This is a genomic window from Streptomyces sp. B5E4, assembly GCF_039871555.1.
Lineage (GTDB): Bacteria > Actinomycetota > Actinomycetes > Streptomycetales > Streptomycetaceae > Streptomyces.
In genome coordinates this window covers 1-55,456 of the sequence record NZ_JBDPMI010000028.1, presented here as the reverse complement: position 1 = coordinate 55,456, position 55,456 = coordinate 1, and the positions used below count along the sequence as shown (strand labels likewise).

Here is a 55,456-nt window from a genome sequence, read left to right as displayed (position 1 = left end):
CCCGGGCGCCGACCTCACGGAGCGGGTGATTCCGGACCTAGTGGCGGCACCCAAGCGCAGTTTTGACGCCGAAGTCGAATGGCATCAGCCGCACGCCGTCGTGCTTGTCGCCGAAGTCACCTCGAAGTCCACGGCCGAGAACGACCGCGTCAAGAAGCTCAGCGGTTACGCGCGCGCCGAGATCCCGGTCTACGTGCTCGTCGACCGGGAAGAAGGCGTCGTTTCAGCGTACAGCGAGCCGAGCGGAGGGAAGTACACACGCAACGAGCAGGTGGCGCTGGGCATGAAGCTCACGCTGCCCAAGCCGTTCGACTTCGAGCTGGACACCGCCGACTTCTGACCCCGCGCCCGGGGGCCCGGCTCAGACGCTGACGCCGAAGTCCTGGGCGATGCCCGACAGGCCCGAGGCGTAGCCCTGGCCCACCGCGCGGAACTTCCACTCCGCGCCGTTGCGGTACAGCTCGCCGAAGACCATCGCGGTCTCCGTCGCCGCGTCCTCGGTGAGGTCGTAGCGGGCGATCTCCGTGCCCCCGGCCTGGTTCACGACGCGGATGAACGCGTTGCGCACCTGGCCGAAGTTCTGGCTGCGGGTCTCGGCGTCGTAGATCGAGACCGGGAAGACGATCTTGTCGATCTCGGCCGGCAGACCGGCGAGGTTGACGTTGATCTGCTCGTCGTCGCCCGCGCCCTCGCCGGTGACGTTGTCACCGGTGTGCACGATCGTCTGGTCCGGCGACTGCCGGTTGTTGAAGAAGATGAAGTGCTGGTCGGAGAAGACCCTGCCTTCGGCGTTCACCGCGATGGCGCTCGCGTCGAGGTCGAAGTCCACCCCGGTGGTGGTGCGGACGTCCCAGCCGAGACCGACCGTGACGGCGGTCAGCCCGGGGGCTTCCTTGGTGAGCGATACGTTGCCGCCCTTGGACAGGCTTACGGGCATGGGGAGTCCCCTCCTGGTTCTGGCTCCACGTGCCGGAGCCACGTCTACGGACCACAACGCCGGGGTGCCCTACCCGGTTCCACGCACCGTATCCCTGCCACTTCCGGGCGACTTCCGGGTGACGCAAACGACGTGACAGGTCGAACATCCGCGCGGGATCATGGGAGACATGTCCGGTCCCTACCGCATCCGCGGCTCGGTCGCCCTGCCGGAGGCCGAGCTGCTGTGGCGTTTCTCGCGTTCGTCCGGACCGGGCGGTCAGCACGTGAACACCAGCGACACCCAGGCGGAGGTCCGCTTCGACCTCGCGCGTACGCAGGCGCTGCCGCCGGTGTGGAAGGAGCGGGCCCTGGAGCGGCTCGCGGACCGGCTCGTCGACGGGCACGTCGTGGTGCGGGCGAGCGAGCACCGCTCGCAGTGGCGCAACCGCGAGACCGCCGCCGTACGGCTCGCCGCGCTGCTCGCGGAGGCCACGGCGCCGCCGCCCGCGCCGCGGCGGAAGCGGAAGGTCCCCCGGGGGGTCAACGAGCGCAGGCTCCGGGAGAAGAAGCAGCGGTCCGACGTCAAGCGCGGCCGCACGGGCCGCGGCTGGGGCCAGTAACTCCCGCCGGCTCCCGCCCGTCGCCAACGCGAGGGTGCGAACGCTCAGCCCAGCGTCCGGTACCGCCCCCGGAAGTACGTCAGCGGGCTGCCGTCCGAGCTGGGCTGCGTCGCGCTCAGCACGCGCCCGATCACCAGCGTGTGGTCCCCCGCGACCACCCGCTGCTCCGTCCGGCACTCCACCGTCGCCAGGGCCCCGCCCACCAGCGCGCATCCGGTGATCTCGCCGCGCGTGTACGGGATGTCGTCGAACAGCAGCCGGTCGCTGATCCGCCCCTTCATCGCGAACCGCCCGGCGATGTGCCGCTGGCTCTCGGAGAGCACGGAGGCCGCCCACTCCTCGCGCTCCGTCAGCAGCTCGTCCATGCGGGAGCCGTTGCGGACGCTGACCATCACCAGCGGGGGGTCCAGGGACACCGACAGGAACGCGGTCGCCGTCATCCCCACGTCCTCGCCGTTCAGGCCGGGGTCCGGGTCGTACGCCGTGACCAGCACCACGCCCGCGGCCAGCCGGCTCATGGCCGCCCGGAACTGCTCGTCGCTCACCCCGACAGGATGGTCCACAGTTTGCGTCTCATGCAGCACGCTTCGAACGGTAACGGGGCGGACGGGCTCCGGGCATCGGGCCGAGGACGGAGCGGAGTCCTAGGTCTCCGCCCCGCCCCACCTGCCACGTGACCCGCACGGACCCCGCCGCGCGGCCCCCTCCGCCCCACCCGGCGCAAAGCCCCCGCTGACCGGCGTGCGACTCTTGGGCGCACGCCGGTTAACACCTCCCCACCCTGTGACTTGAGTCACAGAGAGCATCCAATGTTGACCCTGTGTACCCGCCGAAGAGCTGGCTGTGATTCAGTGGCCGTGTCGTTGGTGAAATTCCACGCGGGGGTCTCCCGCCGAGGTCGGGGCGAGACGGGAGGGCAGGTATGGAGACGGAGGCAGAGCCTTACGTAAGGCTGGCGAGCCTGCGCCGGTTGCATCAGGTCCTCGCGGACCTCAACCAGACGCGCAGTCTTGCCGACACACTCCAGAGCGTCGCGGACGGGCTCGTCGCCCTCGGGTACGAGGTGTCCGCGGTGAACCTCGTACGGCCCGACGGCGACCTCGTCGTCGCCGCCGTCGGCGGCGATCCGACCGCCGAGGCGATCATGGCGGGCCGGGTCGGTCCGCGCCAGGCGTGGGAGCGCCGGCTCCACATGGGCGTCGCGTGGGGCGAGCTGCGGTACATACCCCACAGCGAAGGCTGGGTGCTCGACGACGACGAGGTCCCGCAGACCCATCCCGTTGTCCCGCCGCCCTCCGCCCCCGGTGACTGGGTCACCGGCGACCGGCTCTTCGCGCCGATCTACGACGCCGGCCGCGAGCTGCTCGGCGTCCTGTCCGTCGACAAGCCGGCCAACGGCCGGGTGCCGACCCCCTGGGGGCGCGAGGCCCTGCAGATGTACGCCTCGCAGGCCGCCATAGCGATCACCAACGCCCGGCTGCGGGCCAACATGCAGCGCGCGCTGGTGCGTCTGGAGCGCGAGCAGCAGGCGCTGCGCGCCAGCGAGGAGAGCTTCCGCCAGGCCTTCGAGTACGCGCCCAGCGGCATGGCCGTCGCCGAGATGGGCGGCGACGACCACGGGCGGCTGATCCGTACGAACGACGCGCTGTGCCGGCTCCTGGGCCGCCAGCCCTCCAGCCTGCGCCGGCTGTCGTTCTCCGACCTGGTCCACCCCGAGGACGTCGGCACCCTGCTGCGCACCTTCGCCGAGGGCGGCAAGGCCGAGCTGCGCCTCGCCCGCCGCGACCACACGTACCTCTGGGTGAGCCTGCGCAACTCGGTGGTCGCCGACGCCGCCGACGGGCCGCGCTACCTCCTCACCCACGTCGAGGACATCGAGGAGCGCAAGCGCCACGAGGCGCAGCTCGCGCACCGCGCCAGCCACGACTCGCTCACCGGCCTGCCGAACGCCGCCGAGCTGCGCGCCCGGCTCACCGCCCGGCTCTGCGACCGGCCGCCGGAGCTGTACACGGGCGCGGTCAGCCACTCCGCCGCCGGGCTGCCGGGGCCGCGCGGCCGGGCCATCGTCGGCGCCGGGCGGATGCCCGGAGACGTCGACAGCAACGGCCACGGCTTCGGGACCGACGGCGCCGAGGAGCTGTGGGCGGGACCCGGTCCGTACGAGCACCATGTGCACGCCATGGTCCCCGAGGGCGGCGGCGGGGAGTCCGCGGGCAAGGGGCTCGCGGTGCTCTTCTGCGACCTCGACGGCTTCAAGTCCATCAACGACCGCTTCGGCCACAACACCGGCGACGCCGTGCTCATCGCCGTCGCGCAGCGGCTGACCCACGCGGTCCGCGACGGCGACACCGTCGCGCGGCTCGGCGGCGACGAGTTCGTGGTGCTGGCCGACGGCCTGACGCCCGGCGGCGCCGAGGACCTGGCGGTGCGGCTGCGGAACGCGATCATCCCGCCGATCCGGGTCGACGGCCGGGGGGTGCGGGTGGGCGCGAGCATCGGCACCGGCTGGGCGATGTGCGGGATGTCGACGGAGGAGATCCTCAGCTCGGCGGACCAGCTCATGTACCGCGAGAAGCGGGCCCGCTCGCAGGGCCGCTCGCACCGCCGGGCAGGCTAGTGGCGGCCGTACGGGCCGGGGGCGGCGCCGCCCCGCGGTCGTGCGTCGGCCACAGGCGGCCGTCGTGGCTTCGTCCACAGTCGACCGAAGGAACGCTCGGGTACTGCTCCGGACGGGGTAGGCTCGGCCTCTGGCCGGCGGCTCGCCGGCCGGGACGCAACGCCCACCAGGGAGTGAGAGGGAGATGACGGCCGGCCACCACGGTGCGGGCTCACCGCCCGAGGACGACGACCCCTTCGCCCACCTGTACCGCCCCGAGGGCGGTGCCGCGCCGGTTCCGGGTCCGGGAGAGGGCGCGGCCCCCACCCCGGGTGTGCCGCGCACGTCGTACACCCAGGTCAGGGCCGTCGGCGAGCGGACGTACGGCGGTCAGCAGGCCGCGCACCAGGTGCCGCCCCAGCAGGCGTATCCGTACGGGCAGTCCAGCCCCAGCCCGCACTACGCCGCGCCCGAGACCTACGGCGGCCCCCCGCCGCAGCCCCCGCCCTTCCCGCCCGGCGGCCCCGGCGAGGGCCCGCGCCGCAGACGCGGCGGCGGGCGGAACGGGCTGATGCTCGGCGCGGTCGCCGTGGTCGCCACGGTCGTGATCGCCATCGTCGCCGCGGTGCTCTTCAGCGGCGACGGGGAGGACTCGGACGTCGGCGGCGGCGACTCGCAGTCCGCGGCCCCCAGCCCCGACGGCAAGGGCGACGACGAGCCCAAGAACGGCGACGACAAGCCGAAGAAGGACCCCACCGCCCCGCCCGCCGAGGACGCCGCGAAGCTGGCGCTGGCCGGCGGCGCGGTCGTCGGCAGCGACACGAACGTCTCCGAGGACGGCCCGTACGTCCACGGCCTGGAGAACCAGGGCGCGTCCGCGACCTGGAAGCCCGAGGTCGGCGAGGCGGGGGAGTACACGCTCTTCGTCGACTACAGCGTGCCGGGCAAGGACGCCGAACTCACGCTCACGATCAACGGTCAGTCGGACGGCCGGACGGTGAACCTGGAGAACTTCGCGAAGGCGAAGAAGGGTGACTGGCTGGCCGGCTGGACCCGGTCCTACTCGTGGATCTCCCTGGACGAGGGCGCCAACGAGATCACGCTGTCCTGCGAGTCGGGCAACAAGGAATGCCAGAGCGCGATCGGCAAGGTGGAGCTCAAGAAGGGCCAGGTCACGTCGTAGACCTGCCGGAGCCTCGGCCCGGTACGGGCCCGCCGCGACGCACCATGCGCGCGCCGGGCCCGTCGTCGTCCCCGCGGCCGTCAGCCGCCGACGACCTCCAGGAACCGGCGTACGGTCGCCGCCATCGCGTCCCGTCCCGGCGCCAGGTACGTGCGCGGGTCCACCACGTCCGGGTGCGCGTCCAGATGGGCGCGGGCGGCGCCGGTGAACGCGGTGTTCAGGGCCGTACCGACGTTGATCTTCACCATCCCCGACGCCACCGCCTGCCGCAGCTCCCCGTCCGGCACCCCGGACGAGCCGTGCAGCACCAGCGGCACCGCGACCGCGGCCCGCAGCCGGCCGATCAGCTCGTGGTCCAGCGCCGCGGTGCGCTCGGTCATCGCGTGCGAACTGCCCACCGCGACGGCCAGTGCGTCGACCCCGGTGTCCGTGACGTACGCGACGGCCTCGTCCGGGTCCGTACGCACTCCGGGCGCGTGCGCGTCGAGCGGCGCCTCGCCCTCCTTGCCGCCGACCTTCCCCAGCTCCGCCTCGATCCAGATGCCGTGCTCGTGCGCCCAGCGCACCGCCTCCGCGGTGGCCGTGACGTTGTCGTCGTACGACAGCCTGGAGGCGTCGAACATCACCGAGCTGAAGCCCAGCCCGTGCGCCGAGCGCATCAGTTCGGCGGAGACGACGTGGTCCAGGTGCAGCGACAACTGCGCGGACGAGGCGCGCGCCACGGCCGCCGTGGCGGCGGCGATCGGCGTGAGCCGGCCGCCGTGGAACCGTACGGCGTTCTCCGAGATCTGCAGCACCGCGGGCGCGCCCGCGGCCTCCGCGCCGGCGGCGATGGCCTCGGCGTGCTCCAGTGTGATGACGTTGAAGGCGGGCACGCCCTGACCCGCGGCGCGGGCCGCGGCGACGAGTTCCCCGGTGGTGGTGAGTGGCATCTTCAGGCCCCATCCCGGGCCGCACCGCGGCCCGACGTGATCTCGATGCGCGGCAGCGTCTCCGCGTAGACGGCGGTGTCGAACTCGCCCGCCACGGGCGCGGCGACGGTCGCCGCGGACAGCGCCACCGCGCGGGCGAGCCGGGCGGGCCAGTCCAGACCCTCGGCCAGCCCGGACAGCAGCCCGGCGACGGCGGAGTCGCCGGCGCCGGTGGGGTTGCCCGGCACGTGCCGCGGCGGTGCGGCGCGCCAGGTGCCGTCGGCGGTGACGGCGAGGAGCCCGTCGGCGCCCAGCGAGGCGACGACGGCGTGGGCGCCGCGGCGGCGGGCGTCGTCGGCGGCGCGCAGCGGCTCGGTGGCGCCGGTGAGCTGGGCCAGCTCCTCGGCGTTGGGCTTGACGAGGTCGGGTCCCGCGGCGACGCCGCGGCGCAGCGGTTCGCCGCTGGTGTCGAGGAGTACGGGCACGCCTGCGGCGTGCGTGGCGCGTACCAGCTCGGCGTACGCGTCCACGGGCACGCCGGGCGGCAGGCTGCCGCACAGTGCCACGGCCCGCACGGGCGCGGCGGCTTCGCCGGTACCCGCGCCCGTGTCCTTGAGCAGCGCCGCGTACGCGTCGAGGAACGCCGCCCACTCCTCGGCGGTGACCTCGGGCCCGGCCTCGTTGAGCTGGGTGGTGTCGCCCGTACTGCCGTCCACGACGGCGACCGTGCGCCGGGTGTTGCCCGCGACGGAGACGAGCGCGTCGGTCACGGATCCGCCGGCCGCCGACCCCGGTTCCGCGGCCAGCAGCGCGCGGACGTGCGCGCCCGTGGGGCCACCGGCCAGGCCGGTGACGGTCACGGGATGGCCGAGCGCGGCGAGCACGCGGGCCACGTTCAGGCCCTTGCCGCCGGGCCGCTCCGTGACGTCGGTGATGCGGTGCGACGCGTGGGCACGCAGCCGCGGCACCCGGTACGTGACGTCGAGTGCGAGATTGAGTGTGACGGTGAGGAACATATGCGCGAAGGATCCTGCCATGGTGCCCCGATGCCGTCGACGGCACGCGCCGCCGACGGCGCGCCTCAGCTACCGGGTTCGACGATCCACGCACCCTTGCGCATGATCCCGACGAGAGCGAACCGGGCGTCGAGCACGACGAGGTCCGCGTCCTTTCCGGGCTCCAGCGAGCCGATCCGGTCGTACGCGCCCAGCACCTTCGCCGGCGTCGCCGACAGCGCCTCCACGACGTCCCCGATCGGCAGGCGGTCGACGGTGACCGCCCGGTGGAACGCGGTGTCCAGCGTCAGCGTGGAGCCGGCGATCGACCCGCCGTCGACCAGCCTCGCCACGCCGTCCCGCACGTCGACCTCCATCGGGCCGAGCGGGTAGCGGCCGTCGCCCATGCCGGCGGCGCCCATCGCGTCGGTGATGAACGCGACCCGGCCGGCCCCGGCGGTCCGGAACGCCAACTGCAGCACCGCCGGGTGCAGATGCACGCCGTCGTTGATCAGCTCGACGGTGACCCGCTCGTCCTCCAGCAACGCGGCGACCGGCCCCGGCGAGCGGTGGCCGAGCGCGGGCATGGCGTTGAAGAGGTGGGTGGCGACGGTGGCGCCGGCCGCGACGGCCTCCTGCACGGCGTCGTACGAGGAGTCGGTATGGCCCACGGCGGCGATGACGCCGCTGTCGGCGAGGAGGCGCACGGAGTCGAGCCCGCCCGGCAGCTCCGGCGCCAGCGTGAGCATCCGGGTCTGCCCGCGGCCGGCCTCGACGAGCTTGCGCACGTCGGCGGGCGCGGGGTCGCGCAGTAGCGCGGGCTGGTGCGCGCCGCAGCGGTGCGGGGAGATGAACGGGCCCTCGAAGTGGATGCCGGCCAGCTCGCCGTCCTCGGCCAGCTCGGCGAGGACGCCGGCCTGCCGGGCGAGGTCGTCCAGGTCGCCGGTGACGGTGGAGGCGAGCATGGTGGTGGTGCCGTGGCCGCGGTGGGTGTCGATGACGGTGCGGGCCTGCTCGTGGGTGCCGCCGGAGAACGAGGCGCCGCCGGCGCCGTGCACGTGGATGTCGACGAAGCCGGGGACGATCCAGTGCCCGGAGAGGTCGAGCGCCGCGGGCCCGCCGTCGTCCCGCGGTTCGCCGGGACCCCGCGCCGTGCCGGCCCGCGGTGCCACCGAGGCGATCCGCCCGTCCGCGACGGTGAGCCGGGCGTCCTCTACGGTGCCGGCCGGCTGGACCACACGGGCGCCGGTGAGCACCGTGCCGCCCTCCCGCATCGAATCCCGCATCAGGCGGTTACCTCCGTGGCGAGTAGGTCCCAGGCGAGCTGCCCGGCGCCCAGGCAGGCGGCGGCGTCTCCCAGCTCCGCCGGGACGATCTGGGGGAATGTCTGGAACGTGATGCGCGCCCGGACGGCGCGTGTGAGCGGTACGAACAGGGTCTCGCCGGCCTCGGCGAGGCCGCCGCCGACGACGATCCGGCGGGGGTCGAGCAGGGTGATGCCGGTGATCAGGCCGCCGGCGAGGGCGTCGACGGCGTCCTGCCAGACGGCCTCGGCCAGCGGGTCGCCGGACTCGACGGCCTTGGCGCAGTCCGCGGCGGTCGCGCCGGGGTCGCCGCAGGCGGTGGCCCACGCCTCGCCGACGGCGGAGGCGGAGGCCAGCCGCTCCAGACAGCCGCGCTGCCCGCAGCCGCAGGGCGGCCCGTCGGGGCGTACGACGACGTGGCCGATCTCGCCGGAGCCGCCGTGGGCGCCGGGCTCGATCCGGCCGTCGATGCCGATGGCGGCGGCGATGCCGGTGCCCAGCGCGAGGAACAGGAACCGGTCCACGCCCCGCGCCGCCCCGAGCCGGCCCTCGGCGAGCCCGCCGGTGCGCAGGTCGTGGCCGACGGCGACGGGGCAGGTCAGCCGCTCGCCGAGGAGGCGGCGAAACGGTACGTCGCGCCAGCCGAGGTTCGCCGAGAACACCGCGACGCCCTCGGCGTCGTCCACGATCCCGGGCACCGCGACGCCGGCGGCGACGGCCGGTTCGCCGTACTTCTCCACGCCGGTGTCCCGCAGATCGGCGGCGAAGTCCAGCACGGCGGCGACGACGGCCTCGGCCCCCGCCTCGCGCGGGGTGGGCCGGCGGGTCTCGTGGAGCAGCGCGCCGTCCGCCCCGACGAGGGCGGCTTTCATCCCGGTGCCGCCCACATCCAGGGCGATGACGTGTCTCACGGGGGACAGTCTCGCCCGTAAAGAGGCGAGAGGTCTAGTCCAGTCGCGATGACGGGTCCGGTTTTCCCCGGTATCCGGTTGAGTGCCCCCGTGGGACGGGGGAGCGAGGGCGGACGGACGGCGTAGCCGAAGGGCGTACGTGACCGCGCGATCGCCTACCGCAGGACGACGCTGCGCGTCAGGTTCCGGGGGCGGTCCGGGTCGTATCCCTTCGCCTCCGCCACGGCCACCGCCAGCCGCTGCGCCCGTACCAGGTCCGCCATCGGGTCCAGCCCCCGCGCCGTCGACCCCGCGCTCAGATGGCCGCCGACCCGGCCCACGTCCGCCGCCAGCCCCTCCGGCAGCTCGCCGAAGTGCCACACCGCCCGCCCGGGGCCGGTGATCGCCATCGGCCCGTGCCGGTACTCCATCGCCGGGTAGCTCTCCGTCCATGCCCCGGCCGCCTCGCGCATCTTCAGCGCCGCCTCCGCCGCCAGACCGCAGGTCCAGCCCCGGCCCAGGAACGTCCACTGCACCGCCGCCGCCAGCTCCGGCGGCAGCGGCTGCGTCACCGCCAACTCGGCGTCGACCGCGGCGTCCGTGACGGACTTCACCCCCGCCGCCGGCGGCCCGTGCAGTTCGAGACCGGCGCGCAGCAGCGCCAGCGCCGTCGTCGCGAACCGGGTCTGCACCACCGACTCCTCGTCCGCGTACGCCAGCGTGACCAGCGCGTCCGCGGCCGTGGCGACCGGCGTCCCCGCGTCCGCGGTGAGGGCGGTGGTCGCGGTCCCGGCGGCCCCGTTCCGTACCGCCGCGAGCAGGTCCAGCACCTCGGTCGTCGTCCCGGACCGGGTGATCGCCACCATCCGGTCGTACTGCCGGCCGGCCGGGAACTCCGAGGCGGCGTAGGCGTCCGTGTGCCCCTGGCCCGCCGCCTCCCGCAGCCCGGCGTACGCCTGCGCCATGAACCACGACGTGCCGCAGCCGACCACCGCGACCTTCTCCCCGGGGTGCGGCAGCCCGGCGACGGTCGCCGCCTCCTGCCGGGCTCGGCGCCAGCAACTCGGCTGGGTGGCTATCTCGGCGGCGGTGCGGGACGGCTCTGCGGCTGCCATGAGGTGCGGCTCCCTGGGTGTGCTCGTGGACGTACGTCGCCACGCGCGTCGTTGCGATCGTGGGTGCTTTCGTGCCGTTCCGCGGTCGTTGGTGTGCGGTTCAGCTCGCCGCCTCCCTATCAGGCCGGTACCCCGTGCGGCAATGGCACGAAGGGGAGGTGGTTACGGAAGTGATATCCGTCTGGTGTAGACCTGGGAGGGGCGTTCCGGTCAGACTCGCCCCCTCAGATAATTCTGAAGGTGGGCTAAAGCTGTGCAGCGGCGTGGATTTCTGAAGGCGGCAGCCGGTGCCGCGGGAGCGGCTGCCCTGCCGCTGAGCGCGTGTGGGGACGGCAGCGGCGGCGGTGACGTCACGCTGAAGCTGGTGGCCGCCGAGTACGGCACGGGCGAGTCCGACACCGCCCGGCGCTACTGGGAGCAGTTGGCCGCGAAGTTCTCCAACGACACTCCGGGCATCTCGGTCGATATCGAGATCATCCCGTGGGAGGACATCGACGCCAAGGTCGACAAGATGGTCAAGGACGGCAACCCGCCGGACATCGCGCAGATGGGCCCGTACGCCGAGTACAGCTCCCGCGACATGCTCTACAGCACCGACGAGTTGCTCTCCATCCCCACCCAGGCCAACTTCGTGCCCAACCTCGCCGCCGCCGGCGAGGTCAACCGCGTCCAGTACGGCATGCCGTTCGTCTCCAGCTCGCGGCTGCTCTTCTACAACAAGTCGCTCTTCGAGGACGCGGGCCTGAGCACGGACCCCGAGGACGCACCCGAGGACTGGGACGGACTCCTCGACGTCGCGCAGGCGCTCAAGGACACCGGGGTGAAGGTCCCGTACGCGCTCCCGCTCGGCCCCGAGGAGGCCCAGGGCGAGACGCTGATGTGGATGATCAGCGGCGGCGGCGCGTACACGGACGACGTCGGCAGCTACACGATCGACTCCGAGCAGAACATCCACACCTTCAACTGGATACGCGACAACCTCGTCGGCGCCGGCCTCACCTACGCCGCGCCCTCCGAGACCAACAGACGCACCGCCTTCGCCGACTTCGTCAAGGGCGACGTCGGCATGATCTTCGGCCACCCGACGCTGATGCAGGAACTGCGGCGGGAGAAGGTCGACTTCGGCATCGCCCTGAAGCTGCCCGGACGCGACGGGCCCTCGGAGGCGACGATGGGCGTCGCCGACTGGATCATGGCGTTCAAGGCCAACGGCCACCGCTCCCAGATCGGCAAGTTCCTCAACGTCCTCTTCGACGACACCAACGTGCTGAAGTTCGCGCAGCGCTACGACCTGCTGCCGACGACGGTCTCCGGGGTGGACAAGCTGAGCCGGGGCCGCAAGGACCTGCAGCCGTTCCTGGACCAGCTCCAGTCCGCGGTCTTCTACCCGGACAACAAGACGTCGTGGGCGCGGGTGAACGCGGAGCTGAAGAAGCAGATAGGCAAGGCGGCCGAGTCGGGCGGCGAGCCCCCGGAGCGGGTGCTGACGAACCTGCAGAGCATCGCGGAGTCGGCCTCCACGACGGAGGAGTGAGCCGCCCCCGGTCGTTGCCGGTCGTACGGGCCCCGCGGCCCCCCGGATCCGGGGGCAGGCGCGCGTCAGCCCTCCCGGGCGTCGCGGCGGGCCTGCCGGACACGGCGCAGGCGATTGACGGTCACCGGATCGTGCTCCTGTGCGCGGGGGTCGTCCAGGAGCGCGTTGAGAAGCTGGTAGTACCGCGTCGGGGAGAGCCCCAGGCGCTCCCGTATCGCCCGTTCCTTCGCGCCCGGACCCGGCCACGCGCGCTTCTCCAGCGCGAGGATCGCCACGTCCCGCTCGGTCAGCACAGCCTCCGACATGCCCTGCACGTTACCGCGGGCCGGTAGGGTCCTGGACATGGGCAGCACCTCCGCAGCACAGCTCCCCGTTCCGCGTACCGAGGCGGGCCGCGCCGGCCTCGCGGCGCTCCTCGCCGGCCCGGAACAGGCCCTCGTCGCCTTCGACTTCGACGGCACCCTCGCCCCGATCGTCCCCGACCCCGACTCCGCGCGGGCCCACCCCGGCGCCGTACCCGCGCTGGCCCGGGTCGCGCCGCGCGTCGGGACCGTCGCCGTCATCACCGGCCGGCCCGCCGCCGTCGCCGTGCGGTACGGCGGCTTCGCCGGCGTCGCGGGCCTGGCGCACCTGCGCGTCCTCGGCCACTACGGCGACGAGCAGTGGGACGCCGCCACCGGCACCCTGCGCACGCCCGACCCGCACCCCGGCGTGGCCGCGGTGCAGGCCGAGCTGCCGGGCGTGCTGGAGACGGCGGGCGCCTGGCGGGGCACGTGGATCGAGGACAAGGGCCGCGCCGTCGCCGTCCACACCCGCCGCGCCGACAACCCCGCCGAGGCCGCCGACGCACTGCGCAAGCCGCTGGACGACCTGGCGGCGGCCCACGGCCTCGTGGTCGAGCCGGGCCGCTTCGTCCTCGAACTCCGCCCTCCCGGCATGGACAAGGGCCGCGCCCTGACGGCCCTGACCCGCGAGACCGGCGCCCGCACCGTCCTCTACGCCGGCGACGACCTCGGCGACCTCGCGGCCTACGACGCCGTGGACGCACTGCGCCCGGAGGGCGTCGCCGGCCTGCTGGTGTGCAGCGCGGCGACGACGGGCGAGGGCGCGGACGCGCTGGCGGACCGCGCGGACCTCACGGTCGACGGACCGCAGGGCGTGGTGGACTTCCTGACGGCCCTGGCGACGGCCCTCGGCACGTAGCCCCGGGCCGTCAGGCCCGCAGTCCCGCGCCGTCAGCCGCCGCCGGGCCGCCGTCGCCCCCCGTCAGTCGGAGAGCCGGCGCAGGAAGTCCCGTATCAGCCCGGCGCTCTGCGCGAACCGTGTCGTCAGCGGGAAGTGACCGGCGTCCAGCAACTGCACCTGCGCGTCCTTCGCGTCCCGGGCGAAGGCGCGCGCCCCGTCGGCCCCGAAGATCTCGTCGTGCCGTCCCCAGGCCGCGAGGACCGGCGGCTGCTGCACGCGCAGATACTCCTGCCAGTCGGCGTACCGGCCGGGGTTCGTGCCGTAGTCGAGGAACAGGTCGAGCTGGATCTCCTGGTTGCCCGGCCGGTCCAGCAGAGCCTGGTCGTGCACCGCCAGCGCCGGGTCGACCAGCGAGGTGTCCGGGACGCCGTGGCCGTACTGCCAGTGCGTGGCGTCCGGGGTGAGGAGCGAGCGCAGCGCGTCGCGGTTGGCCGGCGTGGGGTCGGCCCAGTAGGCGCGGATCGGGGTCCAGAAGGGGGTGAAGCCCTCGTCGTAGGCATTGCCGTTCTGGCTGACGATGCCCGTGATGCGCTCGGGGTGGCGCAGGGCGAGGCGGAAGCCGACCGGGGCGCCGTAGTCGTGGACGTAGATCGCGTGGCGCCGGACGCCGAGCTGATCGAGCAGCTTGTCGACGACGTCGGCGAGATGGTCGAAGGTGTATGCCCACTCGCCGGCCGGCGGCGCGGAGCTGAGCCCGAAGCCGGGGTAGTCGGGGGCGATCAGGTGGAACTCGTCGGCCAGCTCCGCCATCAGCGGCGCGAAGCCGACGGAGGAGGTCGGGAAGCCGTGCAGCAGCACGAGCGTCGGCGCACCCGGGTCGCCGGCCTCCCGGTAGAAGACGTCGAGGCCGTCGATGCGGGCGGTGCGGTGGCGTACGGTCACGGCGAACTCCAACCATCTAAATGAACTTGAACGGTTATCGACGAGAGAAACCTAACCCGCCCCCGCCAACCCGTCAACTCCACTTCAACGGTTACACTGGCTCGTATGGCACGACCGCTGACCGGCGAACCGCTGGCCCTGGACCTGGTGAACACCTGGTGGATCGACCAGGGGAGCCCCGTCGACTTCTTCTACGAGCCCGGCGGCGTCAGCAGCTGGCTGGGCGAGCACGGCCTGTCCGGCCCCGCGGCCGGCGCCCCCGACCCCGCCGCCGTACGCGAGCCGCTGACCGCCGCCCGCGCCGCCCTGCGCGCCGCCCTCGACGGGGACGAGCAGCCGCTCGACGAGATACTGGCCCACGGCGCCCGCCGCCCCCTGCTGCGCGCCGGCCGCGCCACCTCGGAGGTCGTCGTGGACGACCCCGCGTGGCTGCCGGCCTGGATCGCCGCGGCCGATCTGGTCCGGCTGTACGAGGAGCACCCGGAGCGGGTCCGCGGCTGTGCGAACCCCGAGTGCGTGCTGTGGTTCTACGACATCAGCAAGAACGGCCGCCGCCGCTGGTGCTCGATGGAGGGATGCGGCAACCGCGCCAAGGCGGCCCGCTTCCAGGAGCGCCACCGCCGCTGACGGCGGCGCGGCAGTTACCGCGGACTACCCCCGCAGCGCGTCCAACTGCGCCAGGAACCACGCCTGCGGCGGCAGCGCCGTCGCCGCCCCCGCCAGCCGCTTCGTCCGCCGGGCGCGTTCGTCGCGCGGCATCGACAACGCCGCGTGCAGCGCCTCCGCCGTGGCCTCCACGTCGTACGGGTGCACCACGAGCGCGTCCTCGCCGAGGTCCGCGTACGCGCCCGCCTCCCGCGACAGCACCAGCGCGCAGCCGTCGTCCGAGACCACCGGGATCTCCTTCGCGACCAGGTTCATCCCGTCCCGTAGCGGATTGACCAGCGCCACGTCCGCCAGCCGGTACGCGGCGAGCGAGCGGGCGAAGTCGTCCTCGACGTGCAGCACGACCGGCTGCCAGCCGTCCGTCCCGTACGCCTCGTTGATCTCCTCGGCGATGCGGCGCACCTCGGCGGTGTAGTCCCGGTACACGGCCAGGTCCTGCCGCGACGGATACGCGAACGCCAGCTTCACCACCCGCCCGCGCCACTCCGGCCGCGCTTCCAGCAGCCGCCGGTACGCGAGCAGCCCGCGGACGATGTTCTTCGACAGCTCGGTCCGGTCCACCCGCACGACGACCTCGCGGTCCGCGCCGCCGATCTGCTCGCGCAGGGCCGCCATCCGCTCGGCCACGTCCGGCCGCCGCGACCGCTCGCGCAGAAAGTCGGCGTCGGCGCCGAGGGCGTGCACGTCGACCCGGGTGGTCCGCTCCCTCCGCGCCTCCTCCCCGGCCCAGGCGACATTCGCCTCACCGCCCAGCACGTCGCGGCAGCACCCGGCGAACGCCTCGGCCCACCTGCGGGTGTGGAAGCCGACGCGGTCGGCGCCGAGCAGCCCGCGCAGGAGGGCGGCGGCGACGTCGTCGGGGAGGAGCCGGAAGTACTCCGGGGGTGCCCAGGGGGTGTGGGTGAAGTGCGAGATACGCAGGTCGGGGCGGCGCTCGCGGAGCATCCCGGGCACGAGACACAGGTGGTAGTCCTGCACGAGCACCGCCGCGCCCTCGGCCGCGCCGTCGGCGAGGGCGTCGGCGAAGGCGCGGTTGTAGGTCTCATACGCGGCCCACTGGCGGCGGAACTCCGCGTCGAAGACGGGCGAGACGGGGATGTCGTAGAGCATGTGGTGGACGAACCACAGGACGGAGTTCGCGACGCCGTTGTACGCGTCGTGAAAGACGTCCGGGTCGATGCCGAGCATCCGCACCCCCGGCTCGGCCACCCCCCGCCGCACGGCCTCCCGGTCCCCGTCACCGAGCGCGGCACACACCCACAGCGCCCCGGCCTCGGGCCCCACGGCACTGAGCCCGGAAACGAGCCCGCCACCGCCTCGCTTGGCGGCGAGTTCCCCGTCGTCACCGACGGCGTACGAGACGGGCCCGCGGTTGGAGGCGACGAGCAGGGGAGCACCGGGGGACGCGACCATGCGCCGAGCCTAGCCACGCCGGGGCCCTCCGAAACGCAAGCGAGGCGGTGTGGCCGATACCGGTGGGGGCACGTGGGGCGGTGGGGCCGGGGGAGGCCGGAAGTTCGAGGGCCGGGAGGGGCCGGGGTTCGAGGGTGTGGCGCGGCCCTCGCGTGGGGTTGGGCCGGAGCCCGGTCGGGGTCTGGGCGCGGAGCCCCGAGGAGGTTGAGGACGGAGCCCGTGGGAGTCCGGAACTGAGCCCGGCCGCGGCCCGGGGGCGGAGCCCCAAAGGGTTCGGGACGGAGTCCCGTGGGGGGCCGGGGCGCAGCCCCGCCGGGGTCCCGGGGCGGAGCCCCGAGGGGGTTCGGGGGCGGAGCCCCCGGCGGGTCTCGGGGCGCAGCCCCGAGTTTCGGGAAGGGGCGGGTACGGGGATCCCCCTCCTCCCAGCTCAGCCCCGTAGCCCCCCCGGGTGTCGCCCGCCCGGCGAGGGCTACGCCACCGTCGTTCCCGGCTCCGCCTCTCCGCCGCGGCCCGCCCGACGAGGGCTCCGGTACTCCCGGATCTCCCCCATCGGCGGCCGCTCCTCCGTGTCCACCCCGTACGTCCGCGGCTCGAACGCCCCGTCAGCCCCCCGGTCGAACTGCGTCAGCCGCGGCCGCACCAGGTGCCCCCGCGCCAGCCGCAACTGCGCCGTGCGGTAGATCGCCGCCGCCATGCGCCCCAGCGCGCGGTCGTCCTGGTGGCGGTGGCGGCGGACGCCGACGTCGACCTGGGCCAGCGCGTCCAGCCCCACGGTGTGCAGCGCGTCGACGAGCAGGCCCAGCTCCACCCCGTACCCGACGGGGAACGGCAGCCGCTCCAGCAGCGACCGCCGCGCCGCGTACTCGCCCCCGAGCGGCTGGACGAAGCCGGCCAGCAGCGGCCAGTGCAGGTTCAGCAGCGGCCGTGCCACCAGCTCGGTCACCCGTCCGCCCTGCGCCGCCGGGGCGGTGTCCAGGGGCCTGTCGTAGACCGCCTTCACGAATTCCACGTCCGGCTCCGTGAGCAGCGGCCCCACGATCCCGCTCACGAACGCCGTGTCGAAGTCCCGGAGGTCCGCGTCCACGAAGCACACGATCTCGCCGCTCGTCACCAGCAGTGACCGCCACAGCACCTCGCCCTTGCCCGGCACCGCCGGCATCCGCGGCAGCACGTCGTCGCGGTGCACGACCCGCGCGCCGGCCGCGGCGGCGACCTCCGCCGTACGGTCCGTGGAGCCGGAGTCCATCACGACCAGTTCGTCGACGAGCCCGCCGCCCTCGGCGGACGTCATCAGCTCCGCGCGGATCGCCGCGACGATCGCCCCGACCGTGGCCTCCTCGTTGAGCGCGGGCAGCACCACGCTCACCGTCCCGCGTGCCCCCAGCGCCCGCTTGGCCGCCAGCAGCCGCGCGGGCGGCCGGTCCGCCGCGGACCAGGACCGCGTCCTCAGCCACTGCTCCACGTCATCGAGCACCTGCGGGCCTCCCCTTGCCGGTGGTCCTGTGCGGTGTGAGAGCCGTCTCGCGTAGCGGACGGCCCTCACAACTGTCCTGGTCGTCGGTTACAGTCTTGAACAACGTGCGTGACGTCCCTATGTCGGGGTCCGCGCTCGGACAAAAGCGCCGGACGGCTCCGCCGGTCCTGCGCCATACAGAGCTCATCCAGAGGGGCAGAGGGAACGGCCCGTTGAAGCCCCGGCAACCCTCCGTCCGGTACTCGCGACGCTGCGAGGCCCCGGACGGTGATGGTGCCAATTCCGTCCTGCGGCGAGACGCGTCGCGGGGAAGATGAGGAGAGAGGGCCTCGCCAGTATGGCTGTAGACACAGCTCCCACCCCCACCGCCGTCGACGGCGCCCCTGATCTGGGCCCTGCCGTCGCGCTGTCGTGCCGGGAGTGCGGGGAGCGGGTGCCGCTGGGTCCGGTGTTCGCGTGCCAGTCGTGTTTCGGGCCGCTGGAGGCGGCGTACGAACTTCCCGGCGGTGACGCCGAGTCCGCCGCCCGGCTCCGTGCCCGTATCGAGGCGGGTCCCCGGAGCATCTGGCGGTACGCGCCGCTGCTGCCGGTCCCCGCCGACGTGGCCGGCAAGCCGAACCTGAACCCGGGCTTCACCCGGCTGCACCGCGCCGACCGGCTCGCCGCCGAGCTGGGCGTGACCGGCGGGCTGCACGTCAAGGACGACTCGGGCAACCCGACGCACTCCTTCAAGGACCGCGTCGTCGCGATCGCCGTCGAGGCGGCCCGCGCCTTCGGCTTCACCACCCTGTCCTGTTCCTCCACCGGCAATCTGGCGGGCGCGGTCGGCGCGGCCGCGGCCCGGGCGGGGCTGCGTTCGTGCGTGTTCATCCCGTACGACCTGGAGCACGCGAAGGTCGTCATGGCCGCGGTCTACGGCGGTGACGTCGTCGGCATCGAGGGCACGTACGACGACGTGAACCGCTTCTGCTCCGAGTTGATCGGTGACCCGATCGGCGAGGGCTGGGGTTTCACGAACGTCAATCTGCGCCCGTACTACGCGGAGGGTTCCAAGACCCTCGCGTACGAGATCTGCGAGCAGCTCGGCTGGCGGCTCCCGGACAACATCGTCATCCCGGTCGCCTCCGGCTCCCAGCTCACGAAGATCGACAAGGGGCTGAAGGAGCTGATCGCGACGGGGCTGGTCGAGGAGCGTCCGTACAAGATCTTCGGCGCCCAGGCGGCGGGCTGCTCCCCGGTCTCGCGGGCCTTCAAGGACGGCCACGACGTGGTACGTCCCGTGCGGCCCGACACCATCGCCAAGTCCCTCGCCATCGGCAACCCGGCCGACGGCCCGTACGTCCTGGACATCGCCCGCCGCACCGGCGGCGCGGTGGAGGACGTGACGGACGCCGAGGTCGTGGACGCGGTGAAGCTGCTGGCCCGTACCGAGGGCGTCTTCGCGGAGACGGCGGGCGGCGTGACCTTCGGCGTGCTGGCGAAGCTCGTCGCGGACGGCCGGATCGACCCGGCCGAGACCACCGTCGCGATCAACACCGGCGACGGTCTGAAGACCCTCGACGCGGTCGCTCCCACCACGGGGCCGAGCGCGATCATTCGTCCCACACTCGACTCCTTCCGAGAGGCCGGCCTCGCATCATGAGCGTGAACGTCCGAATTCCGACCATCCTCCGTACGTATACCGACGGGCGGGCAGAGGTGAGCGCCGAGGGCGCGACCCTGGCCGAGGTGATCGAAGACCTGGAGAAGAACCACCGCGGCATCGCCGGCCGGGTGCTGGACGATCAAGGCAAGCTGCGCCGTTTCGTGAACGTCTATGTGAACGACGACGACGTCCGCTTCGCCGATGGCCTGCAGACTCCCACTCCCGAGGGGGCCGGGATCTCGATCATTCCGGCGGTCGCCGGAGGCTGCTGAACCCCGCTTGCGTGTGTGCGGCCCCACTGATCCGGAGTGGGGCCGTTCGCATGTCCGTGCACGCGATAGGGTTGGGGCGTTCCCCCCTCGTGGCCCATGCTCCACGCATATGAGAACGCGACAAGTTCCCCGCGAATGCGGAGAGTTAATTGTCGTGATGGTGAGTTATGCCCTGCCCGAGTTGTCATGGAACGGCGGAGTTTGATCGGAAAAATACCGATCAGGTGTCCGCAGAATTCTCGTCCGATTGACCTGTTGCACTGGGCATCTGTGCGGATACATTCAGCCGCGGTCGACGCGTTCCGGCGCACGCCCCGGCGTGTATCCGGGGGTGAGGTCTGACCCGGGTCCGCGGAGTGCGGTCCTGTGTAAAGGCCAGCAATAGGGGAGTTTGGAATGGCTCAGGGCACCGTCAAGTGGTTCAACGCGGAGAAGGGGTACGGCTTCATCGCGGTCGACGGTGGTGCGGATGTCTTCGTCCACTACAGCGCGATTCAGATGGACGGATACCGCACCCTCGAGGAAGGCCAGCGGGTCGAGTTCGAGATCTCGCAGGGCCAGAAGGGGCCGCAGGCAGACATGGTCCGCGTCAGCGGCTGAGCGCCGGGCATCGACCACGGACGACTCGCGACGGGCCCGCACCCCCCGGGGTGCGGGCCCTCTGCTGTCCGCCTCCCCTGTCCGCACCTCCCCGGTCCGCCCCCTGTCCGCACCTCCCCGGTCCGCGCCTCGCTGTCCGTGCCTCCTCCCGCCGCCTGTTGCGTGATGTGCCGCGGTCCGGTTCCGCTCTGCGCAAGAGAAGCCTCTACCCGCTTGCACTCGCAGGGGGCGAGTGCTAATCATTGGCGTTAGCACTCTCCCCGTGAGAGTGACAGCACGGGACCGGTTCGGTGAGGTCCGCAGGCCGGGTGGGAGGGAACCACGCGGGTCGCGGGCCGTCCGTCGCGGGCGCCAGCGCGGTCCGGACACAGACGATGCCCCTGTCCGGGAGGACTCAACACAATGGCCAAGACCATCGCGTTCGACGAGGAGGCGCGGCGCGGCCTCGAGCGCGGCATGAACCAGCTCGCCGACGCCGTCCGCGTCACCCTCGGCCCCAAGGGCCGGAACGTCGTCCTTGAGAAGAAGTGGGGCGCCCCCACGATCACGAACGACGGTGTCTCCATCGCCAAGGAGATCGAGCTCGAGGACCCGTACGAGAAGATCGGCGCCGAGCTGGTCAAGGAGGTCGCGAAGAAGACGGACGACGTCGCCGGTGACGGCACGACGACCGCGACCGTCCTGGCCCAGGCCCTGGTCAAGGAGGGCCTGCGCAACGTGGCCGCCGGCGCCAACCCGATGGCGCTGAAGCGCGGCATCGAGAAGGCCACCGAGGCCGTCTCCGCCGCCCTGCTGGAGCAGGCCAAGGACGTGGAGACCAAGGAGCAGATCGCCTCCACCGCCTCCATCTCCGCCGGCGACACCCAGATCGGCGAGCTGATCGCCGAGGCCATGGACAAGGTCGGCAAGGAAGGCGTCATCACCGTCGAGGAGTCGCAGACCTTCGGGCTGGAGCTTGAGCTCACCGAGGGCATGCGCTTCGACAAGGGCTACATCTCCGCCTACTTCGCCACCGACATGGAGCGCATGGAGGCGGAGCTGGAGGACCCCTACATCCTCATCGCCAACTCCAAGATCAGCGCGGTCAAGGACCTGCTGCCGCTCCTGGAGAAGGTCATGCAGTCCGGCAAGCCGCTGCTGATCATCGCCGAGGACGTCGAGGGCGAGGCCCTGTCCACCCTCGTGGTGAACAAGATCCGCGGCACCTTCAAGTCCGTCGCCGTCAAGGCCCCGGGCTTCGGCGACCGCCGCAAGGCCATGCTCGGCGACATCGCCATCCTCACCGGTGGCCAGGTCATCTCCGAGGAGGTCGGCCTCAAGCTGGAGAGCGCGACCCTCGACCTGCTGGGCCGCGCCCGCAAGGTCGTCATCACCAAGGACGAGACCACCATCGTCGACGGGTCCGGCGACAGCGAGCAGGTCCAGGGCCGGGTCAACCAGATCCGGGCCGAGATCGACGCGAGCGACTCCGACTACGACCGCGAGAAGCTGCAGGAGCGGCTCGCCAAGCTGGCCGGCGGCGTGGCCGTCATCAAGGCCGGCGCCGCGACCGAGGTCGAGCTGAAGGAGCGCAAGCACCGCATCGAGGACGCCGTGCGCAACGCCAAGGCGGCCGTCGAGGAGGGCATCGTCGCCGGCGGCGGCGTGGCCCTGCTGCAGGCCGGCCACGTCTTCGAGAAGCTGGAGCTCCAGGGCGACGAGGCCACCGGCGCGTCCGCCGTGAAGCTGGCCCTGGAGGCCCCGCTGAAGCAGATCGCGGTCAACGCCGGCCTTGAGGGCGGCGTCGTGGTGGAGAAGGTGCGCAACCTGACCGCCGGTCACGGGCTCAACGCCGCCAGCGGTGAGTACGTCGACATGATCGCTGAGGGCATCCTCGACCCGGCCAAGGTGACCCGCTCCGCGCTGCAGAACGCGGCGTCGATCGCGGGCCTGTTCCTCACCACCGAGGCCGTCGTCGCCGACAAGCCGGAGAAGGAGAAGGCCGCGGCCGGGGGCGGTATGCCCGGCGGCGACATGGACTTCTGATCCCGCAGGGCGAAGTCCGTACGTCCGCTGCGTCTGCGGACGTACTGCGGACGGACTGACGAACCGAGGGCGGTACCCCGAAGGGGGTGCCGCCCTCGGGCGCGTCCGTACGCGGTCGCGGCGCGGAAGGAGGGGGTGCTGTCCAGCGCCCCCTGCCCGGCGCCGCCGGGGTCAGCTCACGTCGGTCGCGGACTTCAGGGCGACCCGCAGATGGCCGTGGGAGGCGTCGAGCAGGCGCTCCGCCGTGCTGCCGTCCACGCCGCCGAGGATGGTGAGGATCGCGTTCTTCACCTCGCCGTGGGTCTCGGCGAGGGCGGCCTCCACCTCCGCGTCGCCCGCGCCCGTCGCCAGCGCGACGATGCGCCGCGAACGGGCCTGCAGCTTCTCGTTGGAGGCGCGCACGTCGACCATCAGGTTCCCGTACGTCTTGCCCAGCCGGATCATCGTGATCGTCGACAGCATGTTGAGCACGAGCTTCTGCGCCGTGCCCGCCTTCAGCCGCGTCGAGCCCGCGATCAGCTCGGGGCCCACGACGACCTCGATGCCGTGCTGCGCCGCCGCGCCCAGGGGCGAACCGGCGTTGCAGGACAGCCCGATGGTCAGCGCCCCCCGGTCGCGCGCGAACGTCACACCGCCGACGGCGTACGGCGTGCGGCCGGAGGCGGAGATGCCGACGACCGTGTCGTCGGGCCCCAGGTCCGCCGCCGCCAGATCGGCCGCGGCGAGTTCCTTGCTGTCCTCCGCGCCCTCCGTGGAGGTGCGGAGCGCCACGTCCCCGCCGGCGATCATGCCGACGACCTGCGAGGGGTCCGTGTTGAACGTCGGTGGGCACTCGCTGGCGTCCAGCACCCCGAGCCGGCCCGCGGTGCCGGCGCCCAGATAGAACAGCCGGCCGCCGCGGGCCATGCGCTCGGCGGTGGCGTCGATGGCGGCGGCGATCTGCGGCAGTTGCGAGGCGACAGCGCCCGGAACCCCGCTGTCCTCCTCGTTCATGATTCTGGCGATCTCCAGGCTGGAGAGACGGTCGATCTCTGCCAGCTCGGGGCGGAACGCCTCGGTGGTCAGGTTTTCCAGCTCCCGGCGGATGTCTGCTGAGGGAGAGGGCATGTCGGAGCGGCTCTTTCCATACGGTGCGCGGCGCGCGGTGGGCGGTGCGCATACGCGGAGGTGGGTCGGTCACGGCGGCTTGCGTGGTGCGGGCGCCGGCGATCGGACTGCCGCCACGGGCGTCCGGCGCGCGGAGCGCGTCCGGCCACCGGGCGGTGCCGGCGTCGTACGGCGGTGCGGTGGGGCGCCGGCCCTCGGACACCCGTGGGGACGTCGTCGGGCAGGCCGGTGCGGGGGGTCGTGCCTGGGATGGTGCGGGGTGGTGCGTCGTCGCGGGCGGGTGAGGCTCGCGAGTGGTGCGTGAGCGGTATGCGGCGCATGAGCGGTAACCGTGGTGTGAGAGGTGCGTGCCGCACGAGCGGTGCTGGGCACGGGAGCGCTGTTCGGTAGGGGGCGTGCGTGGCGCGGGAGCAGTGCGCGGTGCGGGTGGTGCGGTTGACGCATCCGGCGCGCGGGACGGGTCCCGTACGCCCGGCACATCCGACAGATCCGACTCGTCCGCGGCCTCCGGGGCGGCCGGTGCCGTCGGAGGGGTCCGCACCTGGACGGAGGGCGGGTCGCCGGTACATCGGTCGTCGTCGGAAGTCGCCGGGCGGCGTCAGGACCGCGGGCGCAGCGGGCTGTGCCGGTGGGCCAGCGCCTCGTACGAGGCGGCGAGCGCCGGGGCGGCACGCTCGTACGTCCGCTGGGCCACGCCTATGAACAGGCAGTCCACCACCAGCAGTTGGCCGGTCCGGCTGGACATGGCCGCCGGCCGCAGCTCGCTCTCGCGACCCGTGGACGTGGTGAGTATGTGATCGGCGTAGGACGCGACGGGGCCGTCCGGACGGCCGGTGATCGCCACCGTCGTCGCCCCGTGGTCGAAGGCGACCCGAAGCGGCTCTATGACGTCGACCGTGCGGCCCGAGTGCGTGATCGCGATGGCCACGTCACCCGCGCGCAGTTGGACGGCGTTGGTCACGGCCAGGTGCGGGTCGGGCGAGGCGTGCGCCACGACGCCGATCCGCAGGAGCTTCTGGACCAGGTCCTGGCCCACGAGGTTGGAGGCACCGATGCCGTAGACGTCGATGCGCCGGGCGGTGGCCATGGCGGCGATCGCCGCCTCCAACTGCACGGGGTCGAGCCCGGCCGCGGTGTCCGCGAGGGCCTGCTGCTCGTCCCGCGCGAGCTTGGCGATGACATCGGCCGTCGAATCGTCCACCGCTATGTCCGCGGTGACCGACGGCGCCCGCCCGGCCTCCTGCTGGGCTGCGGCGGCGGCGAGGGCCAGCCGGAGGTCGCGATACCCGGGATAGCCGAGCAGCCGCGCCGTCCGCACGACGGTGGCCTCCGACGTGCCGGTGCGCTCCGCGAGGCCGGTGACGGTGAGCGCGGCACAGCCGGCCGGGTCCCCGGCGACGGCCTCGGCGACGCGCTGCATGGAGCGCGTCATGGACGGCGCGACCGTGCGCACCTTGGCCGCGAGGGCGGCGGGCGCGGGCGGCGCAGGCCCGGTCGGGGTGTCGGGACTGAAAGTTTCCTTCACGCTGTAGCTCACACCCGAAAGATATTTTCGCGACGGAGGGCGAGTCAACCCCCCGCGTCGGCCCTGTGGAAAACCTCGATCCGGGGTCGTGAGCCGGGTGGCGCGGCCGCGGACCCGGCCGCGCAGGCGCCGGTTGCGGGAGAATGGATGTATGGAGCACCAAGGGCTGGAACAGGCGCTGCACCGGGCCCGCGCGCTGATCCTCGCCGACCTCAGCGCCGCCGACGTGGCCGAACCCGACGTGGTCACCTTCGTCGAGGACGCGGTGGTCCACCGCCGCTGGTGGGTGGAGCAGTGGCCCGAGGGCGTGGCGTACCTGGACGGCCTGGTGGCCCAGGACGTCCAGGACGCGCTGCTGGAGAAGTACGGCAGATGGCCGCTGTGTCCCGTCTGCGACGACGTCGACTCCGCGGGCCCGCACGCGCTGGACATCGAACCGGAGTTGGGCCCGGAGCCGCGGTGGGTGTGCGGCCGGACGGGCGCGGTGGTGGCCCCGGTGGGCAGCCTGGGCGGAGGCGGCCCGAGGTGACGATCTACGTGGACCCGCCGACGTGGCCCGGCCACGGGCGGATGTGGTCGCACCTGGTGAGCGACGAGTCGTACGAGGAACTGCACGCCTTCGCGGAGTCGATGGGGGTGCCGCGGAGGGCGTTCGACGGGGACCACTACGACATCCCGTCGACGCGGTACGGGGACGCGGTGAGCCGTGGGGCGGTGGAGGTGGGCTCGAAGGAACTGCTGCGGAGGCTGGTGGAGGGGGGTCTGCGACGCCGGGGGAGGAAGACGGGAGCGGGGTGAGTCCGTCCCCGCGGGTGCGGGGAGCGCTCTTTTCCACCTGCGGCTTTTCCCCGTACCGTAGCGATCGTAGGAATGTTCCCCTCTCGCCTTGGTGTTCCACTCGTCATGTCCCCGACCGCTCCCCGGGCCGGAGCCCGCCTGCCCGTCGCCGTGTACGTCCTCGGCGTCGCCGTCTTCGCCCTCGGGACGTCGGAGTTCATGCTCTCCGGGCTGCTCCCCGAGATAGCCGACGACCTCGACGTCTCCATACCTCGCGCCGGCCTCCTCATCTCCGCGTTCGCCGTCGGCATGGTCGTCGGCGCGCCGACCCTCGCCGCCGCCACCCTCCGCCTTCCCCGCCGCACCACCCTCGTCGGGCTGCTCGTCGTCTTCGGGGCCGGGCACATCGTGGGGGCCGTCTCCACCTCCTACGGCGTCCTCTTCGCCACCCGTATCGTCAGCGCCCTCGCCTGTGCCGGGTTCTGGGCCGTCGGTGCCGCCGTCGCCATCGCCACCGTCCCGACGGGGGCCCGCGCGCGGGCCATGGCGATCATGGTCGGCGGGCTCAGCGTCGCGAACGTCGCCGGGGTCCCCGGCGGGGCGCTGCTCGGGCAGCACTTCGGCTGGCGGTCCGCGTTCTGGGCCGTGACGCTGATGACCGCCGTCGCCCTCGTCGGGGTGGTGGCGCTCGTACCCGGCGGCACGCCCGACGACGCCGAGCCGCCGCGGCTGCGCGAGGAGCTGCGCATCTACCGCGACGGTCAGGTGTGGCTCGCCATGGCCACGATCGCACTCTTCGCGGGCGCGACGTTCTCCTTCTTCTCCTACCTCGCGCCCCTCCTCACCGACGTCGCCGGCCTCGGCGACGGCTGGGTGCCGACCGTGCTCGCGCTCTTCGGCGCCGGGGCCTTCCTCGGCACGCTCGTCGGCGGGCGGATGGCGGACCGGTACCGGTTCGGCACCATGTACGTCGGGCTGTCCGCGACCGCCGCCGTGCTGGTGGCGTGCGCACTGCTCGCCGAGTACCCGGTGGCGATCGTGACCCTCTCGATCCTCCTCGGCGCCACGGCCTTCACCACCGCGCCCGCGCTCAACGCCCGGATCTTCGACGTCGCCGGCGCCGCACAGGGCCTCGCCGGCGCGACCGCCACGTCCTCGTTCAACATCGGCAACACCGTCGGCCCGTGGCTCGGCGGCCTCGTCATCAGCGCGGGCCTCGGGTACGCCGCCACCGCGTGGACCGGTGCCGTGCTGGCGGTGGGCGCGGTGGCGATGACGGTGGTGGCCGGCCGGTCGGCGGCCCGGCGTACGAGGCTGGTGGCGTGCGGCAAGCCGGCGGCGGAAGACGCGGTGAAGGCGACCGGGTAAGCCGGGACGGGCGCGGCTGTCACCCACCGCCTGGACCCCTACCCGACCCATGCCTTCGACCGGCTGGACACCGGCGGGCCCCTACGCCCCCAGCAGCTCCAGCTCCGTCCCCACGTTGTGCCGTGCCGCCGCCTCCCAGCGCGTGTGCCCCGTCTCCGTACGGAACAGCCGTGGCAGCAACAGCAGTTGTCGTAGGACCGCCGCCCGCCCCTCGCGGAAGGCGTCGTCCGGGACGAAGGCGTACTCCTCCCGTACCGCCGCCGCATATGCCGCGTACGCCGTCGGCGTACCCGCCAGCACCGCGAGGTCCGCGTCGCACAGCACCTCGCCGTCGCGGTCCCCGGCCCCCGGGTCGTGGGTCACCGTGAGCCGTACGAGCCGAGCCACCTCCGCCACGCGCTCGTCCCCAACTCCCGCCTCGGCCAGGGCTACTTGCGCGAGTCGCGCACTGCGTTCCTCGTTCTCGCTGCGCTCCGGCCGGTAGACGGCGTCGTGGAACCAGGCCGCCAGGCGTACGGCGTCGGGGTCGTCGGCGTGGTCGGCCAGCTCGTCGATGCGGTCGAGGACGGCGGCCAGATGTGCCGCAGTGTGGTAGCGCCGCTGGGGCTCACCCCACCGTTCCAGCAGGTTCCTTCCGTACGGTACGGGGTCGGGGGCTGCGGCGCCGGAGCGGCAGCGGGTGAGGAGGGCGGTCCAGCGGTCGAGGAGGGCCGGGTCGCCGGGCTCGGGCACCGATGTTGCAGGCTGGTTGTCTCCGGGGGCGGGCATGGTCACCATTCTGCGCGATATGGCAGGCTGTGCTTCATGTCTAGACCAATGCTGCTTGAGGTCATCGCCCTGAACGCCGCCGACGCCGCCGCCGCCGAGGCGGGCGGCGCCGACCGTCTGGAGTTGGTCACGGACATGGCCGCCGACGGGCTCACCCCGTCGCGCGAGACCGTCGCCGCCGTACGGGCCGCGGTGGAGATCCCCGTACGCGTCATGCTCCGCGCCGAGGACGGGTTCGCGGCCGGTGACGTGGAGGCCCTGGCGGCGCGGGCGCGGGCGCTGCGCACCGAGGGGGCGGAGGAGTTCGTCCTCGGGTTCCTGGACGAGGCGGGCGGACCGGATCTGGCGACGGTCGGACGGCTGCTGGCGGCGGTGGGGGACGGGTGCCGGTGGACGTTCCACCGGGCGATCGACCGGGCGGCGGACCGGGACACGCTGCGCAAGCAGCTCGCGGGCCTGCCGGGGCTGGACACGTACCTGACGGCGGGCTCGGCGAAGGGCGTCGCGGACGGCCTGGCGGTGCTGGTCGACGAGGCCGCCCGCGCGACCGCAGGACAACCCGGCTACGAGGCCCGCATCATGGCGGGCGGCGGCCTCACCACGTCCCACGTGCCCCGCCTCCGCGCGGCCGGCCTGGACGCCTTCCACGTCGGCGGCGCGGTCCGCCCGGCGGGCTGGTCGGGCCCGGTGTCGCCGGAGTCGGTGGCGGAGTGGCGGAGCCTGCTGGACACGTAGGCGCTCCGCGGGAAGCGGGCCCGAGAACCCGGGCTCGGCGGCGGGGCGTGGCCGGGTGGGTGAGCCCGAGGGGCCGGGCTCCTGCTGCGGGGAGAGCCGCGCCCCGTGCGCCCGTACGTACGCCCCGGGGGCGTGCCGCCCGCGGCCCCCGTGGGCGGGCTGCTGTCAGAGGGGCGGCCTACCCTGGGGCGGGTGCAGAGGGGGAGACCGTTCTACGCCCCCGCCCCCGGGCCCGACGTCGACTCCCTCACCTGCAGCGCCGTCCGCAGCACCACCGTCTGCAGCGGCCGCTCCGTCCCCGCGATCCGCTCCTGCAGCAGCCCCGCCGCCGTCCACCCCAGGTCGTACGACGGCAACTGCACCGTCGACAGCGGCGGGCGGACCAGCGACGCCCACGGGACGTCGCCGAACGACAGGACCCCCGTCCGCGGCGGCTCCGTGCCCGCCTCCCTGAGGGCCTGCAACGCGCCCACCGTCATCAGGTTGTTCGCCACGAACACCGCATCCGGCGGCGACGGCAGCGCCAGCAGGTCGCGCATCGCGGCCCGGCCGCCCTCGACCCGGAAGTCGGCGTGCCGGACGTACTCCGGCGGCAGCGTGCCCCCGTCCGTCTCCCGCAGGTGGTCGCGCATCACCGCGCGGTAGCCCGCCAGCCGGTCGTCGGAGGTGGACGCGCCCTCCGGGCCCGCGATGCACGCGATCCGGTGGTAGCCGCTGCGCAGCAGGTGCGCGGTGGCCTCCTCGCCGCCGTGCTGGTTGTCGACCATCACCGCGTCCACGGACGCGCCCCGCGGCCGCCGGTCCACCGCGACCACCGGCATCCCGCGGCCCTCCAGCACCGACAGGTCCGTCCGGTTCCGCGATGCCGCGGCCACGATCACGCCCGCCATCTGCTCGGCCGCCGCGATCTCCAGATAGCGCCGTTCCTTGTCCACGTCCTCGTCGGTGTTGCACAGCACCACCGACAGGTTCGTCTGCTGCGCCGCGTCCTCCACCCCGCGCGCGAGCGACGTGAAGAAGGGGTTCTCGATGTCCGGGATGATCAGTCCGATGACGCTCGCCCGCTGCATCCGCAGCGACCGCGCCACACGGTTCGGCGAGAAGCCCAGCTCCGCCGCGGTCTTGCGGACGCGCTCGGCGCGTTCGGCGGTGACCCGGCCTCCGTTGAAGACCCGGGAGACAGTGGCCGGAGAGACCCCCGCGGCGCGCGCCACATCGTTGATGGTCGTCACTTTGTCCGCTACCTGAACCTCTCACGCAGGCGCGGGAGTCGGCCGCGCGTCCGGTGCCCTGCCGCCCATTCTCCGCCAGTCCGGGGCCCGGCCGGGCCGCGTCGGGGTATCGGATACGCGCATCCGGCGGTCCCGCGATGCGGCCCGCGGCGCGGTCCCGGCATCCGGTCGGGTACGTGGACGGGTCGGCGCGGACGGTGTTTTCCGCGGTCTCGTACGGACCTCTTGACACCGTCTTGCGTGAACTCTACGTTCGCGTGAAATGGATTTCAAGGGATTTCCGGTGGGGCCGCCTCACATCATCGGGTCCCGCTCAGTTGCTGCGCGCGCACTTGGGATGACCCCTCGCCACCCCTGTACGAAAACGATTTCACAACGGAGCGTCCATGAGCACCACGTTCGGCCTGGATGACCTCGCCCGTACGACCCCCGCCGTCACCCGCTCGATCAGCGCCGAGAACCCCACCGGCGCCAAGGGCGCCGGCGGTGCCGCCACCGAGGGCACCGGCGCCCGGGCCGCGAGCCGGCTCGGCCGGGGGTGGAAGATCTCCCCGAGCATCGACATCGCCCCCGGCGAGACGGCCGTGCTCGCCGACGTCGACGGGCCGGGCACCATACGCCACCTCTGGTGCACCACCGCCCCGCACGCCGCCTGGCGGCAGACCCTGCTGCGCGTCTACTGGGACGGAGCCGAAACCCCCGCCGTCGAGGTGCCGCTCGGCGACTTCTTCTGCAACGGCTGGAGCGTCTTCAGCCCGGTCTCCTCGGTGCCCGTCACCGTCGCCCCCAACGGCGGCTTCAACGCCTACTGGCCGATGCCCTTCCGCCGCAGCGCCCGCGTCACGCTGGAGAACCTCGCCCCCGAGCAGATGACGCTCTACTACCAGATCGACTACGAGCTGGCCGACGTCCCCGCCGACGCCTCCTACTTCCACGCCCAGTGGCGCCGCAGCAACCCCGTCGACGAGTCCTCCGTCCACACCCTCCTCGACGGCGTCACCGGAGCCGGCCAGTACGTCGGCACCTACCTCGCCTGGGGCACCAACAGCCCCGGCTGGTGGGGCGAGGGCGAGCTGAAGTTCTACCTCGACGGCGACGAGGACTGGCCCACCATCTGCGGCACCGGCACCGAGGACTACTTCGGCGGCGCCTGGAACTTCGACGTCAAACCGCACGGCTACACCGCCTACACCACGCCCTATCTGGGCCTGAACCAGATTTTGCGGCCCGACGGCCTCTACGCCAGCCAGCAGCGGTTCGGGATGTACCGCTGGCACGTCCTGGACCCCGTCCGCTTCCACGAGGACCTCCGCGTGACCGTGCAGTGCCTCGGCATCGGCGCCGGCCAGGGCAACGGCCTCAAGCACCGCTACCGCAAGAACCGCGACGACATCGCCTCGACCTCCCTGTTCTACCTGGCCGCGCCGTCGAGCGCAGCCCTCCCGGCCACCCCCGGACTGCTCGACCTGGAAGTCGACGCCCCCGACTGAGCCCGTACGAGCCCCCGCGCTCCCGACCCAGCACCCACCCGACAGACAGGGGCACGACATGCTCCAGCACGGCAACGGCGCCGTACCCGCCCGCGGCGCTCCCTCGCGCCGCCGCTTCCTCGGCGGCACGGCGGGCGCCGCCGCCGCGGCGACGGCCGCCGCGACCCCGCTGCTCAGCGCTTGCGGCGGATCCGCGAGCGCCGGCGGCGGCACGCTGAAGTTCTGGCACTTCTACGACCCGAAGGCGTCCGACCCCGCGATGGTCGCCCAGTCGAAGTGGTTCGACCGGCTCATCAAGGACTGGAACGACACCCACGACGTCAAGATCGAGCCGTACTTCGTCCCCGGCGTCAGCTACCAGGGCTCGAAGATGGTCACCGCCTTCGCCGCCGGCGCCGGACCCGACATCTTCCTGCTCAGCCCCGGCGACTTCACCCGCTACTACAACGGCGGCATCCTCGCCGACCTCACCCCGCACCTCGACGACGGCGTGGTCGAGGACTACGGCACGAGCCTCACCAGCCGCACCGTCGACGGCAAGGTCTACGCCCTGCCCATGGAGGTCGAGCCGCTGGCGATGTTCTACAACGTCCCCGTCTGGGAGAAGGCCGGCCTCTCCGAGGCGGACATCCCCACGACCTGGGACCAGCTGCTCGACGCCGGCGACAAGATCCGCAGCAGGACCGGCGCCGCCGGCCTCGTCTTCCACACCGACCCCGGCTACTACCAGAACTTCACCTGGTACTGCTGGATGTGGCAGGGCGGCGGCGAGGTCGTCGACAAGGCAGGCAACGTCGCCTTCGACTCCCAGGGCGCCCGCCAGGCCCTCGCGCTCTGGCAGGACGCCGTCGAGGCGGGCATCGCGCCCCGTACGCTCCCCGCCGCCGACGACCGCATCACCGCCTTCACCTCCGACCTCGCCGGCATGTGGCAGATCGGCATCTGGGAGGTCCAGGCGTTCAAGGCGGGCGCGCCCAAGCACGAGTACGGGGTCTTCAAGCTGCCCGTACCGCCCGGCGGCGAGTACACCACGACCCTCGGCGGCTGGTCGTTCTGCGCCAGCACCCAGGGCGCCGACCCCGAGGCCGCCGCCGAGTTCTGCGGCTGGGCCCTCGGCGGGATGTCGGACGAGTCCATCGACCGCACCGTCGAGTGGTGTACGGGCGTGAAGTCCGACATCTCCCCCCGCACCTCCGCCCTGGAGCGCGGCGCCAAGCGCGGCGGCTACGACTCCTGGGCGATGAAGACGTTCAAGGAGGACGTCTTCCCCGGCGGCCGGGCCGAGCCCCGCTATCCGCCGATCGTCTACAAGGCGATCTCCGACGCCATCCAGGCGACCATGCTCGCCGGCAAGGGCGTGGACGGCGAGGCCGACCGGGCCGCCCAGACCATCGACGCCTTCTTGAAGAGCTACCAGGGGGCGAGCCTGCTATGACGAGCATCGCCACACAGCGAGAGCGCGCCCCCGGCGCCGCCGCGAAGCGCGCCGCCGCCCCCGCGGGCCGCCGCCGGCTCGGCCGCAAGGGCCGTGAGCGGCTGGCCGCGACGTTGTTCCTGCTGCCCGACGGCCTCGGCCTGGGCCTCTTCGTCGTCCTGCCGATGCTGCTGTCGTTCGTGCTGAGCTTCTTCCAGGTCTCGGGCTTCGGCTCGTACGAATGGATAGGCGTCGGCAACTACGAGCGGATGTTCAACGACCCGTACTTCTGGTCCTCGATGTGGGTCACCACGAAGTACGTCGTCATCCTCGTGCCGACGCTGTTCGTGGTCAGCCTCAGCCTGGGCGTGCTGATGAAGCAGATGCTGCCCGGCATGTCGGTCTACCGCACCGCGCTCTTCCTGCCCCACATGCTGAGCCTGGTCGTCGTCGGCCTGCTGTGGAAGTTCATGCTCGACGACCAGACCGGCGTGGTGAACAAGGCCGGCGGCGAGCTGGGCGTGGGCGCCCGCTCCTGGCTCGGCGATCCCGGCCTCGCGCTGTACGCGGTGATCGCGGTCACGGTCTGGTACTACATGGGCTACTACATGATTATTTTCCTGGCGGGTCTCCACGAGATCCCCCGGGAGCTGTACGAGGCCGCGAAGATCGACGGCGCCGGACCCTGGACCTCGTTCCGGCAGATCACCTGGCCGCTGCTGAAGCCCACCAGCTTCTTCGTCCTCATCGTCAGCACGGTCGCCGCGATCACCGGCACCTTCGACCTCATCTTCGTGCTGACCGACGGCGGTCCCGCCAACGGCACCGCCGTGGCGATGTTCTACATCTACCAACAGGCGTTCGTCTTCGGCGAGTACGGCTACGCCGCGGCCCTGGGCTCCTTCCTCGTCGTGGTGATGGTCGCCCTGTCCTGGCTGATCTTCAAGGCGACCAAGGGCGGGAGGTTCGACGATGAGCAGTGACACCCTGGCCGGCGGCACCACCGCCGCCCGCCCCACCCCGCTGCGCGGCCCCGGCCGCCGCCGCGCCCGCGCCGGGCTCACGGTGCTGGCCATCGTGCTGTCGGTGCTGAGCGTCTTCCCGGTCCTGTGGCTGATCACCTCGGCCTTCAAGCCGCGCGAGGCCGTCACCGACGGCAAGCTGCTCCCCGAGGACGTCACCTGGGAGAACTTCCGCTACGTCCTCACCGAAGTGGCCTTCGACCGCTGGCTGTGGAACAGCTTCTTCACCGCCGGGATCATCACGATCCTCGCGCTGTTCTTCCACTCCATGGCCGCCTACGCCCTCGCCCGCCTGCGCTTCCCCGGCCGCGACGGCATCTTCGTCGTCATCTTCTCCACGCTGCTGATCACCCCGCCGGTGATCCTCATCCCGCTGTTCATCGTCGTCCGCGAGATGGGCATGCTCGACAGCTACGCGGCCCTCATCATCCCGCCGCTCTTCAACGCCTTCGGCATCTTCCTGCTGCGGCAGTTCTACCTCGGCATCCCGCGGGAGCTGGAGGAGGCGGCGATCGCCGACGGCGCGGGCTACTGGCGGATCTACTGGAGCATCATCCTGCCGCTGTCCCGGCCCATCCTGGCCGCGCTGTCGGTGTTCTTCTTCCTCGCCAACTGGAACGCCTTCGCCTGGCCGCTGGTCGCCACCAGCAGCGAGAACCTGACCGTCACCCAGGTCGGCATCGCGTCCTTCACCACCCAGTACGGCTCGAACTGGAACTACATCCTCGCCGCCGCCGTGGTCGCGGTGATCCCGATGCTGATGCTCTTCCTCTTCTTCCAGCGCCAGATGGTCGAGTCCATCAAGACCTCCGGCCTCAAGTAACGCGCCGCCGCGCGCCCGTACGCGCGTACCGCCACCGCAGCACCGTCACCACGCATCACAACCGCACGCAATTGGAGGCCAGCCACATGGCACGCATCGGTCTGCTGTCCATCTCCGACGGCCGGGACTACGTCCAGCGGGACGTACGCGACCACGTCTCCCGCGCCGCGCGCGAGCTGGCCGCCATGCTCGCCGACGCCGGGCACGAGGTGATCACCGCGCCCGAGCACGTGGAGTCCAACGTCCTCGCCACCTCCCAGGCCCGCTGGCTCGCCGAGCGGCACGTGGACGTGACGATCTTCCACCACTCGGTGTGGACGTTCCCGCACTTCACCATGCTGGCCGCCGAGTCCACGCCGGGTCCGATCCTGATGGTCGCCAACCTCGACCCGCAGTACCCCGGCATGGTCGGCCTCCTCGCCGGCGCCGGCGGCCTGGACCAGATCGGCCGCGTGCACGCCCGCGCCTGGGGCGATCTGGCGGATCCCGCGGTACGGGACCGGATCCTCACCCACGTCCGCGCGGGCGCCGCGGTGCAGCAGTTGCGCGGCTCCACCTTCGGCCGGATCGGCGGCCGGCCCATGGGCATGTACACCGCCACCGCCAACACCGACCAGTGGATGAAGGTCTTCGGCGTCGACGTCGAGGAGATCGACCAGTGGGAGATCGTGCGGCGCAGCGAGAACGCCGACGCGGCGCGGGTGAAGAACGCCCGCACCTGGATCGAGCGGCACGCGGCCGGCGTGGAGTACGACGGCGACCGGCTCACCCCCGAGCTGCTGGAGCGGCAGATCCGCGCGTACTACGCGATGCGCGAGCTGATCGAGGAGTGGAACCTCGACTTCTCCGGCATCAAGGGCCAGCCGGAGCTGACCGCGAACTTCTGCACGATGGACGTCGCCGAGGCGTTCCTCAACGACCCGTACGACTGGGAGGGCCCGAAGGCGACCCACGTCACCTCCACCGAGGCGGACATGGACGCGGCGCTGACGATGCAGATGCTCAAGCTGCTCTCCGGCGACCCCGTGCTCTTCGCCGACGTACGGCACTACCACACCGACAAGCAGGTCTGGGACCTGTGCAACTCCGGCCAGCACGCCACCTGGTACGCGGCCCGCTCCGACGACCCCGCGGAGAACCTGCGGCACGTCAGCTTCCTGCCGGAGGTCTTCTACTTCCCGGCCGGCGGCGCGTCCGTCCAGCACCTGGCCGCCCCCGGACCGATGACCTTCGCCCGGCTCACGCGGCTGCGCGGCGAGTACCGGATGCACGTGATGCGCGGTGATCTGGAGCAGTACGACGCGGAGACCAACGAGCGCATGATGCGGGCCTCCACGTGGGAGTGGCCGCATGCCTTCGCCCGCCTGAACGCCACGGCGGAGGAGTTCCTGACCCGCTTCGGCAGCAATCACATCCACGCCGTCCCCGGCGACTACGTCGCCGACCTCCGCGCGGTCTGCGACCAACTGGGCATCGCCTACGACGGCTTCGGAGACGCGAGGTAGCCGCGGGCTCCGGCGGTGGGTCACTGCCCGTCCGCCTCCTGCCGGGTCCGACACCGGCGCTGCGGCAGGGGACCGGCCGCTTCGCGGCAATCCCGGCCGCGGCGTAGCCGCCGGGGCGGTCCCCGGCGCCGGACGCGACCGGCCCTGAGCGACCGGCCCATCGTCTCCAACCATCCCGACCAGCTACGGAAGGGGGTCACCCCGCATGTCCAGCGAAGCGAAACCGCTCCTCGCGATGCGCGGGATCGCCAAGTCCTTCCCCGGTGTGCGCGCCCTCAAGGGGGTCGAGCTGACCGTGCACGCCGGGGAGGTGGTCGCGCTCCTCGGGGAGAACGGCGCGGGCAAGTCGACGCTCATGAACGTCCTCGCCGGGGTCCACCCCGACTACGAGGGCGTCATCGAGCGCGACGGCGTGCCCGCCGCCATCCACTCGCCCAAGGACGCGCAGCGGCACGGCATCGGGATGATCCACCAGGAACTCAACCTCGTCCCCGAGCTGTCCGTCGCCGAGAACGTCTTCCTCGGCCGGGAGCTGCGCACCGCCCGCGGCACCGTCGACAAGAAGGCCCAGGAGGCCCGCGCCCGCGACCTGCTCGCGGGCCTGGGCCTGGCCGTGTCGCCGCGGCGGCCGGTCAAGCACTGCCGGCTCGCCGAGCAGCAGCTCATCGAGGTGGCGAAGGCCCTCAACCTCGACGTCCGGCTGCTCGTCATGGACGAGCCGACGTCGGCGCTCGCCGACGCCGAGGTACGCCGCCTCTTCGCCGTCATCCGCGACCTGACCGCCCGCGGCGTCGGCGTCGTCTACATCTCGCACCGCCTGGAGGAGCTGGAGGAGATCGCCGACGCCGTCACCGTGCTGCGCGACGGCGCGTACGTCGGCAGCCGCCGGACGGCCGAGACCACCCGGGCCGAGCTGGTCCGGCTCATGGTCGGCCGCCCCCTCGGCGAGCTGTTCCCGCGCCGCGCCGCGCAGCACCGCGGCGGCGAGGTGCGGCTCGCCGCCGAGGGGCTGACGTACGCCGCGCAGGACGGCGGCCCGTCGCTGTACGGCGTGGACGTGTCCGTACGGGCCGGGGAGATCGTCGGGCTCGCCGGGCTGATGGGCGCCGGGCGCAGCGAGGTGCTCCAGGCGCTCTTCGGCCACTACGGCACCCGGGCGCAGGGCCGGATCACCGTGGACGGCCGCCCGTACCGCCCGCGCAGCCCCGGCCACGCGATCCGCCGCGGCCTCGCGCTCGTCGCCGAGGACCGCAAGGGGCAGAGCCTCGTCACCGCCAACACCGTGCGGTTCAACGGCTCGCTCGCCGCCCTGGCCCGCTACCGCACCCCGTGGCGCACGGTGCACAAGCGCCGCGAGCGGGCCGCGGTCGCCGGGCAGATCGAGGCGCTGAAGGTGAAGACGCCCGGCCTGGAGACCGCCGTCCAGCACCTGTCCGGCGGCAACCAGCAGAAGGTCGTCCTCGCCAAGTGCCTGCTGACCAGGCCCGGCGTGCTGCTCATGGACGAGCCGACGCGCGGCATCGACGTCGGCGCCAAGGCCGAGATCCACCGGCTCATGGACGAACTGGCCGCGCAGGGCACCGCGATCCTCGCGGTCTCCTCCGAGCTGCCCGAGCTGATCGGCATGTGCGACCGGGTGCTGGTGCTCTGCGAGGGCCGGCTGACCGGCGAGTTCCACCGCGATCCGGCGCGCGGGCCGCAGGCCGGCCAGGAGGCCATCCTCACCGCGGCGATGGCGCGCGAGACCGTCACCACCCACCACCTTCGAGGGACGCGGAGCTGACGCGGAGATGACCAAGACCCAGCCGGACGCGGCGACGGCCGGCGACGGACCGGACGGCGCCGTGTCGCGGGCCCGGCGGATCCTGCCGGTGCTCGGCTCGCTGCAGGCGTACATCGGCCTGATCCTCATCGTGGCCCTCGGCGTGATCACCAAGGGCGACGTCTTCCTCAACCAGACGAACCTGACCAACGCCGTGGGCGCGTTCGCCACCCGCGGCATCCTCGCGGTCGGCGTCACGCTCGTCATCCTGGCGGCGGGCATCGACCTGTCGGTCGGCTCGCTGATGGGCTTCGCCTCGATGTCCGCGGCCATCATGGTCGCGCACCACGACATGCCCGTCTGGCTGATCGTGCCCGCGTGCATGCTCATCGGCGCCGGCTTCGGCCTGGCCAACGGCATCGGCACCGCCTGGCTGAAGATCCAATCGTTTGTCATGACTCTGGCGATGATGTCGATCGCCAGAGGGCTCGACCGCAAGATGAGCGACAACGAGTCCGTCGGCACCCTCGTCGCCGGCCCGGACGGCGAACTCACCGAGAACTCCGCGTCGTTCCAGAAGCTCGGCACCCCCGACAACAACGTCCTCGAAGGCATCCTCGGCCCGGACGGCATCTACTTCCCCGTCCTCGCCTTCCTCATGGTCTGCGTCGTCTTCCACCTCCTGCTGTCCCGCACCACCTTCGGCCGGCACGTCTACGCCGTGGGCGGCAACCCCACCGCCGCCCGGCTCTCCGGCATCAACGTCACCTTCGTCATCATCGCCGTCTTCACCCTCTCCGGGATGCTCGCCGGCTTCGCGGGCCCCATCGACGCGGCGTACAGCGTCTCCGCCGACCCGCAGGCCGGCTACACCTACGAACTCGACGCCATCGCCGCCGCCGTCATCGGCGGCGCCTCGCTCGCCGGCGGCAAGGGCACGATCATCGGCACCTTCGTCGGCGCGCTGATCCTCACCCTGCTCGACAACGTCCTCGGCCTGAACGCCGTCGACGACAACTGGCAGTTGGTCATCAAGGGCTCGATCGTCGTCCTTGCGGTCGTGCTGCAACGCCCCGACCTGCTGCAGAGCATCAAGAACGGCATCGACAGGCTACGCGGCGGCCGGTCCCGGACGGGACCGGGCCGCACCCCCGCCACGCCCCGGGTCCCCGGCCAAGCCCCGGCCCCCGCCTCAGAGGAGTCGCCACGATGAGCAGCAGCCCGAGCCCCAGCAGCACGCGCCCCGGCACCACCGGCACCCGCATCCGCACCCGCCGCGCGCTGGCCGCCGCCACCGCCGTGCTCGCCGCCACCGCGCTGGCCGCCGGCTGCGCCTCCAAGACCGAGGAGGGCGGAGGCGGCGGCGAGAAGGGCGCCGGCGACGAGTTCGTCATCGGCTACTCGCAGGCCAACAACGCCGAGCCGTACCGCGCCCAGCTCAACAAGCAACTGGAGCACTACGTCAAGGACCACCCGAACCTCAAGCTCCTGCCGATCGCCGACGCCCAGCAGGACAACGCGCAGCAGGTCAGCCAGATCCAGCAGTTCGTCCAGCAGAAGGTCGACATCCTCATCGTCTCGCCGAACGAGCCCGCCCCCGTCACCCCCGCCGTCGAGCAGGCGTGCGCCGCCGGCATCCCCGTGATCATCCTGGACCGCACCGTCGACACCGAGTGCTACACCTCCTTCATCGGCGGCGACAACCGCGAGATCGGCAAGAAGGCCGGCGAAGCCGTCGTCCGCGAGCTGCCCGACGGCGGCAACGTGGCCGAGCTGCGCGGCCTGCTCTCCACCGAGCCGCAGAAGCAGCGCCACGACGGCTTCATGGAGGCCATCGGCGCGCATCCCGACATCAAGGTCGTCGAGGAGCGCGAGGGCAAGTGGCTGCAGCCCGAGGGCACGAAGATCATGCAGCAGTGGCTCGCCCGCGGCACCGACATCGACCTCGTCTACGCGCACAACGACCCCATGGCCATCGGCGCCCAGCAGGCGGCGAAGGCCGCCGGCAAGGACGAGATCACGTTCATCGGCATCGACGGACTCGCCATCCCGGACGGCGGCATCCGCGCGGTCCAGCAGGAGCGGATGGCGTACACCTACCTGTACCCGACCGGGGCCAAGGAGGCCGCGCAGACCGCGGCCGACATCGCCGCGGGCAAGAAGGTGGAGAAGAAGCAGACCCTCGGCACGGTGGAGATCACCAAGGCCAACGCCGAGGACGTCTACGCCGAGTACGACATGAACGGGAAGGTCGACTGACAACCATGGGGCTCCTCCTCGGCATCGACATCGGCACCTCGTCGTCCAAGGGCGTGCTCGTCCGCGGCGACGGCACGCTCGTCGCCCAGGCCGTACGCGAACACGCCACCGCCACCCCGCGGCCCGGGTGGGTCGAGCACGATGCCGAGGAGGTGTGGTGGGCGGACTTCACCGCGCTGGCCGCGGAGCTGACGGCCGCGGCCGGGCAGGCAGCCGCGGCGGGGGAGGGGATCGACGCCGTGGGCGTCAGCGGGATCGGGCCCTGCCTGCTGCCCGTCGACGCCGCCGGCACCCCGCTGCGGCCCGCGATCCTCTACGGGGTCGACACCCGGGCCGGCGCCGAGATCGAGGCGCAGACCGCCCGGTACGGCGCGGAGGCGGTCATCGCGCAGTGCGGCTCGCCGCTGACCAGCCAGGCCGTGGGGCCGAAGCTGGAGTGGCTGCGGAGGCACGAGCCGGAGGTGTACGCCCGTACCCGCCGCTGGTACATGGCCAGTTCGCTGCTGGCGCACCGGCTCACCGGCGCCTACGTCCTGGACCACCACTCCGCGAGCCAGTGCACGCCGCTGTACGACCTGCGCGAGCGGCGCTGGATCGCGGAGCGGTGCGAGGAGATCGCGCCGGGTCTTGAGTGGCCGGAACTGGTCTGGCCCGCCGATGTGGTCGGGGAGGTCACCCCGGCCGCCGCTGCCGCCACGGGCCTGCCCGCCGGGATCCCCGTGGTCGCCGGCACGGTCGACGCGTGGGCCGAGGCCACGGCGGTCGGCGCCACCGGCGCGGGGGACCTGATGCTGATGTACGGCACGACGATGTTCCTGGTCAACGTCGTCGAGCAGCCGGTCTCCAGTCCGAAGCTGTGGGGCACGGCGGGCGCCTTCGCCGGGACGTACTGCCTCGCCGCCGGGATGGCCACCTCCGGCGCCGTCACCGGCTGGCTGCGCGACCTCACCGGCTCCGACTACGCCACCCTCGTCGCCGAGGCCGCCGCCGTCCCGCCGGGTGCCGAAGGGCTGCTGATGCTCCCGTACTTCGCGGGCGAACGCACCCCGCTCTTCGACCCCGACGCCCGCGGCCTCGTCCACGGCCTCACCCTGCGCCACACCCGCGGCCACCTCTACCGCGCCGCGCTGGAGGCCACCGCGTACGGCGTCCGCCACAACCTCGCCGCGATGACGGAGGCCGGCGGCGCGCCGGCCCGCCTCGTCGCGGTCGGCGGCGGCGCGCGCGAGCTGTGGACGCAGATCGTCTCGGACGTCACCGGCAAGGAGCAGCAGATCCCCCGCCACCTCATCGGCGCCGCGTACGGGGACGCGTTCCTGGCGGCCGTCGGCGCGGGTACGGCGGCCCCGCAGGACATCGCCGCCTGGAACCCCGTCGAGTCGACGGTCACCCCCCACACCGCCGCGGGCGGCGTCTACGAAGACCTCTACGCCCACTACCTCGACCTCTACCCGGCGACGAAGGACGTCGCCCACGCGCTGGCCGCCCGCCAGCACGCGGACGCCTGACTCGACCGGAAGGCGGCCTTTATCACGCGTCTGTGACCGCATGGTTGCTTTCCTGCCATCGAAGACGCCACCTCGCTTCGCTAATCTCGTTGAGGCACAACGGGGGCAGGTGGCTCCCCTCCCACACGCGACGGAGGGAATGACCGCACCATGAAAGCGCGTAGAGCAGGTACGGGGGCGGTGGCAGCGGCGCTGGGGGCCCTGCTGCTGCTGGCCGGCTGCGGCGGTGACGACGGGGGTACGTCGTCCGGTGACAAGATCGAGGGCGCGCAGCCGAGCGACCGGGATCCGTCGGCGGAAGCGTCCGAAAAGCAGCCCGGTGCTCCGGAGTTCGACCTCCCGGACGACGTGCAGGTCGAGATCGCCGAGGACGCGACGGGGGACGAGCAGAAGGACGCGATCCTGCGGGACCACGGTTACGCGCTGATGGCCCAGCAGGAGGCGTACGCCGCAACCGAGGCGACGCCGAACTTCACGCAGTACTGGGCCGGTGAGGCCGCCGCGACGTTCGAGGCCGACTTCGCCGAGTACCGCAAGGACGGCGTCACCATCACCGGGCTCGACATCTTCTACTTCCGCGAGGTCACCTCGCTGAAGGACGGGCGCGCCGTCGTCGCGTACTGCGAGGACCAGAGCAAGGCGTATCTGAAGAACACCGGGACCGGGAAGGTCGACAAGACCCCGACCACGCTGGACTCCTACATCGACGCGCGCGCCACGATGGAGAAGAGCGGCGACGGCTGGCAGGTCGTGGACTACCAGGCAACCAGGGGGAGCAAGGAATGTCGCGACGAAGCCTGACACCACACGGGACGCGCGCCACCGCCACGGTCGCCGCGCTGGCCTGCGGGCTGCTGCTCGCCTCGGCCGGCGGGGCGGCGGCCGACCGCGGCACGGGGACGACCGACACGGGCGGCGGCAGCGGCAACGGCGGGGTCAACTCCAGCGTGCGGTTCACGTACCACAGTCCGGGCGGCGGCCAGCCGATGACCAGCTCGACGGGCAACTGGTCGCCGCCGGTGTGCTGGTTCGAGCCCCGGTACACCAACGACGCGCTGGCCGAGCACAACGAGGAGATGGAAGAGAAGGGCCCGCTGGAGGGCATCGACCACGACACCGCGGAGAACCGGAAAGAGGAGACCGACGCCCACAAGGACAAGGACGGCATGTGGTGGGAGCGCACCCCCGTCATGTCGCCGCGCTCCTGTGAGATCGGCGAGCTGTGGATCTGGGTGGACCGCGGCGACCCGGACCCGCCGGCCGACGCCGTCGACCCGGAGATCCTCGCGGGCCTGGCGTACGCCGAGACCAAGCTCCCGGCGCCGCCGGTCGACCTCAAGCCGAACGAGGACCGCAACGTGGTGAACCTGCCCACGAAGATCGAGTTCAGCGAGCCGCTGGACCGCGTGTGGACGACGGCCAGCATCGTCAACGCGCAGGCGGGCATCAACATCGCGGCCACGACCGTCGCCGAGCCGGTCTCGCTGCGCATCGACGCGGGCACGGAGTACGCGGAGCCGTCGTCGTGCACGTACGACCTGGTGAAGGCGGGCGGCGGCTACCAGGTCGACAGCGAGGGCTCCGGCTGCAACATCACGTACCGCAAGTCCTCGGGCGAGGGTACGTACCCGATGGAGGCGCAGATCGTCTGGGACGTCACCTGGAACCCGACGGCGGGCCCGGACGGGGCGCCGCAGAACGACGACCTGCCGGACGGGCTGTCGGTGTCCGAGCAGGAAGTGACCGTGAAGGAGATCCAGACGGTCGTCCGCTGACCTCGTTCTTTATGCTCGTGACGGCGCCCCCGGCCGGAGAGGCCGGGGGCGCCGTGCTGTATCCGATCGATCGAAGGACATCCGTTGCGCAAGCTCGTCTACTACATCGCCGCCACCCTCGACGGCTTCATCGCGGGCCCGGACGGCGCCGACCCGACCGGCCCCGGCGGCTTCTGGCCGCTGCCCGCGGACTACGTGCAGTACCTCGCCGCGAACTACCCCGAGACGCTGCCCTTCATGGCGCGCGAGGCGCTGGGCGTCACGGCGGAGGGAAGCAGCTTCGACACGGTGCTGGAGGGACGCAAGTCGTACGAGATCGGGCTGGCGGCCGGTGTGCCCGACGCGTACCCGCACCTGCGTCACCTGGTCTTCTCCACGACGCTGGGGGAGAGCCCGGCCGAGGCGGTCGAGGTGGTCGCCGGGGATCCGGTGGCGCGGGTGGCGGAGCTGAAGAAGGAGGACGGCAAGGACATCTGGCTGATCGGCGGCGGTGCGCTGGCGGGCGCGCTCTACGGGGAGATCGACCGGCTGATCGTCAAGCTGGCACCGCTGACGACGGGCGCGGGGATCCCCCTGTTCGGCCGCGAGGCGGCGTTCGACCCGCGGGTGTGGAAGCTGACGGGGCACGAGGCGGTGGAGAGCGGAGCGCTGTTCCTGACGTACGACCGATGAGAAACGAGTGCGAGGGAGGTCCCATCGTTCAGAAGTAGTCACGACTGAACGGAGAAGGACGCATGCGGATCGTCAACAGGGCACTGGCCGCGGCGGTGGCCGTCTGCATCGCCGCGGTGCCGTTGGGCCAGGCGCACGCGGACGGCGGTCCGGCGGGAGGCACGGCCGCGGGCTCGCACGCGGGCTCGCACGAGGGGAGCATCGACGGCGCTCCGTACCGGATCGAGGTGCCGGACGACTGGAACGGCACCCTGGTGCTCTTCAGCCACGGCTACTACCTCCCGGACTACCTCCCCGAGGGCGTGCAGCTCGCGGCGTACGAGTCGACGGAGCGCTGGCTGCTGGAGCACGGCTACGCGCTGGCGGCGTCGGAGTACAAGGGACGCGGGCCCGGGTACGCCGTCGAGGACGCCCTCGTCGACCAGATGGCGCTGCTCCGGCACTTCGAGAAGAAGATCGGCAAGCCGCGCCGCACGCTGAGCACCGGCATGTCGCAGGGCGCGGCGATCGCGGGGCAGCTCGCGGAGCGGCACCCGGGGACGTTCGCGGGCACGGCCGGGATGTGCAGCGAGGTGGACACGCCCGCGTCGTGGAACACCGCGCTGGACGTCCTGTACGTGGTGAAGACGCTGCTCGCGCCGGAGGCGGACATCGACCTCGTCCGTCCCACCGGCCCGGAGACCGCCGCCGGGGACGCCGCCGCCCTGGCCGCGGCCGTGAGCGCCGCGCGCGGCACCGAGAAAGGCCGCGCCCGGCTCGCGCTGGCGGGCGCGATCGCGAACATCCCCACCGCGTACTCCCCGTTCGAGCCGGCGCCGACCGACCTCGCCGGGCGCATCGCCGCCCAGTCGGTGTGGATCGAGACCGGCTACGCCCAGGGCCTCGGCCCCACGGGCCGGCTCGACCTCGAAGCCCGCGCGGGCGGCAACCCGTCCTGGAACACCGGCGTCGACTACCGCGCCCAGCTCGCCCGCGCGCACCCGGAGCTGCGCGCCCTGGCCGAGGAGGCGTACGGGGCCGCTCCGGCCGCCGACCTGGACGCGGACCTCGCCGCGCTGGCGGGCCCCGAGCGCGTCGGCGCGGACCGGCGGGCGGTCGCGTACACGAAGCGGCACGGCCTGGTGCGGGGCACGACGTCCACGCCGACGGTGACGCTGCACACGACGGGCGACGGCGGCGCGCTCGCGGACCAGGTGGGGAACTGGGCGGAGCAGGTCGCGGCGCACCGGGACGCGCCGTTCCGGCAGTTGTACGTGGAGCGGGGCGGGCACTGCTCGTACACGTCGGCGGAGGAGATCGTCACGCTGGTCGCGCTGGACCGGAAGGTCGCCACGGGCCGGTGGGGGAACCTGACGCCGGAGCGCCTGGACGCGACGGTGGGGTCGTTCGGTCCCGAGTACCAGGAGGCGTTCGACTTCGGCACGGGCGGCGCGAAGCCGGTGGACCCGGCGTTCACGGAGTTCACGCCGCCGCAGGCCCTGCGTCCGACCCGGTAGGGAACCGGGCCGGGCACGGCCGGTTGGGGCGGCAGCGGGGGGGGGGGGGGGGGGGGCGGCGGGGCCCCCCCCCCCCCGCCGCCCCTTCGGTTCGACCGGACTCAGCAGCTCTTGGCCCAGGTGTGGGAGTCGCCGCGGTCGTTGGCGACGCCGTTGTAGCCGACCTCCTGACCCGGGGTCAGGCAGAGGGTGGCGGCGCCGCCCTGCCAGGCGTCCTCGTAGACGATCACGTGGTCCTTGACGCCGGGCCCGGAGATGCCGTGGTTGGCCCACGACGAGTCGGTGTCGGCGATCCAGGACTCCCACCAGCCGTCGTCGCCGGACCAGTTGGCACGCTGGCCGTCGAAGTTCGCGTGCTCCCAGGTGCAGAACTCGCCGCTCGGGCAGTCCGCCGCGGCGGCCACGGACCCGGAGGCGAACGCGCCCCCGACGGCCAGCAGCGCGGCGGTCAGCAGCGCGAGGGGCTTGCGCTTCGTCTTCGTCATGAGGATGACTTCTCCTTGTCGAGCAGGGTGGTGGCACGCTCCACGGCGTGGGCGCGAAGGCGGTCGTGCGCGGTGACGTCCGCGCGGTGGTCGGCACGGACCGCGGCGAGGCCGCGGTCCTCGTAGGCGGCGATGGCCTTGAGGTTGTTCACGACGGTGGAGGCCCGGAACCAGCGCTCCTGATCCCCGTACAACGCGCGCTGCGCCCCGGCCAGACAGCCGTCGGTGTGCGCCCGTACGACGTACCCGGTCGGCAGCTCCTCCGCGAGCTCGGTCTCACCCGCACCGAAGAGCGCGTCGGCGACGTCCCGCTGCTCCTGCTTCCCGAGGGGCCGCTGCCCGGGCCGGGGCGGGGTGAGCCCCTGCCGGACGAGGCAGCGGTCGGTGAGCAACTGCTGCGCGGCACGTACGGAGTCGTCGTCGCCGAGCGGCGGCGGGGCGGGCGGGGAGGCGCAGCCGGCCAGGGCGAGGGCGACGCCGAGGGCTACGCCCACAGGACCGGGAAGGGAACGGGAGGGCATGACCTGGTACGCGGCCGGAGGGACTCAGCCGGGCTGGCAGTCCGCGGGCCGGGAGCTGTCCACCCCGTCGATCTTGTTGCCCCAGTCCCAGTTGTCATCCAGCTCGTACGCCCGGATCTCCCGGAAGACGCACCCGTGCCGGGTCCAGTCGACGGCCCACACACTGCCGTTGAAGTCGGACCGGAACGAGTAGGCGTTGTCGTGCAGATTCCTGGGCACCTCCGCGTACCCCCCGGGCCGGTAACACCATGCCTCGCCCATCTGGCCCGGCCGGGTCCAGAAACAGACCTCGCCGGGCCCGGCGGCACTCGGCGCGGCCCCGGAGGGGACGGCGGCGACGCCCAGGGCGGCGACGGCGGTGAGGACGGCGAAGAGGAAAGCGCGCAGACGCATGAGAGAACCCCCGATACTCACGGAACGTGCGCAGACAGTAACTCTTGGTTGCCGCGCGTGGGAAGGCGGTGTCACCCGAACGGCCCACCTACAGGCGGACGACCACCAGGGCGGTGTCGTCGGTGAGGCCGGCCGGGGGGATGAGGTCGGTCAGCAGTGCGTCGGCGAGCCGCTCGGGATCCGCGTTGCCGTGACGGGAGATCGAAGCGGCGAGCCGGGCCAGGCCGACGTCGATGTCCTCGTGCCGGCGCTCGACGAGCCCGTCGGTGTACAGGACGAGGACACAGCCCTCGTCGAACGCCACCCGGGCCTCGGGACGGGCGGCGTGCTCGGGGCGCACGCCGAGGGGCGGATCGGTGGCCTGGTCGAGGAAGGTGACGGTGCCGTCCGGACGCCAGAGCGCGGGAGGCAGGTGGCCGGCGCTGCTGTACGTGAGGGTGCGGCCGGCCCAGTCGATGTACACGGCGGCGGCGGTGGCGGTGGCGGCGGCGTCGACGGTCCGGGCGTACCGGCCGAGGACTTCCAGCGCCCGGGCGGGGCCCTTGGCGATGAGCGAGGCGGCGGAGAGGGCACTGCGGAGCTGGCCCATGACACCGGCCGCCCGCAGTCCGTGCCCGACCACGTCGCCGACGGCGACGACGGTGCAGTCGCCCGCGGGCAGGTCGATGATGTCGTACCAGTCGCCGCAGACGTTCAGGGCCACGACCGCGGGCCGGTAGCGCACCGCGGCCCGGTGGTGTCCGAGCGGGCTGGGCGCGGGCAGCATCGCCTCCTGAAGGTGGAGGGCGACCTCGTGCTCGCGCGCGTGGGACAGGCGCAGGCGCTCGTTGATCTCCTGCAGCTCCCGCGCCCGGGTGTACAGCTCGGCCTCCATGACCTGGCTGCGATCCCGGCCGCCCCGGGCGCGGACGAGTTCGGTGACCTCCTCGACCCGGTGCACCAGCAGGGCCACGGTCCCGTCCGGCGCGAAGACGGGGACGTTCACCGGGCTCCAGTACCGCTCCTCCCACACCCCCGGCCGCTCGGGGGACTCCACGTCGTAGCGCTGCAGGGCCATGGTGTCGCGCTCCCCGGTGGCCGCGACCCGGTGCAGGGAGGCGGACAGGTTGCGCATGCCGCTCGCCTGGGGGTCGCCGGGGTTGTCGGGAAAGACGTCGAACAGATAGCGGCCGATCACCTGCCTGCGGTTCCGCCCCGTCGTCGCCCAGTACGCATCGTTGGCGTCCAGGTAGACCAGGTCCGTGGTCAGCAGCGCCACTGCGGTCGGCAAGGCGTGGAAGACGGCCTGGTAGTCGATCACGGGTCCGCTCACCGTCCTCGTGCCGGCGCCACGTACGTCCCGGTCGCGTATCTCTCCACGGTAAGGACAGACCGCGTGATACGCCCGTCGTGTTCGGCCGCCCGGGGCCGCCGGCCCTCGTGCGGTGTGCTTCGCGTGCGGTCCGGCCGCCGGGTCGGCAAGGTCGGGAACCGGACGGGGCCGCCGGTCGCCGCTGCACCCGCCGACTACCGACGAGGAACGCCATGGACCCGGATGCGACAAAAGCGCTGCGCGAGGAGTTCGCCGCCACCCTCGGCGGCGGGAGCCCGAGCCCGTGGCGTACGGCCTTCGCCGCCGTGCCGCGCCACGTCTTCGTCCCGGAGTTCTACGGGCAGGACGTGCGCGGCGAGTGGTACCGCGTCACGCAGGCGGACGACGCGTACCTGGAGACCGTCTACTCGGACACCGCCCTGATGACCCGACTCGACGCCCACGGCGTCCCCACGTCGTCCTCCAGCGAACCGGGCCTCATGCTGACCATGCTCGACGCCCTGGACGCCGAACCCGGCGCCACCGTCTTCGAGCTGGGCACCGGCACGGGCTACAACGCGGCCCTCCTGGCCCACAGACTCGGCGCGGAGAACGTCACCAGCGTCGACGTGGACCCGGACCTGGTGGCGCTGGCCGACCGCCGGCTCCGCGAGTCCGGCACCGCACCGTTCGTCACCACGGCGGACGGCGCCCTCGGCTACCCGCCTCGCGCTCCCTACACCCGCTTCATCGCCACGGCGGCCCTCCGCTCGGTACCCCGGGCGCTCATGGAACAGGCGGCGGACGACGCCGTGATCGTCGCCCCGATCGGCTTCGGAGTGATCCGGGCGGCGGTCACCGCCCCCGGCCACGCGGAAGGCCGCTTCCTGGCCACCCCCGCCCTCTTCATGCCCGTTCGCCTCCCCCCGGGCAGCGGCCCGGACCTCGCAGCCGTACGGGAGCGGCCCCCGGAGTCGACATCGCTACCGGTGACGGACGTGCTGGGCGGCCGGTGGACGTTCCCGCTGTCCCTCGCCCTGCCCGGCTACAACGCCGTCGCGTGGCGGGCGGACGACGGCGGCGCGTCCGGCGTGTCCGGCATGTGCCTGTGGACCGAGGACGGTTCGACCGTCCTGGCGCACGCGGACGGTCACGTCCGGCAGGCCGGCCCGCGAAGGCTGTGGGACACCGTGGAGGAGGTCGCGTCGCTGTTCCCGGGCGGCCGACCGGCCCGGGAGGACTTCGGCATCACCGTCACGCCGGCCGCCCAGCGGTTCTGGTACGGAACACCGCAGGGCGCCTCCTGGCCCCTGCCGACCGAGTGACCCCGGCCGCACCGTGGCGCGGTGAGTCCGGCGGAACCCTCCCGCCTGCGCGGGCGGCCCCGGCCGGCGCGGGGCGACGCCCGCCTCCGCGCGTACGGCGACGTCAGGCGGCCAGCTCCGCCGGCAGCGGCTCCGCGTGCAGGACCGTCAGCCCCGACACCGCCCGCGTCAGGCAGACGTACAGCCGCCGCAGCCCCGTCCGCACGTCCGGCTCCGCCGCGACGATCACCGCCGGGTCGTCCAGCACGACGTAGTCGTACTCCAGACCCTTCGCCAGCGACGCCGGCACCAGCGTCAGCCGCGCCTCCGACGTCGTCTCCTCACCCGGCGACAGGAACGGCAACCCCGCCGCTCCCAGAGCCGCCCCCAGCGCGGCCACCCGCCCGTCCGCCGCGATCAGCCCCACCGAGCCCTCCCGGCTCCGCAGCACCGACCCGCACGCCTCCACCACCGAGCCGTCCAGCGCCGCCCGCGGCAGGGCCCGTACCGCCAGGTCACCCGCCGACTCGCGGATCGACGTCGCCTCGGCCAGTCCCGGCGCGATCGACGGCAGCAGCCGCGACGCGTACGCGATCACCTCCCGCGGCACCCGGAAGCCCTGCGTCAGCTCCTCCACCACCGCCTCCGGCTTGCCGAGGTGACCCAGCGCCACCCCCCAGCTCTCCGTCGCCCACGGCGTCGTCCCCTGCGCGATGTCCCCCAGCACCGTCGCCGACCCCGTCGAGCACCGCCGCCCCACCGCCCGGTACTGCATCGGCGACAGGTCCTGCGCCTCGTCCAGCACCACGTGCCCCAGCGACGGCGTCCGCTCCACCACGTCGCGCGCCTCGTCGATCAGCACCGCGTCCGCCGCCGACCACCGCGCCGACCGCACCCCCCGCGGCGGCTTCTCCCACAGCAGCAGCCGCTGCTCCGCCTCGTCGAGCAACCCCACCGCCGCAGCCGCGAGGAACTCCGCGTCCGACAGCAGCCGCAGCACCAGCTTCACCGGGTCCACCGCCGGCCAGATCGCCTTCACCGCCGCCTTGACCGCCGCGTTCCGCGCCACCGCGTCCTGCACCCGGTCGTCCGGCGCCTCCCCGGCCCGTTCCATCTGGACGAGCACCGCGTGGGCGATGCGCTGCGGCAGCGCCTCCCGCGCGGCCCCGTAACGGATGTCCCGGGCCAGCAGCTCCCGTACCAGCTCCTCCAGCTCGTACGCCGGCACCCGCCACCGCCGCGACCCGCGCACGACCACGACCGGCTCCGTCGGCATCGTCACCCCGGCCCGCACCGCCCGGCGCAGCACCTCCGCCATCCGCGCGTCGCCCTTGAGCCGCGCCACCGGCGCCGGATCCGCCCCCCGCACCTCCACGTGCGCCACCAGCTCCGCCACCGTCGCCTGCTTCACGTCCAGCTCGCCCAGCGTCGGCAGCACCTGCTCGATGTACCGCAGGAACGAGTCGTTCGGCCCGATCACCAGCGTCCCCGTACGCGCCAGCCGCTCCCGGTGCGCGTACAGCAGATACGCCACCCGGTGCAGCCCCACCGCCGTCTTCCCCGTCCCCGGCGCCCCCTGCACGCACACCGTCCCGCCGATCTCCGCCCGCACGATCTCGTCCTGCTCCGGCTGGATCGTCGCCACGATGTCCCGCATCGGCCCGACGCGCGGCCGCTCGATCTCCCGCTGGAGGAGGGCACTCGACTTCGCCGCCTCGGCGGGGTCGGTCAGATGCTCGTCCTCGTACGCGGTGATCTCCCCGCGGTCGTACCCGAACCGCCGCCGCAGGGCCACGTCCATGGGGTCCTTCTTCGACGCCCGGTAGAACGGCTGCGAGACCGGCGCCCGCCAGTCGATCACCATCGGATCCCCGTCGGCGTCGTGCACGTGCCGCCGCCCGATGTAGAAGTTCTCGCCGGGGTCCCCCTCGGCCTTCTCCGCGCCGGGTGCCTGGGAGTAGTCGAGCCGCCCGAAGAAGAGCGGGGTGTCGGCGAGGTCGGCGAGCGCCTTGATCCGCAGGTCGATCTCGGACTGGAGGACTTCGGCGTTGACCCAGTTCGCGGTCACGTCGGTGATGTCCAGGGCCTCGGCGTCGGCACGCATGGCGCGCAGCGCGGTACGGGAGGCGGCGAGATGGGCGCGCTCGCGGAGGAGGGGGGCGGGGAGAGTGGGGGGAGCGGTCGGGGTGGCGGGGGTGGTGCGGGTGGTAGGGGTGGCGCGGGTGGTAGGGGTGGAGTCGGACATGGCGGTACGAGCCTCCGGCGCTGGCGGTACGGTCACGGGCGTGGCGTGGGCCGCCGGTTACCGACCGGCAGGCGGCACTCCCGGCGCGCGAGAACAGCCGGTGAGGCGGGGGCAGACGCGCGAGCATACGCGCGGGGGCAGGACCGGTCCAACGAATTTCTCCGCGGGGATCGAATGGCCGGTAACGCGCTGGCGTCCGGCCGTGGGGCGCAGTTGTCTGTACGCCGACAAGCGAGTTCGGCGCTACGGACCTCAAGGAGCCCGCATCATGCGAAGAGCCCGGTTATCCGCCGCCCTGGCCACCCTCACCCTGGCCGCGGCCCTCGCCACCACCGGCACGGCGACCGCCGCGCCGTCCGGGGCCGACACCCCGACCGCGGCGCCGCTGTGCAGCAGGGGGTACGTCTGCGTCCAGCCGGTCAACGGCTTCGTCACCGCCATACCGGAGGGCAGCCGCCACGACTTCGACCCGCCCGTGGCCATCGTGTCGGTGGTCAACAGCACGAGCATCCCGTACTGCGTGATCGGCAGCCAGAACACGGGGATCTCCCCCGGCCGCGTCTTCGAACCGACATCCGTGTACACCCTGCGCTCGCTGATCCCGTCGCCCGGGGGCATCTGCCCGGCGGCGGAGGGCTGACTCCGGGCAGTCCGGTCACCGCGGCGCTCACCGCAGTGCTGACCGCTCGGTGGGTGCGAGCCGTAGCCGTTGCGGGGTCCTCGACCACCGCTCCGACAGGGTCGGCAGCACCTCCTCGCGCCAGCGTTCCGAACGCCGCAGGCGGTCCAGGTGATGATCGAGGTGGGCTTCGTCGGTGAAGCGTGCGAACCAGACGAAGACCTCCTCGTTCATCCGTACCGGCAGAGCGGGGAAGGTGTTCACGGCGTGTTCGGACTGGAGGTACGCCAGTGGCTCACCGCCGGTCTCGGCGAGTACGGGCCGCACGTGCCGCCGGAAGAACTCGACGAACGCCGGATCGAACGGGCCGTGTCCGTACCAGAGGGTGGCGGTGAGGAGCGACGGTGGCGACGGCGCGGGCTCGCCGGGGGCGGGCCGGGCGCCGGGCGGCTCGGAGAACCCGCCGCCCGCCGAGGCCGGCCGCAGCAGCAGCACGTCGTCGGAGTCGATCATCGTCGCGTTCGCCTCGTCGCGGTGTGCCCGCCAGACCGGCCCGCCGTAGAAGCTCTCCAGGGCGTCGGCGCGGCTGGGCATGTCCGCGAAGCCGCGGAGCCAGACGAAGCGGTCGGGGTCGTCCAGGTCGCGGAACTGCCCCAGCACGGTCGCACCCACTGCCTCCTGGGGCTCGACGAACTCCCGGTCGAACAGATCGATCAGTACGTCCCGCTTTCCGGGGTGCAGCGTGTACTGCCGCAGTTCGACGACGGGAAACCGTAGGGCTGTCACCAGTCCTGCTCCTTGTTCGGGCTGTTGGAACCATCTTTGTTACAACAAACGGCAGGGGGTGTGTGTCCGGCTGCCGGCCGGACGGCCTGGCGGCTAGTTCACCGCTAGTTCACCAGCGTTTCGCGCAGGACGTCGGCGATCGACGTGTCCGCCAACTCCCGCCGCATGACCCGGTCGACCCGGCCGTAGACCCCGCTCAGGGCGGGCCGGATGCCCCGGCCGACCGGACACTCCAGGTTGGGCTCGGTGTGGTGCAGGCCGAACGGTGGCTGCGCATCGACGGCGTCGTACACCTCAAGCAATGTGATCTCTTCGGGCGCACGGGCCAGGCTCCACCCCGCACCGGCGCCGTGGCGGACCTCCACCAGGCCGGCCCGCCGCAGGTCGCCGAGGCTGCGCCGGATGATCACGGGGTTGGTGTTGACGCTGGCCGCGACCTGGTCGGAGGTGAGCACGTCCTGACCGCGACGCTGCGCCAGCGCCATCCAGGCCAGCGCATGCGTCGCGATGGTCAATCGACTGTTCGCCGCCATCACCCCTCCTTGGTGTAACACCTTCGGTTACACCTGCCCCGGAGGTCAAGCCGCGGCGACGTTCAGGCGGCGGGGAACTCCTCGCGCCTGACGGCGGCGACGAAGGCGGCCCAGGCGGTGGGGGTGAAGGCCAGGTGGGGGCCGTGGGGGTCTTTCGAGTCGCGCACGGGGACGGTGGTGGGGGCGGTGGCCACCTCGATGCAGTCGCCCCCGTTCGCGTCGCTGTAGCTGCTCTTGTGCCATTCCGCGGCTACCTCGATGCAGTCCCCGCCGTTGTTGCCGCTGTAGCTGCTCTTACGCCAGGTCATGGCCATGCTGCCCGTATCCCTCCATGAACTTGCCGATCAGGGCGGCGGAATCGCGAGCCGACAGAGCGTCAGCTCTGAGCACATCATAGGTCCGGAGGTGTTGCTGGTAGACCGTCGGATTGTCGCCGAAGTGTCCGTGGTCTAGAGACTCCGAGTAGATCCATTCATGGCCATCCGGCAGGGTGATCAACGACATTGAGGTGTTGGGCCGGATGATTTCCGGCTGGTCGGCCGGGGCTACCTGGATCTGAATATTGGTCCGCTGAGATGCGGAAAGCAGGTGCTCGCACTGCTCGCGCATGACCTCCGCGCCACCGACGACGTTGCGCAGGCAACTCTCATCCAGAACGACGATGAGCAGCGGGCCCTCCGATGAGAAGAATCGCTGCTGGCGACTGAGCCTCGCCCGGACTCGCTCCTCCAAGCTCTCCTCGTCGTGGATGACTTGCGCGAACTGTGCGTGCGTGTACGCCTCGGCCTGGAGCAACCCGGGCATCATCCGCTCCTGATAAGCCCGCAACGCCACGCACTCGGCGTCCATTTGCGCTCGTCGTTCGAACCAGTCCGGATGCTCGACATCCGGGTACCAGTCGACCTTCAGCCACAGTCGCGCTAACAGTCCGTTACCGCCCAGCACTTCGTCGCACTTCGCCGCGAACGTGTCCGGCGGCACGCTCGTACCCGTCTCGATCTTCGCGACGTACGACCGGTCGCAGGGGATGAGCCGTGCCAACTCCGCCTGCGTCATGCCCGCTGCCTCGCGCAGGTGCTTCAGCACGTCGCCGAACATCGCGGCCGTCGTACCGGTCGCGCGGTGGGTGGCGTTGCGTGGGGTCATGTCTGCCTCCCCGTTCTGGTGGCGTCTGTCACGTTGGTGACCTTGCTCTTGGTCGCTCCGCTCCGGAACTCTTACGACACGCAGCGTAACCGAGCGCTACGACAATACAGCCGTAGATCGCAAAATGTCACTGTAATTCTGGAGTTGAGGTGGATGGCCGAGCAGGGAGCGTGCGGTTCGGAGGGCATGGCGCGCGAGTGGTCGATGGGGTACGTGATGGGCTACCGGTCCGTGCCGCTCGTGCGGGTGCACGTGCGGCGGCAGTTGGCGCTGTGGCGGTGGGGCGGGGACGCCCAGGACGTGCAGGACGCGGCGGTCGTGGCGTCGGAGCTGGTGACGAACGCGATCCAGTACGGACGGCGGATCGGCCGGCGGGTGTGGGTGCGGCTGGCCGTACGGGAGGACGGTTCGCTGGTGATCGACGTATCGGACCCGCAGGCGACGCTGCCACCGCGGGTGCTGGATGCGTCGCCGCCGGGGCCGGAGGAGGAGCGGGGGAGGGGGCTGTTCCTGGCGCGGGGGCTGGGGGCGGAGCTGTCGTGGTTCCCGCGCGAGTTCGCCGGCAAGACCGTACGGGCGACGCTGGAGCCGACGCGGGGGTCCGGGC

General features: G+C 72.6%; 55 protein-coding genes and 1 riboswitch (1 of these 56 cut by a window edge). Of the genes, 31 read left to right on the top strand and 24 right to left on the bottom strand.

The window, feature by feature from the left end; all coding sequences use genetic code 11:
- Positions 1-340, top strand: partial view of a Uma2 family endonuclease gene (locus tag ABGA99_RS28505; protein WP_347583720.1) — the 3' portion only. The gene continues 239 nt to the left of window position 1, outside the view; the window shows 340 of its 579 coding nt (coding positions 240-579); the start codon falls outside the window, past its left edge; its stop codon occupies positions 338-340.
- A gap of 21 nt (positions 341-361) precedes the next feature.
- Here ABGA99_RS28505 and ABGA99_RS28500 read toward each other — a convergent pair whose 3' ends face one another.
- Complete coding sequence (locus ABGA99_RS28500) at positions 362-937, bottom strand: TerD family protein (RefSeq protein ID WP_347575050.1); 576 nt, start codon at positions 935-937, stop codon at positions 362-364.
- 169 nt (positions 938-1,106) lie between these two features.
- Between ABGA99_RS28500 and arfB the strand changes: the two genes are divergently transcribed.
- Entirely contained in the window at positions 1,107-1,538 is a 432-nt protein-coding gene (gene arfB, locus ABGA99_RS28495; RefSeq protein WP_347575051.1) for an alternative ribosome rescue aminoacyl-tRNA hydrolase ArfB, read from the top strand.
- Between the two features lie 44 nt (positions 1,539-1,582).
- On the opposite strand, the gene ABGA99_RS28490 is transcribed toward arfB, so the two are convergent.
- The gene (locus tag ABGA99_RS28490) at positions 1,583-2,122 is read right to left on the bottom strand and encodes a flavin reductase family protein (RefSeq protein ID WP_347575052.1); all 540 of its coding nucleotides are present in this window, start codon (positions 2,120-2,122) and stop codon (positions 1,583-1,585) included.
- A 338-nt stretch (positions 2,123-2,460) separates the two neighbouring features.
- On the opposite strand from ABGA99_RS28490, the gene cdgB reads away from it, so the two are divergent.
- Positions 2,461-4,155 carry a diguanylate cyclase CdgB gene (gene cdgB / locus ABGA99_RS28485; protein WP_347575053.1) on the top strand — a complete coding sequence of 565 codons (1,695 nt, stop codon included), beginning with the start codon at positions 2,461-2,463 and terminating at the stop codon, positions 4,153-4,155.
- 184 nt (positions 4,156-4,339) lie between these two features.
- Positions 4,340-5,317, top strand: a complete 978-nt coding sequence (locus ABGA99_RS28480) for a hypothetical protein (RefSeq protein WP_347583719.1) — start codon at positions 4,340-4,342, stop codon at positions 5,315-5,317.
- Between the two features lie 80 nt (positions 5,318-5,397).
- On the opposite strand, the gene ABGA99_RS28475 is transcribed toward ABGA99_RS28480, so the two are convergent.
- The 5 genes from ABGA99_RS28475 to ABGA99_RS28455 all read right to left on the bottom strand — a co-directional run bounded on the left by ABGA99_RS28475 (position 5,398) and on the right by ABGA99_RS28455 (position 10,532).
- Positions 5,398-6,249: a class II fructose-bisphosphate aldolase gene (locus ABGA99_RS28475; RefSeq protein ID WP_347583718.1), complete on the bottom strand. Its 852-nt coding sequence runs from the start codon at positions 6,247-6,249 to the stop codon at positions 5,398-5,400.
- A 2-nt stretch (positions 6,250-6,251) separates the two neighbouring features.
- The gene (locus tag ABGA99_RS28470) at positions 6,252-7,244 is read right to left on the bottom strand and encodes a 1-phosphofructokinase family hexose kinase (RefSeq protein ID WP_347575318.1); all 993 of its coding nucleotides are present in this window, start codon (positions 7,242-7,244) and stop codon (positions 6,252-6,254) included.
- A 65-nt stretch (positions 7,245-7,309) separates the two neighbouring features.
- Complete coding sequence (nagA, locus tag ABGA99_RS28465; protein ID WP_347575056.1) at positions 7,310-8,509, bottom strand: N-acetylglucosamine-6-phosphate deacetylase; 1,200 nt, start codon at positions 8,507-8,509, stop codon at positions 7,310-7,312.
- Positions 8,509-9,438 carry an ROK family protein gene (locus ABGA99_RS28460; RefSeq protein ID WP_347575057.1) on the bottom strand — a complete coding sequence of 310 codons (930 nt, stop codon included), beginning with the start codon at positions 9,436-9,438 and terminating at the stop codon, positions 8,509-8,511. Before ABGA99_RS28460 ends, nagA begins: the two co-directional genes overlap by 1 nt.
- Before the next feature lie 155 nt (positions 9,439-9,593).
- Complete coding sequence (locus ABGA99_RS28455; RefSeq protein ID WP_347575058.1) at positions 9,594-10,532, bottom strand: SIS domain-containing protein; 939 nt, start codon at positions 10,530-10,532, stop codon at positions 9,594-9,596.
- Between the two features lie 253 nt (positions 10,533-10,785).
- Here ABGA99_RS28455 and ABGA99_RS28450 point away from each other — a divergent pair, with 253 nt between their 5' ends.
- Positions 10,786-12,066 (top strand): extracellular solute-binding protein, encoded by a 1,281-nt coding sequence (locus ABGA99_RS28450; RefSeq protein WP_347575059.1) that lies wholly within the window; start codon positions 10,786-10,788, stop codon positions 12,064-12,066.
- A gap of 65 nt (positions 12,067-12,131) precedes the next feature.
- Here ABGA99_RS28450 and ABGA99_RS28445 read toward each other — a convergent pair whose 3' ends face one another.
- Positions 12,132-12,371 (bottom strand): DUF3263 domain-containing protein, encoded by a 240-nt coding sequence (locus ABGA99_RS28445; protein ID WP_347575060.1) that lies wholly within the window; start codon positions 12,369-12,371, stop codon positions 12,132-12,134.
- A gap of 37 nt (positions 12,372-12,408) precedes the next feature.
- Here ABGA99_RS28445 and otsB point away from each other — a divergent pair, with 37 nt between their 5' ends.
- Entirely contained in the window at positions 12,409-13,269 is an 861-nt protein-coding gene (gene otsB, locus ABGA99_RS28440) for a trehalose-phosphatase (protein ID WP_347575061.1), read from the top strand.
- A 63-nt stretch (positions 13,270-13,332) separates the two neighbouring features.
- Here the strand turns inward: otsB and ABGA99_RS28435 are convergent, their stop codons facing one another.
- The gene (locus ABGA99_RS28435) at positions 13,333-14,193 is read right to left on the bottom strand and encodes an alpha/beta hydrolase (RefSeq protein WP_347575062.1); all 861 of its coding nucleotides are present in this window, start codon (positions 14,191-14,193) and stop codon (positions 13,333-13,335) included.
- Between the two features lie 105 nt (positions 14,194-14,298).
- On the opposite strand from ABGA99_RS28435, the gene ABGA99_RS28430 reads away from it, so the two are divergent.
- A complete protein-coding gene (locus ABGA99_RS28430; protein WP_347575063.1) occupies positions 14,299-14,820 on the top strand; it encodes a CGNR zinc finger domain-containing protein in 522 nt (173 codons plus the stop codon).
- 24 nt (positions 14,821-14,844) lie between these two features.
- Here ABGA99_RS28430 and ABGA99_RS28425 read toward each other — a convergent pair whose 3' ends face one another.
- Together ABGA99_RS28425 and ABGA99_RS28420 are read right to left on the bottom strand one after the other, a co-directional pair.
- Positions 14,845-16,272 carry a trehalose-6-phosphate synthase gene (locus ABGA99_RS28425; protein ID WP_347575064.1) on the bottom strand — a complete coding sequence of 476 codons (1,428 nt, stop codon included), beginning with the start codon at positions 16,270-16,272 and terminating at the stop codon, positions 14,845-14,847.
- A 469-nt stretch (positions 16,273-16,741) separates the two neighbouring features.
- A complete protein-coding gene (locus ABGA99_RS28420) occupies positions 16,742-17,746 on the bottom strand; it encodes a glucosyl-3-phosphoglycerate synthase (RefSeq protein ID WP_347575065.1) in 1,005 nt (334 codons plus the stop codon).
- Between the two features lie 180 nt (positions 17,747-17,926).
- Positions 17,927-18,066: riboswitch (SAM riboswitch) on the top strand.
- Between the two features lie 17 nt (positions 18,067-18,083).
- Here ABGA99_RS28420 and thrC point away from each other — a divergent pair.
- The 4 genes from thrC (at position 18,084) to groL (ending at position 22,288) form a co-directional block, all read left to right on the top strand.
- Entirely contained in the window at positions 18,084-19,388 is a 1,305-nt protein-coding gene (gene thrC / locus ABGA99_RS28415; protein WP_347575066.1) for a threonine synthase, read from the top strand.
- A complete protein-coding gene (locus ABGA99_RS28410; protein WP_047017340.1) occupies positions 19,385-19,663 on the top strand; it encodes a MoaD/ThiS family protein in 279 nt (92 codons plus the stop codon). The genes thrC and ABGA99_RS28410 overlap by 4 nt, the downstream gene beginning before the upstream one ends.
- Positions 19,664-20,059: 396 nt before the next feature.
- Complete coding sequence (locus tag ABGA99_RS28405) at positions 20,060-20,263, top strand: cold-shock protein (RefSeq protein ID WP_018839739.1); 204 nt, start codon at positions 20,060-20,062, stop codon at positions 20,261-20,263.
- Positions 20,264-20,665: 402 nt separating this feature from the next.
- Positions 20,666-22,288 (top strand): chaperonin GroEL, encoded by a 1,623-nt coding sequence (gene groL, locus ABGA99_RS28400; RefSeq protein ID WP_101422708.1) that lies wholly within the window; start codon positions 20,666-20,668, stop codon positions 22,286-22,288.
- A gap of 171 nt (positions 22,289-22,459) precedes the next feature.
- Here groL and murQ read toward each other — a convergent pair whose 3' ends face one another.
- Both murQ and ABGA99_RS28390 read right to left on the bottom strand, forming a co-directional pair.
- The gene (gene murQ, locus ABGA99_RS28395; RefSeq protein ID WP_347575067.1) at positions 22,460-23,395 is read right to left on the bottom strand and encodes an N-acetylmuramic acid 6-phosphate etherase; all 936 of its coding nucleotides are present in this window, start codon (positions 23,393-23,395) and stop codon (positions 22,460-22,462) included.
- Positions 23,396-23,993: 598 nt separating this feature from the next.
- Positions 23,994-24,932 (bottom strand): MurR/RpiR family transcriptional regulator, encoded by a 939-nt coding sequence (locus ABGA99_RS28390; protein ID WP_347575068.1) that lies wholly within the window; start codon positions 24,930-24,932, stop codon positions 23,994-23,996.
- A gap of 139 nt (positions 24,933-25,071) precedes the next feature.
- Here ABGA99_RS28390 and ABGA99_RS28385 point away from each other — a divergent pair, with 139 nt between their 5' ends.
- The 3 genes from ABGA99_RS28385 (at position 25,072) to ABGA99_RS28375 (ending at position 27,065) form a co-directional block, all read left to right on the top strand.
- Complete coding sequence (locus ABGA99_RS28385) at positions 25,072-25,449, top strand: hypothetical protein (RefSeq protein ID WP_347575069.1); 378 nt, start codon at positions 25,072-25,074, stop codon at positions 25,447-25,449.
- The gene (locus ABGA99_RS28380) at positions 25,446-25,718 is read left to right on the top strand and encodes a DUF4031 domain-containing protein (RefSeq protein WP_347575070.1); all 273 of its coding nucleotides are present in this window, start codon (positions 25,446-25,448) and stop codon (positions 25,716-25,718) included. The genes ABGA99_RS28385 and ABGA99_RS28380 overlap by 4 nt, the downstream gene beginning before the upstream one ends.
- Positions 25,719-25,823: 105 nt before the next feature.
- Complete coding sequence (locus tag ABGA99_RS28375) at positions 25,824-27,065, top strand: Cmx/CmrA family chloramphenicol efflux MFS transporter (protein ID WP_347575071.1); 1,242 nt, start codon at positions 25,824-25,826, stop codon at positions 27,063-27,065.
- 81 nt (positions 27,066-27,146) lie between these two features.
- Here ABGA99_RS28375 and ABGA99_RS28370 read toward each other — a convergent pair whose 3' ends face one another.
- Positions 27,147-27,842: a hypothetical protein gene (locus ABGA99_RS28370; protein WP_347575072.1), complete on the bottom strand. Its 696-nt coding sequence runs from the start codon at positions 27,840-27,842 to the stop codon at positions 27,147-27,149.
- Between the two features lie 27 nt (positions 27,843-27,869).
- Between ABGA99_RS28370 and ABGA99_RS28365 the strand changes: the two genes are divergently transcribed.
- Positions 27,870-28,568: a copper homeostasis protein CutC gene (locus ABGA99_RS28365; protein WP_347575073.1), complete on the top strand. Its 699-nt coding sequence runs from the start codon at positions 27,870-27,872 to the stop codon at positions 28,566-28,568.
- Positions 28,569-28,780: 212 nt separating this feature from the next.
- Here the strand turns inward: ABGA99_RS28365 and ABGA99_RS28360 are convergent, their stop codons facing one another.
- Positions 28,781-29,800, bottom strand: coding sequence for a LacI family DNA-binding transcriptional regulator (locus ABGA99_RS28360; RefSeq protein ID WP_347575074.1), 1,020 nt, complete (start codon positions 29,798-29,800; stop codon positions 28,781-28,783).
- Between the two features lie 386 nt (positions 29,801-30,186).
- On the opposite strand from ABGA99_RS28360, the gene ABGA99_RS28355 reads away from it, so the two are divergent.
- From ABGA99_RS28355 to ABGA99_RS28295, 13 genes are all read left to right on the top strand, one after another.
- Positions 30,187-31,290 carry a glycoside hydrolase family 172 protein gene (locus tag ABGA99_RS28355; protein ID WP_347575075.1) on the top strand — a complete coding sequence of 368 codons (1,104 nt, stop codon included), beginning with the start codon at positions 30,187-30,189 and terminating at the stop codon, positions 31,288-31,290.
- A gap of 58 nt (positions 31,291-31,348) precedes the next feature.
- Positions 31,349-32,725: a sugar ABC transporter substrate-binding protein gene (locus ABGA99_RS28350; RefSeq protein WP_347575076.1), complete on the top strand. Its 1,377-nt coding sequence runs from the start codon at positions 31,349-31,351 to the stop codon at positions 32,723-32,725.
- A complete protein-coding gene (locus tag ABGA99_RS28345) occupies positions 32,722-33,687 on the top strand; it encodes a sugar ABC transporter permease (RefSeq protein WP_347575077.1) in 966 nt (321 codons plus the stop codon). The genes ABGA99_RS28350 and ABGA99_RS28345 overlap by 4 nt, the downstream gene beginning before the upstream one ends.
- Positions 33,677-34,549 (top strand): carbohydrate ABC transporter permease, encoded by an 873-nt coding sequence (locus tag ABGA99_RS28340; protein WP_347575078.1) that lies wholly within the window; start codon positions 33,677-33,679, stop codon positions 34,547-34,549. The genes ABGA99_RS28345 and ABGA99_RS28340 overlap by 11 nt, the downstream gene beginning before the upstream one ends.
- Positions 34,550-34,635: 86 nt before the next feature.
- On the top strand, positions 34,636-36,054 hold the full coding sequence (locus ABGA99_RS28335; protein WP_347575079.1) for an L-fucose/L-arabinose isomerase family protein: 1,419 nt from the start codon (positions 34,636-34,638) through the stop codon (positions 36,052-36,054).
- A 205-nt stretch (positions 36,055-36,259) separates the two neighbouring features.
- Positions 36,260-37,837 (top strand): sugar ABC transporter ATP-binding protein, encoded by a 1,578-nt coding sequence (locus ABGA99_RS28330; RefSeq protein WP_347575080.1) that lies wholly within the window; start codon positions 36,260-36,262, stop codon positions 37,835-37,837.
- A 7-nt stretch (positions 37,838-37,844) separates the two neighbouring features.
- Positions 37,845-39,029, top strand: a complete 1,185-nt coding sequence (locus tag ABGA99_RS28325) for an ABC transporter permease (RefSeq protein ID WP_347583717.1) — start codon at positions 37,845-37,847, stop codon at positions 39,027-39,029.
- Complete coding sequence (locus ABGA99_RS28320; RefSeq protein ID WP_347575082.1) at positions 39,026-40,075, top strand: substrate-binding domain-containing protein; 1,050 nt, start codon at positions 39,026-39,028, stop codon at positions 40,073-40,075. The genes ABGA99_RS28325 and ABGA99_RS28320 overlap by 4 nt, the downstream gene beginning before the upstream one ends.
- A gap of 5 nt (positions 40,076-40,080) precedes the next feature.
- Positions 40,081-41,583, top strand: a complete 1,503-nt coding sequence (locus tag ABGA99_RS28315; RefSeq protein ID WP_347583716.1) for an FGGY-family carbohydrate kinase — start codon at positions 40,081-40,083, stop codon at positions 41,581-41,583.
- 150 nt (positions 41,584-41,733) lie between these two features.
- Positions 41,734-42,384, top strand: coding sequence for a hypothetical protein (locus tag ABGA99_RS28310; protein WP_347583715.1), 651 nt, complete (start codon positions 41,734-41,736; stop codon positions 42,382-42,384).
- Entirely contained in the window at positions 42,366-43,358 is a 993-nt protein-coding gene (locus ABGA99_RS28305) for a hypothetical protein (RefSeq protein WP_347575085.1), read from the top strand. Before ABGA99_RS28310 ends, ABGA99_RS28305 begins: the two co-directional genes overlap by 19 nt.
- A gap of 84 nt (positions 43,359-43,442) precedes the next feature.
- The gene (locus ABGA99_RS28300) at positions 43,443-44,030 is read left to right on the top strand and encodes a dihydrofolate reductase family protein (RefSeq protein WP_347583714.1); all 588 of its coding nucleotides are present in this window, start codon (positions 43,443-43,445) and stop codon (positions 44,028-44,030) included.
- Positions 44,031-44,092: 62 nt separating this feature from the next.
- Positions 44,093-45,526 (top strand): hypothetical protein, encoded by a 1,434-nt coding sequence (locus tag ABGA99_RS28295; protein WP_347583713.1) that lies wholly within the window; start codon positions 44,093-44,095, stop codon positions 45,524-45,526.
- A gap of 101 nt (positions 45,527-45,627) precedes the next feature.
- Here ABGA99_RS28295 and ABGA99_RS28290 read toward each other — a convergent pair whose 3' ends face one another.
- The 4 genes from ABGA99_RS28290 to ABGA99_RS28275 form a co-directional block, all read right to left on the bottom strand.
- Positions 45,628-46,011, bottom strand: a complete 384-nt coding sequence (locus ABGA99_RS28290) for a peptidase inhibitor family I36 protein (RefSeq protein ID WP_347583712.1) — start codon at positions 46,009-46,011, stop codon at positions 45,628-45,630.
- The gene (locus tag ABGA99_RS28285; RefSeq protein WP_347575089.1) at positions 46,008-46,532 is read right to left on the bottom strand and encodes a hypothetical protein; all 525 of its coding nucleotides are present in this window, start codon (positions 46,530-46,532) and stop codon (positions 46,008-46,010) included. The genes ABGA99_RS28290 and ABGA99_RS28285 overlap by 4 nt, the downstream gene beginning before the upstream one ends.
- A gap of 24 nt (positions 46,533-46,556) precedes the next feature.
- Positions 46,557-46,925 (bottom strand): hypothetical protein, encoded by a 369-nt coding sequence (locus ABGA99_RS28280; RefSeq protein ID WP_347575090.1) that lies wholly within the window; start codon positions 46,923-46,925, stop codon positions 46,557-46,559.
- An 88-nt stretch (positions 46,926-47,013) separates the two neighbouring features.
- Positions 47,014-48,237, bottom strand: a complete 1,224-nt coding sequence (locus ABGA99_RS28275; protein WP_347583711.1) for a SpoIIE family protein phosphatase — start codon at positions 48,235-48,237, stop codon at positions 47,014-47,016.
- Between the two features lie 212 nt (positions 48,238-48,449).
- Here ABGA99_RS28275 and ABGA99_RS28270 point away from each other — a divergent pair, with 212 nt between their 5' ends.
- On the top strand, positions 48,450-49,541 hold the full coding sequence (locus ABGA99_RS28270) for a methyltransferase domain-containing protein (RefSeq protein WP_347583710.1): 1,092 nt from the start codon (positions 48,450-48,452) through the stop codon (positions 49,539-49,541).
- A gap of 103 nt (positions 49,542-49,644) precedes the next feature.
- Here the strand turns inward: ABGA99_RS28270 and ABGA99_RS28265 are convergent, their stop codons facing one another.
- A complete protein-coding gene (locus ABGA99_RS28265; protein ID WP_347575319.1) occupies positions 49,645-51,624 on the bottom strand; it encodes an AAA family ATPase in 1,980 nt (659 codons plus the stop codon).
- A gap of 409 nt (positions 51,625-52,033) precedes the next feature.
- Here ABGA99_RS28265 and ABGA99_RS28260 point away from each other — a divergent pair, with 409 nt between their 5' ends.
- Positions 52,034-52,405 carry a hypothetical protein gene (locus ABGA99_RS28260; protein WP_347583709.1) on the top strand — a complete coding sequence of 124 codons (372 nt, stop codon included), beginning with the start codon at positions 52,034-52,036 and terminating at the stop codon, positions 52,403-52,405.
- A 27-nt stretch (positions 52,406-52,432) separates the two neighbouring features.
- Here the strand turns inward: ABGA99_RS28260 and ABGA99_RS28255 are convergent, their stop codons facing one another.
- The 4 genes from ABGA99_RS28255 to ABGA99_RS28240 form a co-directional block, all read right to left on the bottom strand.
- A complete protein-coding gene (locus ABGA99_RS28255; protein ID WP_347583708.1) occupies positions 52,433-53,170 on the bottom strand; it encodes an NIPSNAP family protein in 738 nt (245 codons plus the stop codon).
- A gap of 104 nt (positions 53,171-53,274) precedes the next feature.
- Complete coding sequence (locus tag ABGA99_RS28250) at positions 53,275-53,703, bottom strand: Rrf2 family transcriptional regulator (RefSeq protein ID WP_347575095.1); 429 nt, start codon at positions 53,701-53,703, stop codon at positions 53,275-53,277.
- 62 nt (positions 53,704-53,765) lie between these two features.
- Complete coding sequence (locus ABGA99_RS28245; protein WP_347583707.1) at positions 53,766-54,017, bottom strand: DUF397 domain-containing protein; 252 nt, start codon at positions 54,015-54,017, stop codon at positions 53,766-53,768.
- Positions 53,998-54,849, bottom strand: coding sequence for a helix-turn-helix transcriptional regulator (locus ABGA99_RS28240; RefSeq protein WP_347583706.1), 852 nt, complete (start codon positions 54,847-54,849; stop codon positions 53,998-54,000). Before ABGA99_RS28240 ends, ABGA99_RS28245 begins: the two co-directional genes overlap by 20 nt.
- A 153-nt stretch (positions 54,850-55,002) precedes the next feature.
- On the opposite strand from ABGA99_RS28240, the gene ABGA99_RS28235 reads away from it, so the two are divergent.
- Positions 55,003-55,456 (top strand): ATP-binding protein (locus ABGA99_RS28235; protein WP_347583705.1); only part of this gene is annotated, 454 nt, incomplete at its 3' end.

Coding starts and splice junctions, on each gene's coding strand:
- ABGA99_RS28245 (WP_347583707.1), bottom strand. CDS start 54,017: ATGGCCATGACCTGGCGTAAGAGCAGCTACAGCGGCAACAACGGCGGG.
- otsB (WP_347575061.1), top strand. CDS start 12,409: ATGGGCAGCACCTCCGCAGCACAGCTCCCCGTTCCGCGTACCGAGGCG.
- ABGA99_RS28260 (WP_347583709.1), top strand. CDS start 52,034: ATGCGAAGAGCCCGGTTATCCGCCGCCCTGGCCACCCTCACCCTGGCC.
- ABGA99_RS28270 (WP_347583710.1), top strand. CDS start 48,450: ATGGACCCGGATGCGACAAAAGCGCTGCGCGAGGAGTTCGCCGCCACC.
- ABGA99_RS28345 (WP_347575077.1), top strand. CDS start 32,722: ATGACGAGCATCGCCACACAGCGAGAGCGCGCCCCCGGCGCCGCCGCG.
- ABGA99_RS28330 (WP_347575080.1), top strand. CDS start 36,260: ATGTCCAGCGAAGCGAAACCGCTCCTCGCGATGCGCGGGATCGCCAAG.
- ABGA99_RS28315 (WP_347583716.1), top strand. CDS start 40,081: ATGGGGCTCCTCCTCGGCATCGACATCGGCACCTCGTCGTCCAAGGGC.
- ABGA99_RS28265 (WP_347575319.1), bottom strand. CDS start 51,624: ATGCGTGCCGACGCCGAGGCCCTGGACATCACCGACGTGACCGCGAAC.
- ABGA99_RS28480 (WP_347583719.1), top strand. CDS start 4,340: ATGACGGCCGGCCACCACGGTGCGGGCTCACCGCCCGAGGACGACGAC.
- ABGA99_RS28285 (WP_347575089.1), bottom strand. CDS start 46,532: ATGCCCTCCCGTTCCCTTCCCGGTCCTGTGGGCGTAGCCCTCGGCGTC.
- ABGA99_RS28320 (WP_347575082.1), top strand. CDS start 39,026: ATGAGCAGCAGCCCGAGCCCCAGCAGCACGCGCCCCGGCACCACCGGC.
- ABGA99_RS28335 (WP_347575079.1), top strand. CDS start 34,636: ATGGCACGCATCGGTCTGCTGTCCATCTCCGACGGCCGGGACTACGTC.
- ABGA99_RS28355 (WP_347575075.1), top strand. CDS start 30,187: ATGAGCACCACGTTCGGCCTGGATGACCTCGCCCGTACGACCCCCGCC.
- ABGA99_RS28250 (WP_347575095.1), bottom strand. CDS start 53,703: ATGGCGGCGAACAGTCGATTGACCATCGCGACGCATGCGCTGGCCTGG.
- groL (WP_101422708.1), top strand. CDS start 20,666: ATGGCCAAGACCATCGCGTTCGACGAGGAGGCGCGGCGCGGCCTCGAG.
- nagA (WP_347575056.1), bottom strand. CDS start 8,509: ATGCGGGATTCGATGCGGGAGGGCGGCACGGTGCTCACCGGCGCCCGT.
- ABGA99_RS28385 (WP_347575069.1), top strand. CDS start 25,072: ATGGAGCACCAAGGGCTGGAACAGGCGCTGCACCGGGCCCGCGCGCTG.
- ABGA99_RS28425 (WP_347575064.1), bottom strand. CDS start 16,272: ATGGTCGCGTCCCCCGGTGCTCCCCTGCTCGTCGCCTCCAACCGCGGG.
- ABGA99_RS28290 (WP_347583712.1), bottom strand. CDS start 46,011: ATGACGAAGACGAAGCGCAAGCCCCTCGCGCTGCTGACCGCCGCGCTG.
- ABGA99_RS28470 (WP_347575318.1), bottom strand. CDS start 7,244: ATGTTCCTCACCGTCACACTCAATCTCGCACTCGACGTCACGTACCGG.
- ABGA99_RS28365 (WP_347575073.1), top strand. CDS start 27,870: ATGTCTAGACCAATGCTGCTTGAGGTCATCGCCCTGAACGCCGCCGAC.
- ABGA99_RS28340 (WP_347575078.1), top strand. CDS start 33,677: ATGAGCAGTGACACCCTGGCCGGCGGCACCACCGCCGCCCGCCCCACC.
- murQ (WP_347575067.1), bottom strand. CDS start 23,395: ATGCCCTCTCCCTCAGCAGACATCCGCCGGGAGCTGGAAAACCTGACC.
- ABGA99_RS28445 (WP_347575060.1), bottom strand. CDS start 12,371: ATGTCGGAGGCTGTGCTGACCGAGCGGGACGTGGCGATCCTCGCGCTG.
- ABGA99_RS28240 (WP_347583706.1), bottom strand. CDS start 54,849: ATGACCCCACGCAACGCCACCCACCGCGCGACCGGTACGACGGCCGCG.
- ABGA99_RS28350 (WP_347575076.1), top strand. CDS start 31,349: ATGCTCCAGCACGGCAACGGCGCCGTACCCGCCCGCGGCGCTCCCTCG.
- ABGA99_RS28500 (WP_347575050.1), bottom strand. CDS start 937: ATGCCCGTAAGCCTGTCCAAGGGCGGCAACGTATCGCTCACCAAGGAA.
- ABGA99_RS28430 (WP_347575063.1), top strand. CDS start 14,299: ATGGCACGACCGCTGACCGGCGAACCGCTGGCCCTGGACCTGGTGAAC.
- ABGA99_RS28375 (WP_347575071.1), top strand. CDS start 25,824: ATGTCCCCGACCGCTCCCCGGGCCGGAGCCCGCCTGCCCGTCGCCGTG.
- ABGA99_RS28370 (WP_347575072.1), bottom strand. CDS start 27,842: ATGGTGACCATGCCCGCCCCCGGAGACAACCAGCCTGCAACATCGGTG.
- ABGA99_RS28310 (WP_347583715.1), top strand. CDS start 41,734: ATGAAAGCGCGTAGAGCAGGTACGGGGGCGGTGGCAGCGGCGCTGGGG.
- ABGA99_RS28280 (WP_347575090.1), bottom strand. CDS start 46,925: ATGCGTCTGCGCGCTTTCCTCTTCGCCGTCCTCACCGCCGTCGCCGCC.
- ABGA99_RS28475 (WP_347583718.1), bottom strand. CDS start 6,249: ATGCCACTCACCACCACCGGGGAACTCGTCGCCGCGGCCCGCGCCGCG.
- ABGA99_RS28405 (WP_018839739.1), top strand. CDS start 20,060: ATGGCTCAGGGCACCGTCAAGTGGTTCAACGCGGAGAAGGGGTACGGC.
- arfB (WP_347575051.1), top strand. CDS start 1,107: ATGTCCGGTCCCTACCGCATCCGCGGCTCGGTCGCCCTGCCGGAGGCC.
- cdgB (WP_347575053.1), top strand. CDS start 2,461: ATGGAGACGGAGGCAGAGCCTTACGTAAGGCTGGCGAGCCTGCGCCGG.
- ABGA99_RS28295 (WP_347583713.1), top strand. CDS start 44,093: ATGCGGATCGTCAACAGGGCACTGGCCGCGGCGGTGGCCGTCTGCATC.
- ABGA99_RS28305 (WP_347575085.1), top strand. CDS start 42,366: ATGTCGCGACGAAGCCTGACACCACACGGGACGCGCGCCACCGCCACG.
- ABGA99_RS28325 (WP_347583717.1), top strand. CDS start 37,845: ATGACCAAGACCCAGCCGGACGCGGCGACGGCCGGCGACGGACCGGAC.
- ABGA99_RS28410 (WP_047017340.1), top strand. CDS start 19,385: ATGAGCGTGAACGTCCGAATTCCGACCATCCTCCGTACGTATACCGAC.
- thrC (WP_347575066.1), top strand. CDS start 18,084: ATGGCTGTAGACACAGCTCCCACCCCCACCGCCGTCGACGGCGCCCCT.
- ABGA99_RS28455 (WP_347575058.1), bottom strand. CDS start 10,532: ATGGCAGCCGCAGAGCCGTCCCGCACCGCCGCCGAGATAGCCACCCAG.